Below are 50,789 nucleotides of genomic sequence, written 5' to 3' on the forward strand. Positions count from 1 at the left end.
ATGCACGGCCAACAAGAGATAACAATGAGAACATATAAATCACAAAAGCTCAACGGCACTATGGCCGTTGAGCTTAATTAACTATTTTTAATCCTATAAACCGTAACGGTTATTTAGGACTAGACATCAGCAAAAATTCAATTTTAAATATTCTTGTCCAAATAATCAGGAACACCATCGTTATTGGCATCTTTTATTTCATCCTTGGTAAGGATTCCGTCCCCATCATCATCGGTATCCAAATAATTTGGAATTCCATCCTGATCAGTATCATCGTTAAAAAGATTTCCGTCCTTATCTAAATCCTCCAGAATCGTATTTACACCATCCCGATCATGATCTGAGGTATTGGTCGCCAATAAGTTTACTTCAAACATTAGAGGGGCATAGGATGCTCCTGGAGCACTTCCACTGAAATAGGCAATTCCCGAGGGCATAAATATTAAACCTATACCACTTCCTGTTACGGTAAAAGTCCCATCCCCATTTTCAATAATTTCACCACCTGATTTAAATTTGGGCATTCCTTCCTTGAATCCTTTTATTACTCCCGAATTGCCGGAAACTCCAGACCCCTGCATATCAAACCATACCGGAGCACCAAGTCTACTGTCGAAAATAGTTTCATCCAAGCGCATTCCTTGATATTTTAGGTAAACAGAATCTACAGGAGTAGGATTTTCTCCAATACCCTCTCTTGCCACAACGTAATACAGGGTATGTTCTATATCCACTTCCCCAGCATCCAGTCCTAAATCACTCGAGGATATTTTTATCACCTGTGTTTTAGCATCTTCAAACAAGGATTTTTTGTCGGCATTGGCACCGGCAATGGTGTCTATTCTTATTCTTAGGTCGAAACCTTCATCAATAGGTTCCTCAAAATCTTCATAGTTATAAAAGTGTGTTTTTAAATAAGCTTGAATTTCAGCATCATTTTCCACTGCAACTTCACTTAGCAATCTTGGGGGTACCACTTCAATGTCATTGCCGTCGTCTTTTTTACAAGACCAGATAGCCACAAAAATTAAAGTAAGTAAAAGAATTCTCTTTATAGTCATTGATTTCTTATTTAAAGGGCGCAAGATACAATTTTCAACTATTTTTGTAGAAGACGTTAACAAAGATTTTCAATAGTTTATGCGAATTGACAAATACCTATGGAGCACCCGCTATTTTAAAACGCGGAACATAGCTACTGAAGCCTGTAAAAAGGGGCATATAAGAATCAATGACCAAGTGGTTAAACCATCAAGGGAAGTATATCCTTTGGACAAAGTGATTGTAAGAAAAAACCAAATTAATTACGAGTTTACGGTATTGGATGTTCCGCAAAGCAGGGTCGGCGCCAAACTGGTTGACATCTATCGAAAGGATACCACTCCCAAGGAAGCCTTTGAACACAAAGAGCTGTTGCAGTACTCCAAAGATTATTATCGGAAAAAAGGAGCAGGAAGACCTACAAAAAAGGATAGAAGGGACATAGATGGTTACTTGGATGACGAAGCTGAATAAGGATTTCTGGGAAAAAAAGTATAACCAAGAGGAATTGGGATGGGACATTGGTTACATTTCAACTCCACTGAAAGAGTACATTGACCAGTTGAAGGATAAAAATTTAAAAATCCTAATCCCTGGAGCCGGTAATGCATATGAACTGATATATCTGGTGGAAAAAGGCTTTTCCAATGTTTTTGTTATCGACATCGCCAAACAGCCATTGGAACACATAAAAAGAAGGATTCCCGATTTTCCTAACGATCAAATCCTGGAAGGTGATTTCTTTGATTTGGAATTGAATAATTTTGATTTAATCCTGGAACAAACTTTTTTTTGCGCCCTAGATCCGAGCCTGAGGACAGATTATGTACGTAAAATGAAACAACTTCTGAAACCCAATGGCAAATTGACAGGCCTTTTGTTTAATTTTCCGCTAACCGAATCCGGACCACCATTCGGAGGAAGCCTAGCTGAATACAAAGCCCTTTTTCAGAAGCATTTTAAAATCAAGATTTTGGAAACCGCACACAATTCCATAAAACCGAGAGCGGATAAGGAACTCTTTTTTATATTTGAATCTAAATAGAAATGACTATGTCCAATAGAATATTATCCCATGACCAGATACAGCATAAGATAAAACGCATTGCCTATCAGATTTATGAGGCCAATGTAGATGAACCAGAAATTATTATTGCCGGGATTGAAGGTGGGGGATTGAATTTCGCCAAAAAGATACAGGCCGTACTCCAGAAAATAACAGAGGCCAACATCATTTTATGCAAAGTAATCATGGACAAGTCCAACCCTTTGGCCAGTGGTGTTAAGACCTCCATCCCAGAATCGGAATACGCCAATAAATCCGTAGTCTTGGTAGACGACGTACTTAATTCCGGGACAACTTTAATATATGGAGTCCATCATTTTTTACGTGTGCCCTTAAAACAGCTTAAAACAGCCGTATTGGTGAATAGAAATCACAAGAAATATCCGGTAAAAGCAGATTATAAGGGAATATCCCTATCCACATCACTCCAAGAACACATAAATGTGGAATTCAAGGCCAAAAACGATTCGGTTTATTTAACCGAGTAATTGTTGTATTTCGGTAACTAATGTCTCAGGGACCTTATCATCACATTCAATAATATGATTAGCCTTAAGATAATAGTTATTTCGTTCAAATAAATGCTTTCCAATAAATTCTGGTAGATCCCCATCATCTATATTTTTGATCAAGGGTCTATGGTCTTTTTCCTTAATTAGTCTTTTCACAAGACCGGGAATGGAGATTTTTAAATAAAAAACATAATCTGCCAAGGCCAACATGGTCTCCATATTTCCAGAATAACAAGGTGTACCACCACCAGTAGAAAGAATAAAATTGTTCTTTTGGGACAAAACATCATTTAAATATTCATGTTCCTTTTTCCTAAAAAAGATTTCGCCTTTCCCAATAAATATATTCGAAATGGTGTCGCCCAGACCTTCCTCAATAACTTCATCCAAGTCTAAAAAACTTATTTCCAATTCCTTAGCCAACAATTTACCAATTGTGGTCTTACCACTACCCATATACCCAACCAATACAATTTTCACGTCCTAATTTTTTGTAAAATTGGGCTAATTTGGTGGTAATTCAAAAAAAAAAAAAAAAATCTCAAAAAGGCCTTGCAAAACAAACAAATGATCTTATATTTGCACCCGCAAACAGCAATAGTTTGCTACTCATTATGACCTGGTAGCTCAGTTGGTAGAGCATCTCCCTTTTAAGGAGAGGGTCCTGGGTTCGAGCCCCAGCCCGGTCACAAAAAAGTTAAGTCTCGTACTTAACTTTTTTTGTTTAAAATAGTTTCGAATTACCTAAATTTAGAGACTATTTACAAACACATAAAGGTCTTTTAAGTGAATTTTTAGGCCCACGTGGTGAAATTGGTAGACACGCCACCTTGAGGGGGTGGTGTTCGCAAGGACGTGCTAGTTCGAATCTAGTCGTGGGCACCAAAAACCGTTGACTTCTTACTGATAGTCAACGGTTTTTTTATTTCTCAAAACTTTGTATCCGAAGTACCAATACTATTTAATAAATGGATTTGTATTACTATCTTGAAAATAAACCTTATTTTCATAATCGGCCATATTTACAAAAAACATATCAATTAATTTACAGAATTACCTATGGGTGAAAAAGTTATCATAATCGGATCGGGATTTTCGTCACTTTCAGCATCGTGCTATTTGGCAAAACAGGGTTATGATGTATCCATATATGAGAAAAACAATACCGTTGGTGGCCGGGCGAGGCAATTTGTCCGAGATGGGTTTACTTTTGATATGGGCCCTAGCTGGTATTGGATGCCCGATATATTTGAACGCTTTTTCAATGATTTCGGAAAAAAGACCTCCGACTTCTATCAATTGGACAAGTTAGATCCTGCCTATAAAATTTTCTTTTCGGACGATATTATTACTATTGGGGATAGTATGGATAAAATATGTGATGAATTTGAACGAATAGAAAAAGGGAGCGCAAAACCTCTACGGAAGTTTATTAAAAAAGCACAGGAAAATTATGAAATTGCCATTCATAAAATAGTGCTGCGCCCAGGTCTTTCCCCTTTGGAATTAGTGAGTAAGGATACGGTACTTCGACTGGATCAGTTCTTTAAATCCATTAGCCACGATGTTCGCAAAAAATTTAAGAATCCAAAATTAATATCTACGCTGGAATTTCCAGTATTGTTCTTAGGCGCCAAACCCAACAAAACCCCGTCTTTCTACAGTTTTATGAATTTTGCGGATTTTGGGCTGGGCACTTGGCATCCCAAAGGTGGCATGTATCAAGTAATTAGGGCCATGGAGCAATTGGCCTTGGAATTGGGAGTCAAAATTTACACCGATCATGCGGTAACAAAAATTGAAGTAACCAAGGGTTTAGCCACCGGAATTAGTATAGACGGAAAGCATATAAATGCAGATGTTGTGCTCAGCGGCGCCGATTATCATCATTCCGAAACGCTACTGGAAACCCAATTTCGTCAATATTCCGAAGGCTATTGGAACAAAAAGACTTTCGCCCCGTCCTCACTATTATTTTATGTGGGATTTGATAAAAAACTACAAAATGTTTCTCACCACAACCTATTTTTCGATACCAGCTTTGAACAACACGCCATTGAAATATATGATGACCCCAAGTGGCCCGAAGCTCCCCTCTTCTATGCCAATTTTCCTTCGATTACAGATTCCAGCATGGCGCCGAAAGGTTGTGAAACAGGCTTTTTTTTAATTCCAATCGCCCCTGATTTAGAGGATAACCAACAATTGCGAAATAAGTATTTTAATATTATTTTGGACCGGGTTCAAAAACTTACCTACCAAAAAGTAGAAAATAATATCCTTTTTAAGGAGGACTTTTGCGTCAATGATTTTGTAGAACAATACAATTCCTATAAGGGAAATGCCTATGGCATGGCTAATACACTAATGCAAACAGCTTTTCTTAGACCCAAATTACATAGTAAAAAGGTAAAGAATCTCTTTTTTACGGGCCAGCTTACCGTACCTGGTCCAGGTGTGCCGCCAGCCCTAATTTCTGGGAAATTGGTATCGGAACTTATTATTAACTATCAGAAAACTTAGATATGAAGTCAATTTTTGATATTGTTTCCCTGGAATGCAGTAAGCTCGTCACCGAACATTACAGCACCTCCTTTTCCTTGGCCACAAAAATGCTTGCTCCTTCCATTAGAGGAGATATCTATAACATTTATGGCTTTGTGCGGTTTGCTGATGAAATTGTGGACAGCTTTCACAACTACGATAAATTGTATTTATTGGATAAATTTGAGACGGATTTGAAGGATGCCTTAGATCAAAAAATAAGCCTTAACCCCATTCTTAATTCGTTTCAGCATACTTTTTATAAATATGACATTCCACTACATCTAGTAACCTCATTTATGAAGAGTATGAGGATGGATTTGGAAAAAACCGTTCGTCTTACAGAAAACCAGTATCAACAATATATTTACGGCTCCGCAGACGTTGTTGGATTAATGTGCTTAACGGTATTTGTAAAGGGAGACAAGGAAGCCTATGAAATACTGAAGCCATCCGCAATGGCCTTGGGATCGGCTTTTCAGAAAGTAAATTTTTTAAGGGATCTAAAGACTGATTTTGAGGATTTGAACAGATCTTATTTCCCAAACACTAACTTGAACGAACTAACCGAGGATGCCAAAAACAAAATTGTAAACGAAATAAAATCAGATTTTAAGTTGGGGTATTCAGGAATACTAAACCTGCCCAATGAGGCCAAGTTTGGAGTTTACACAGCCTATAGATACTATTATAAGTTATTGAATAAATTACAGAAAACCCCTTCTAGAAAGATTAAGAGCACTCGAATACGGGTTTCAAATCCACAAAAATTTAGTTTGTTGGTAAAATCGTATATTAATTATAAATTAAAACTGGTTTAGGATGAAAATGTTGATTTGGATTTTAATTTTCTTTGCGACCTTTTCCTTCATGGAGTTTATGGCCTGGTTTACCCATAAATTTATTATGCACGGTTTCTTATGGTCCCTACACAAGGACCACCATAAAAAGGACCACGATTCTTGGTTTGAAAGAAACGATGCCTTTTTCTTATTCTATGCTGCTGTAAGTATTACTTTCTTTTGGCTTGGTTCCCAAACCGAATTCTGGTATGGATGGCCATTAGGTTTTGGTATATTGGCCTATGGAATTGCCTACTTTTTTGTTCATGATATCTTTATACACCAAAGGTTCAAAATTTTCAGAAACGCCAATAATTGGTATGCCAAAGGAGTTAGGAGAGCACACAAGATGCATCACAAACATTTAGGGAAAGAAGAAGGTGAATGCTTTGGAATGTTATTTGTGCCCTTTAAGTATTTCCAGAAAAAAGAAAAACTACAATAGGACATTTAAGTACTATTCTTTCAACAACTCATCAATAAGCGCCCTCGTTTTACTACTATTCCAATCTGCAGCGCCGGTCTCGGCCACAATTATTTTGCCGTCCCTATCAATAATATATGTAGTGGGTAGCAGCTTGGAGCGAAGCATTTTCGGAGGCTCGAAAGATGGGAAGTAAATAGGTATATCCAAATCTTTCCTTTCTAAAAAGCTTACCACCTTTTGGCGATCCTCAGAAGTTACGAACATAAAGACAACCTTATTGCCATAATCGTTATAGAGCTCCTGCAAACTAGGCATTTCCGCTACACATGGAGGACACCAGGTAGCCCAAAAATTTACAAGGATTATTTTGTCCTTTTGATCTTCAAAATTGAATGTGCCGTTTTCCAGATCCGTTAATTTCCACTGGTAGGTGTCCAATGGCACCTGCATTCCCTCCTTAACCTTGGCGGCACTAGAGGACAGCAATCTACTGGCAATAACCTTTACCTTAAAACCTATTGGAGTAAACAACAGAATTAGAATCCCCAAAATAAAAATACCGTTGACAATCCATTTCTTTTTAGGTACCATAGGTTTTTATTTATTTGCTAATAAGGTCGTTTAAAATAGCCTTCACCTTATCATTATCCCAATCTGCAACTCCCTCCTTGCTTATTACAATCCTACCGTCCTTATCCAACAAGTAGGACCGCGGTGGTTTAGACCCGTCTACGGGCATGGGATCTCCTACTATGGAGTAGGTAACTGGGAAAGTAAAGCCATGGTCGGACATAAATTTCTCTACGGGCTCCCTTTCTTCATTGGTAATGATGTAAAAATCTATCTTATCCTTGTAATCGTCGTATAATTTTTGAATACTTTCAACTTCTGCCTCACTGGGAATATTCCAGGATCTCCAAAAATTAATAAACACGACACGTCCTTTGGATCTATTAAAATTGAAAAAGTTCCAATTGGCGTCCTTTAATTTCCAATCGTAATTAGTTATTTGCCCCCTATTAATTTCTTTGGTTACCTCAGGTGAAAAAGAAAACCATTTATTTAATAACACCTTGCTATAATCGCCCAAAGGCGTTACAAAAAAAGATAAAATTAAAGCCATTACGGCAATGTTCAAAACTGTTTTTTTGCGAATTTTCATTTAATTTAATCTTTTGTCAAAACTAAAAAACTCCTGATGAATATCAGGAGTTTTTATAAAGTATTTACAGCATTAAATTAGGCCGCGTTCTCCCTTTTTATAACGTTAAGGGCGGAGCCTTCATTAAACCATTCTATCTGTGATTGGTTGTATGTATGATTTAATTTAATAGTGTCTTTACTGCCGTCTTTATGTACCAATTCCAAGGTAATTTGCTTTTCTGGAGCAAAATCCTTTATATCCACAAAGTTGAAGGTATCATCTTCCTGAATTAAGTCATAATCGTTTTCATTGGCAAATGTTAGACCAAGCATACCCTGTTTCTTGAGGTTGGTTTCATGAATCCTTGCAAAAGACTTAACAATTACCACAGCAACTCCTAAATGTCTTGGCTGCATGGCTGCATGTTCACGTGAAGATCCCTCTCCATAGTTATGATCTCCCACAACTACGGTTTTTATTCCGGCAGCTTTGTAGGCCCTTTGTGCATCTGGCACACCTACATATTCTCCAGTGAGCTGATTCTTTACAAAATTTGTTTTCTTATTGAATGCATTTACCGCTCCAATTAGGGTATTATTGGCAATATTATCCAAATGCCCTCTAAAACGTAACCAAGGACCTGCCATGGAAATATGATCTGTAGTACATTTACCAAAGGCCTTGATCAACAATTTAGCTCCCTGCAAGCTTTCAGGCTTAATTGGAGTAAATGGATCCAGCAATTGCAAACGCTCAGATTTAACATCTACCTTTACCACAACACCGGAACCGTCTTCCATTGGCGCCAAATAACCTGCATCTTCCACTTCAAACCCTTTTGGAGGCAATTCAATTCCCAATGGCTCGTCCAATTTCACTTCTTGTCCATCTTCATTGATCAAAGTGTCGTTCATTGGATCAAAATCCAATCTACCTGAAATTGCAATGGCAGCCACCATTTCCGGTGAACCTACGAACGCATGGGTATTTGGATTTCCATCCGCCCTTTTGGAAAAGTTACGGTTAAAGGAATGAACTATGGTATTCTTTTCATCCCCTTTAAGATCACTACGATCCCATTGACCGATACAAGGTCCACAAGCGTTGGTAAATACCGTTGCTCCCAAATTTTCGAATATCTGCAATAAACCATCACGTTCCGCAGTGAATCTAATTTGCTCTGATCCTGGGTTAATACCAAAATCCGATTTTGGTTTTATTTTTTTATCAACCGCCTGTTGTGCTATGGAGGCTGCCCTAGTTAAATCCTCATAAGAGGAATTGGTACATGAGCCTATTAAGCCCCAATCCACTTTCATTGGCCATCCATTAGCTCTTGCTTTTTCTCCCAACTCTCCTACCGGTGTGGCTAAATCAGGGGTAAATGGACCATTTAGATGTGGTCTAAGCGTGTTCAAATCTATTTCTATAATTTCATCAAAGTATTTTTCTGGATTGGCATACACCTCAGGGTCTGCCGTTAAATAACCCTTAACAGCATTTGCCGCATCTGCTACATCGTTTCTGTCCGTAGCCCTTAAATACCTTTCCATAGAAGCATCGTAACCAAAGGTAGAGGTAGTGGCACCCACTTCTGCACCCATGTTACATATGGTGCCTTTACCGGTACATGAAAGATTTTTGGCCCCTTCACCGAAATATTCTATAATAGCTCCTGTACCTCCTTTAACAGTTAGGATACCGGCCACTTTTAAAATTACATCCTTGGCTGATGTCCAACCAGAGATATTACCCGTTAATTTTACACCTATCAATTTAGGGAACTTCAATTCCCAAGCCATTCCGGCCATCACATCCACAGCATCAGCTCCACCAACACCTATAGCAACCATTCCAAGTCCGCCAGCGTTTACCGTGTGTGAGTCGGTTCCTATCATCATTCCTCCTGGAAATGCATAATTTTCAAGAACTACCTGGTGAATTATACCTGCACCTGGCTTCCAAAAACCAATTCCGTACTTATTGGATACTGATTCTAAAAAATTAAAGACTTCGGCACTTGAAGTATTGGCCACTTTTAAATCTGCCACAGCACCACTTTTGGCCTGTATGAGGTGATCACAATGCACAGTGGTAGGTACTGCCACTTTTGGTTTCCCAGCTTGCATAAATTGCAACAACGCCATTTGGGCAGTAGCATCTTGACAGGCGATTCGATCTGGTGCGAAATCAACATAGTCCTTACCTCTTCTAAATGCTTTGCTAGGATTGCCTTCCCATAGGTGGGAATACAAAATTTTCTCTGAAAGGGTTAAAGGTTTGCCAACAATTTCACGTGCCTTATCAACACGTTCAGACATGTTAGCATACACCTTTTTAATCATATCAATATCGAATGCCATTATCTATAAAATTTTAGTTTAAGTTATTCTTCAAAATTAAGAAAATACCTTACGTTTATAAAACTTTTAAACCAAGAATACCCCAAGAATACGCCAAATTTATGTAATTGTAAAAAAGAATGCCCTAATTGGAATGGAAATGCAATAAATTACACATTTTTAGGCCTACGAAAAGTAAAACATCCTTGCATATTTGGCTTAGCTATAAAAGCTTGAGGATAATATCCTCCTCGGAAATTCCTTCGGCCTCGGCCTTATAATTTTTTATAATACGATGTCTTAGGATACCTAAGGACACCGCTTTGACATCTTCGATATCCGGTGAAAATTTGCCATTTACAGCGGCATGGGCTTTTGCACCCATTATTAAATTTTGGGATGCCCTGGGACCTGCTCCCCAATCTACAAATTGCTTGACAAATTCGGATGCACCCTCCTGATTTGGTCTTGTACTATTCACCAATTTCACAGCATATTCCACCACATTATCGGGCACTGGGATCCTACGCACCAAATGTTGTATATCCAATATCTCTTTAGGTGTAAACAAAGGAACAATTTCCGGCTGAAAGTCGGAGGTTGTTTCCTTTACAACCTTGATCTCTTCTTCAATAGAAGGATATTTTAGTTCTATAGCGAACATAAAGCGATCCAGTTGCGCTTCGGGCAATGGATACGTGCCTTCCTGTTCAATCGGATTTTGGGTTGCCAAAACAAAATACGGCAAATCCAACTTATATTGATTACCTGCTATGGTTACCGCTCTCTCCTGCATAGCTTCCAGCAATGCTGCTTGGGTTTTGGGGGGAGTACGGTTAATTTCATCTGCCAAAATTATATTGGAAAAAATAGGCCCTTTTATAAACTTGAAGTTTCTATTTTGATCCAATACCTCGCTCCCTAAAATGTCGCTCGGCATAAGATCGGGAGTAAACTGAATTCTTTTAAAGCCCAATCCCAAGGCAGACGCAATGGTATTCACCATAAGGGTCTTGGCCAAACCAGGTACTCCAATTAGCAGGGAGTGCCCTCCAGTGTATATTGAGAGCAGTACTTGATCTACCACCTCCTCCTGACCAGTAATGATCTTGGCTATTTCTTGTTTAAGTTCCTTGTTTTTCTCAACCAGATTTTTAATAGCAGTTACATCTGACATGCACTTAATCCTTTATCCAATTATTTGCAAAATCACAGTCCTTGTTTCCTGCATTAACACTTACATAAGTGTCTTCAATATGGTCGTCCATCCATTTCTTAATGGCATTATACTGTTTTTCCCTAAGGGCCAGTTCCTGAATTTTTATGTAATCCTTGGCAAAATTGGCAACATGCTCGTCATACCGGTTGGTAATTTTCATAATCTTGTACTTTGGACCACCACCTCTGGGGTCGTTCTCCAAAATAGGCTTCGAAATTTCATTATCCTTAATATCCCTTACCTGATTGTACAGTGAAGGTTCCATTTTTGTAAGTTCAAAACGAGAGCTATAGTCCTGAGGGTTTCTTAATAAACCGCCATCAAACTTGGTTTCCTTTTCATCTGAAAAATTCAATGCGGCAGCCGCAAAGGTAAATTTACCGTCCAAAACACCTTGTCTTATGCTATCTAATTCCTTACGCGCATTGTCCAATTCCTTTTGGGATATCTCCGGTGATATAAGTATATGTCTTAGATCCAGCTCCTGACCCCTTATTTTTTCGACAAAAATAATATGAAAACCAAAAGGGGTTTCAAAAGGATCTGATATTTCCCCTTCCCTTAAACTAAAGGCCACATCCTTAAACTCCTTAACAAATGGAGTTTCACGGGTCATACTGTAGAATCCACCTTTGGATTTTGACCCTGGATCTTGGGAATACAAAATGGCCTTCACGCTAAAACTGGCGTCGTTCTCCTCTATATCGGCCTTAATACCGTTTAGTTTGTCTATTACCTTTTGTTTCTCTTCATCCGTAGCTTTAGGTTCCTTTACAATCTGCGCAATTTCCAACTCCGCTCCAAAAACTGGTCTTTCATCCTCTGGTATCTTATTAAAAAATTGCCTAACCTCCTCCGGGGTAATTTCTATTTCCGAAACGATTTTATTTTGCATTTTTTCGGATAACATTCTCAGCTTGTTAATCTTGTACAGGTCTTCACGAAAACTGGCTTCATCGTCTTTTTTATAATACCTCAACACCTTTTCCATAGAACCGATCTGTGACACCAATTGTTGCAACTGTCGATCCCCTTGCGAATTTACCTCATCATCAGAAACCAAAATACTATCTTGAACTGCCTGATGGGCGTATAAGCGATCCTCCATCAACTTGCCTAAAAGACCACATCTTGTTACATCAGCAGTGGAGGCACCTTGACTTTTAAGATCTATCAAAGTTTTTTCAATATCCGATTCAAGAATTACATAGTCGCCCACTACAGCAGCAATTCCGTCTAATTTTATCCTTTCAAAATTATTTACAGAATCATTTTTGGTAATCATCGATTCCTCAACAATTACTTCCTGCGGCTCAACTTGGGTATCTGGGAGTTTATCACTTTCTTGTGCACTTACAATCCCCGTCAATAATAAAATAGATAGGGAAAAACTTGTTTTAATTACCTTGTTCATAAACTTCAAATTCTTTTTCTTTAATAGCTTCATCCATTAACTCTACTTCCAATTTTTTCATATAATCCAACTTTCTTCTATTTAAAAGCAGTTGTTTAATGGTCGGTTCAATATAAGGAAGAGGAGCAACATCGTTGATCTCCAACAAATCGTTTACCTCTGCCAAATATACCCCTAAAGAGTCCTGTAATTCAAAAAATTGTGATTTTTTTAAGTACTTATCCTGATTTTCAGGGGTTAAAGGAGTAATTTCTTCCATTACCCGAAAAACACTTACCCATATGGAATCATTAAAATTAACCTTTCGGAATTGTACACTAATGGAATCCAAATAACGTTTATCCTCTTCTTTGAAATTTTTTAATTTTTTAGCTACCAGATCCTTATCCAAATATTGTATTGGCAATTCCACAAATCTTAATTGCATTATCCTCTCCTTCAACTTGAAATTTTCTTTTTCACGCTCATAAAATTCGGTAAGCTGAGCCTTACTAATAGCAGTGTCATGGGATTTCAAGACCAAAGCTTCCTTATAGGCCCCTGTATACAAATCCGTTCTGTAATTGGAAACCAATTGTTCAAAAAGTTCCAGCTTATCCTCGGGCAGGTTTATTTTGGCCTTGGACAGTAACAATTGTTTATACGCCCAATTATTAATATAATTATTGACTAAAGAGGTACTATCCGCTTTGGACATATTGGCCAAAAGCAGTGCTTTCAAATCCTCTTTGTACAAATAAGTCTCTCCTACCCTAGCTACAGGAATTTTGTCTTCCTTTCCCTTAAAAAGAGAATCACAAGATATAAAAGTACAGAGCAATATTGCACTCACTAAGAATCTTGGAATATTTACCTGCTTAATTTTACAAAAATCCATTCCGCAAATTTAGCAATTAAGCCGCATTATGCAAGTTCTCTTTTTTTAATAAAACTGCCTTGCATTTAACCTATGGTTTACCGCAGATGTTATTCCTTTTATTATTAATTTTATTCAATGGAAGACAGACAAATAAAACTAATTTGGGATTTTAGGGGTGAATCTGCCCAGAATACGGCCAAGCACCATAAAATACATCTTGAAGAATATATTTTGGTCCAAAAATTAAAGTTGAACATAACAGGGAATTTGACTATAAATGATATGCATGCCATTGCATATCTTGTTGTAACCGAATCTGAAATGATTTTTGTTAGGGATGCCCTAAAACCACACCGAGGAGAAGTGTACACCGCCAAGGAATAGCTTATAATACCTAAACCAAACCTATGGCCAAAAGATATGTTTTTTTCCTTTCAGTATTAGCGTCTTTACTTTTTTCATGCCGCCCCCATATTGAACAGCCAGATTTTTTGACGGTGGCCTTATCCTCCACCAATTCTAAAATAAAACGAGTAATGGATAGCGTGGCGCAATATGAGTTACAAGTAAGATATACTCAGATTCAAAGGATAAAGGACAGTGTTGTCTTCACGGATTACAATTATCAGATCAATGACAGTAATTATTTCTACCCTGCAAGCACCGTCAAAATTTTAACGGCATTGTTGACCCTAGAAAAATTGAACGAAATGGATTCTCTGGACCTTTACACCCAGTTTTATGTTGAGGGCGACTCCTTGGAAACTACATTTGCCAATGAGATATCAAAAATTTTTGCTGTAAGTGACAATGAGGCCAACAACCGATTGTTCGAATTTTTAGGTCAGGACCGTATAAATAAAAGTTTAAAGGACAAGGACTTAGCCCCTGTACGAATCTCTCATCGACTTTCAACGGAAAATGCCTTTGAAGTAACTACAAAGCCACTGATTATTTACCTAAACGACACTACCGTAACTTTGTTGGGGCCAAGCACTAATAGGCCTGCCAAACCTTTATTATTAAAAGGAATAAAAAAAGGGGCAGGCTACTACGAAGAGAACACCTTAGCGAACGAATCATTTGATTTTAGTTTAAAAAATTATTTCCCTCTTAGCACTCAAAACGAAGTGTTGAAAAGGATAATTTTTCCCGAACAGTTTTCAAAAAATGAACAATTTAACCTGAGCGAGGACCAATATGAGTTCCTACTGAAGGCGATGTCCGACCTGCCTAAAAATATTGGCTATGATGAAATGGATTATTATGACGGCTATGGTAAGTTTTTTATGTTCGGCGATACGAAGGACACTATTCCCCAATATCTTAAAATTTATAATAAAGTTGGTAATGCCTATGGCACAATTACGGATTGCGCCTATATAACGGATAGTAAAAACAATATTGAATTCATGCTAAATGCCACACTTCTGGTAAACAAGGATGGAATTTTCAACGACAACAAATACGAATATGAAGAAATTGGACTTCCCTTTTTAGCACAATTGGGACGTGAAATTTACAATCTGGAAGTAGCACAAAAACAACTGAAATGAGCACATTGAGTTTCGATTCCTTTACCAAAAAAATATACATCAAAACCAATTTGGAAAAACTTTATTGGTCTTGGTGCACCGCAGATGGGATTACCTCCTGGTTTTTAAGCAATGCCACCTATACTTCTACCAATGGTCGTATGAAATCAGGGAGCGCCAAGATTGCTAAAGGAGACAGCTATATCTGGGAATGGCATAATTGGGATGGACATGAGAAAGGGAAAGTAATCCAAGCTAACGGAAAAGACTTTTTTGAAATTACTTTTGCCGATGTATGCCAAGTAGCCATTTCCATGGAGGAGCAGGGAGATTTTGTACTGCTCACCCTAAAACAATACAACATTCCCACTGATGACAAAAGCAAATTAAACATACATTATGGGTGTAGCAATGGTTGGACATTCTGGCTGGCCAACCTAAAAGCCTATTTGGAGCATGGTGTTCTATTGAATGAGACAAAATTTGACCTAAGAGACATACCCCTTGCCGGATTTGAATTTGTAAATATGTAGCACTATTTTATTTCCTTTTACAGACACTAACAATTCTCACTATTCCCTATTTTTGTTCCTTTTTTCAAAATGATAACAAAACCTCGGATTGCCCTACTTGTTGGAATTATCTGTATTTCCATTTTTCCGATTTTAGTGAAACTGAACTACACTCCTGGGCTTATTTCCGCCTTCTATAGAATGGCCATTGCCTTGGCCATAATTCTACCCTACGCCATAATAACAAAACAATTGGAAATTCCGAAAGGAAGTACATTTTTCCTAGCCCTTCTATGTGGTATATGTTTTGGTTCCGATGTTGCCGTATGGAATATTGCAATTCAAAAATCCACGGCAACGCAAGCGTCCTTATTAACCAACCTATCACCGGTATGGGTTGGGATTGGCACATTTTTGTTTTTAAAACCCAAGCCTTCCAGAAACTTTTGGATAGGTACCGCCATTGCTTTAATAGGGATGATTACTTTAGTAGGGTTTCAATTCTTCGCCCAACTTTCTTTTGATATTGGTTTTAGTTTTGGGGTACTGTCCGGTATTTTCTATGCCATTTATATTTTGATTAGCAAAAAAGTCTTAAGCAAGATTTCCATTGTAAACTTTATGACACTAAGCTTAATATCTTCTTCCCTCTTTTTAGGGGTCATATCGTGGTTGTTGGGCGAGCCTTTTAACGGCTTCACCGATATTGGATGGTTTGTACTGTTGATCCAAGGAGTAGTTTGTCATTTATTGGCCTGGACGCTAATCAGCTATTCCACCCAACATATGAGAGCTACAAGAGTTTCCCTGAGCCTTTTGGCCCAAGCCATATTGGCTGCATTATTGGCTTGGGTATTTCTAAATGAGGTAATTACCTTACATATGATCCTAGGGGGAATTATTTTACTTTTCGGAATCAGAATTACCTTTTATGACAAGCCTCTTTATATATGGGAAAGGAATAAGATTAAACTCCCGCCTCTTTAATTACTTTTAAGGTCTTTTGAAGTCCGGTCTTGGCTACCTCCAACAAATCCATGCCGTAGTATTCCGGGTTGTATAATTCCAAGGAGATACATCCACTGTACCCTGTATGTTTCAGGTCTTTCAGAATTTGTGGCAGCGGTAATATTCCATCGCCTGGAAAAACACGATGTTTGTCTTCCATATCTTTTAACTCCATGCCTTTGGGTGCATCGTTAAACTGAAAAATAGCAAAAATATCACCATTTAAAAGTTTTAAGCCGTCAAATCCTCCCTCAGAAATATACATGTGATAAACGTCCGGTATTATTTTCGCTTTCGGGTGATTTGCATCCAAGGCTACAGCGGTTGCCTGACCCATGGTCTTGAGAGGGAACATCTTTACAAATACCATAGCCGGTATTACATTATACTCCTTTATTCCTATTTCCAGTAATCTTCGATAGCAGGACGCCACAAAGTGAGGGTCATAATTTTCCCCAACCTGATTAGGTATAGCCTGTACATAGGTACAGCCTATTTCAGATGCCATTCTCATTCTGTTTTTTGTTGCTGGTAAGGATTTTTGAAATTCATCCTCATTCTTTGGGATACAACCCCAAAGCCCTATCATGCTAGGCACGAACAAACCTGCTTGTTTTATCTTGGCGCCCAACTTTTTAAGATCTCCACCATTTTTCTCGTATTCCTCCAAATCGCTATCCCAAGGTTCAATAGCATCATAACCCGCTGCTATGGCAATCTCCACCTTCTTTTCCAATCCCTTGACAGGTCTTATGGTCGCTGTATCCAAACAGATGGGCCATGGACTCTGTCCGTTTTGATATCTTTTTTCTTTTTTGGAAATTCCCAATGGCAAGGCATTAGCCATTGAGAGTGTTGCAACACCAGCTGTGGCTGCGCCTGTAATAAATAATCTGCGATTCATATTTTTGTCTGTTAACGGACTAAAAATATAAAAAATAGTGAAGCATAACTTTTTAAAGTACAATTAACCCATTGTACCTATCTAAAACTGAAATAACAACCTGTAAAAAACAGTCCAGGGATTACTTGTGATTGCCACAACACCTACCTAAACCAAAACCCGCTATAGCTGAACCGGTTCACCATAAAGATCAAAATCGGCGGCCTCAAAAATGTTTAGATTCACGAACTCCCCTACTTTTAAATAATGCTTTGCGGCATCTACCAACACTTCATTATCCACATCTGGGGAATCGAACTCAGATCTCCCTACAAAATATTTACCCTCCTTACGGTCTATGATACAACGCAGTGTCTTACCTACTTTTTCTTGGTTCAACTCCCATGAAATCTGCGACTGTAGTTCCATAATCTCCGATGCCCTTTGTTGTTTTACTTCCTCGGGAACGTCGTCTATAAGATTAAAGGCATGGGTATTCTCTTCATGGCTATACGTAAAACAGCCCAATCTTTCGAAACGCATCTCTTCCACCCAACTCTTCAAAGTTTGAAAATCTTCCTCTGTCTCCCCAGGGTAACCCACTATCAAGGTGGTCCTGATCGTCATTTCGGGAACCGCAGCCCTAAAATCCTGAAGTAATTTAGTTGTTTTGGCCTGAGTAGTTCCGCGACGCATACTTTTCAATATGGCATCTGAAATGTGCTGTAATGGAATATCCAAGTAATTACAAACTTTTGGTTCACGCTTCATCACCTCCAAAACATCCATAGGAAAGCCGGTTGGAAAAGCATAATGCAATCTGATCCATTCTATGCCATCCACTTTCACCAACTCATTTAGCAATTCCGCCAAATTTCTTTTCTTATAAAGATCAAGTCCGTAATAGGTAAGGTCCTGTGCAATAAGGATCAATTCCTTAACCCCTTTGGCCGCTAACTTATTGGCTTCAGTAACAAGATCTTCTATAGGCGTACTCCTGTGCTTACCTCGCATTATAGGAATGGCACAAAAGGAACATGGACGATCACAACCTTCTGCAATTTTTAAATACGCATAATTTTTAGGGGTTGTCGTTAAACGCTCCCCAATAAGCTCGTGCTTGTAATCCGCTCCCAGGGCCTTTAACAAATTAGGCAATTCACTGGTCCCAAAATATTCATCCACATCAGGAATCTCTTTTTGAAGATCCGGTTTATAACGCTCACTTAAACAGCCTGTAACAAACACCTTGTCCACTTCACCAGCTTCCTTTTTTTGAACGTATTCCAAAATGGTATTTACACTCTCCTCCTTGGCATTGGCAATAAAACCACAAGTGTTTATCACTACAACATTACCTTCCTCCTCATGTACAACCTCCTTGTTATTGGCCCTTAATTGACCCATCAACACCTCCGAATCGTAAACATTCTTGGAACATCCCAAGGTTACTACATTGATCCTATTCTTCTTAAGTGACTTAGTACGCATATTTTTCAAATAAAGTGCAAAAGTACAACTTGAAAAAAGATTGTAGTCCCATTATATCTTTTTTTATTTTTTTAACGTTAAACCTATATAACCACTTGAACTCTAAGCTATAAAGTCTTATGAAAATCCGCTTTCTTATTACCTATTTGTTTGCAATTTGCTTCGTAATGGGATGTTCAAAGGGCAGTGATGATGAAGTGCCCATTCCACCTGAAGAGGAAATGTATTTTCCCCCATTGAATTCGGAGGAATGGAAAACCGTATCGCTTGAGGAATTGGAATGGAATTCCAGTGGAGAACAGCCACTTTACGACTTCCTTGAAACCAATAACACCGATGCTTTTATTCTTTTGAAGGATGGGAAAATTGTTTTGGAGAAATATTTTGGAAGCTTTAGCGCTTCTAAAAACCACACTTGGAACTCGGCCGCAAAAACTTTGACCGCATTTACGGTAGGAATTGCCCAACAGGAAGGTTTACTATCCATAAACAATGCCTCCTCGGATTATATGGGAACAGGCTGGTCTACCCTTAGTCCCGAACAGGAGCAACAGATTACCGTAAACAATCACCTTACCATGACTACCGGCCTGGATTTCACTGGTGAAAACAGCTTCTGTACCGATAAGGAATGTTTAATATACAAGGATGACCCCAACACATTTTGGTATTACCACAATGCCGCCTATACACTTTTGGACAATATTGTTAGTGGTGCTGTTCAGCAAGATTTCAAGGATTACTTTAATGAGAAGGTGCGAAACAAAATAGGGATGCAAGGATCTTGGATAAAAACAGGCTATCTTAATCTATATTTTAGCAATGCCCGTAGCATGGCCCGTTTTGGACTCTTGAATCTCAACAAAGGGATTTGGAATGGCGACAAAATTCTAGACGATCCCAGCTATTTTGAAGCCATGACCAATACTTCCCAAGATTTGAACAAGTCATATGGTTACCTCTGGTGGCTAAATGGAAAAAGCAACTTTAGATTACCCGGATCGGAAGAACTGTTCTCCGGAAAATTAATTCCTGATGCTCCGGACGACCTCATAGCTGGTCTGGGTGCCTTGGACCAAAAGCTTTATGTGGTACCCAGCAAGGGATTGGTAGTTATACGCATGGGCGACTCTGCCGAAGAGCAAGAATTGGGACCTACCTCCTTTGATACAGATTTATGGAAAAAACTAAATGATGTAATAGACTAGCGTGATTATCTCCAAAATCTCCCACTTGAGGCTATTGATGCACAAAAAAACATTATTCCAGCGGGGGAAGCTTAATAACATCCTCTAAAAACCTAATAGTTTCTTCTTTTACAGAACCCAAGTCCTTTGAAGTAATATAGGAGGTCATTACATGGTTGCCTACATTAGGAAAAGCCACTTTTCGTTTCATGCCATCCTTAACCCCCAATTGATCATACATTTCCAGCATAGCAGGAACCGACACTACCTCATCCTGTTCTTCCTCATTTTTATAGTAGTATCCTAAAAATGTAGGTTGATGAATCTTCTGAAAAACCTCAGGCTTCATGGTTTCATCCAACAAGGTCTGTAGTTGCACCAAAGCCTCTACCCTATACCTTGTGGTCCAGTAAGCCTGTTTCAAGGAATCTGCCTCGGACTCGTAGTAATCCCCGTCCATAATAGTTTTTACTAATTGCAATCCCCAAGGTCCAGACAATAAGGGTGCCGTTGGATCGTAGATTTCCACATTGGGGGAATACAGAAGAAGTCCAGCAATATCCTCCTCGCCATGGGCCAAATAAAGCGCCAAGGTACCTCCTGTAGAAGTTCCCATAACAATAACCTTTCTTCCTATTTTTTTTGCAATTGCGAAAGCTTCCTTGGCCGAATCGAAGTAATCCCCTGCCGTTAGATTCAAAAAGGCATCATCATCACGTACCCCATGACCTTTTAATCTCGGCAAATATACATTGGCTCCATATCTCCTTCCCAGTTCAGAATGCAGGGGAGCTCCCTCTTCATGACTGGCAGACCAGCCGTGGAGATATAAAATGGAATATTCTGTTATAGCGGGAATTGAATCGTACCATATAATACGGGATTCATTATTGGTCTTAATTTTTGTATTGGCCTTTTCCTTTTGTAGAAGATTGTTGTTCAGCGTATTTAAATCCGTGTCCACTTTTGGCAAATCCATTGTCAATACAGGCTTATCTACCTTGGGACCCAAAAAATAAGCTGTTACCAGCAAGGCAAACAAAAGAAACACAACTTTAAATACCCCGCGAATTATCCTCATCGCTTGCCACTAAAAAAAGAATCTACAAACTCAACCTTATTAAATACTTGTAAATCATCCATTCCTTCCCCGACTCCTATATATTTTACCGGGATTTGAAATTGATCTGAAATACCTATTACCACGCCACCTTTTGCCGTTCCATCCAATTTGGTAACCGCCAAGGAAGTTACCTCTGTAGCCTTGGTAAACTCTTTAGCCTGCTCAAATGCATTCTGCCCAGTGGAACCATCCAATACCAAAAGGACTTCATCCGGAGTGCCTTCTACCACCTTCTGCATAACCCGTTTCACTTTTGTTAATTCATTCATTAAATTAACCTTATTGTGCAATCTGCCAGCAGTATCAATAATCACTACGTCCACATTCTGTTTAAGGGCCGAACTAAGGGTGTCGAAAGCCACAGAAGCCGGATCGCTCCCCATATTTTGTTTTATGATGGGAACATCTACTCGATCTGCCCAAACCTGTAACTGGTCTATTGCGGCGGCCCTAAAGGTGTCGGCAGCACCCAGCATCACCTTTAGACCTTGTTTTTTAAATTGATAGGCCAATTTACCAATAGTTGTAGTTTTACCTACCCCATTGACACCAACCACCATGATCACGTAAGGTTTTCTCACTAAGGGCACAGTAAATTCGGTCTCAACTCCGGAATTGGTTTCGGATAACAATCCCGCTATTTCTTCCCGCAAGATGGCATTAAGTTCATCTACCCCCAAGTACTTATCCTTGGACACCCTTGCCTCTATACGATCTATTATCTTTAGGGTGGTATTTACACCAACATCCGAGGAAACCAATACCTCCTCCAAATTGTCCAAAACGTCATCATCTACTTTGGACTTCCCTACTACCGCCTTACTTAGTTTGGATAAAAAATTGGTCTTGGTCTTTTCTAGACCCTTGTCCAAAGATTCCTTTTTTTGTGTGGAAAAAATTTTCTTAAATAAACTCATATTCTTGGCATATTCCTTTTCATCAAAGATATAAAAATAAAAAAGCTACTTTCATTAGAAAGTAGCTTTATAACCAAATATATTTAGGTTTTTAATTCTTTTTCAACCAGTCGTTTACCAACTCTGGACTCATTACAGACTCCTGAAAAGTATAAGCACCTGTTTTAGGTGACCTTACCATTTTAATGGCCTTGGTCAATCTCTTTGAACTTGTTTGTAAACTCGCTACCGTTTTCTTTGCCATGACGTATTATTTAATTTCTTTATGAACTGTCATTCTCTTAAGGATAGGATTAAATTTTTTAATTTCCATCCTATCTGGAGTGTTCTTTTTGTTCTTTGTGGTTATGTACCTTGAAGTACCTGGCATGCCAGATTCTTTATGCTCTGTACATTCCAAAATAACCTGAATTCTGTTACCTTTCTTTGCCATTATTATCTTAGTATTTCAGGATTATTTTATTAATCCTTTTTCCTTTGCTTCTTTTAAAACAACGGAAATTCCTTTTTTATTTATACTCTTTAAAGCCTTAGCGGAAACTTTTAAGGTTACCCAACGATCTTCTTCTGGAATATAGAAACGCTTTTTAGAAAGATTTACATCAAATCTTCTTCTGGTTTTATTAATCGAGAAGGACACATTGTTCCCAAACATGGCTCTCTTTCCAGTAACATCACAAACTTTTGACATCTCTCTACTTTTATTTTGTTATAAACAGGGTGCAAATTTAAATTAATTTTATGGGACGGACAAAATTCTTTGTCAGAATTTTAAAATTTCTTTTTGAAGCATTTCAAATGCCTTATTTACAGACTTTTGCACTATTCTTTCTCTCTGACTTCCCATATGAAACTCCTCTACTACTTCTGCTTTGGGAGAAACGATGGCTATAAACACGGTTCCTACCTCTGCATTGGAATCCCCTTTTGTTGGACCGGCATTACCTGTGGTGGCGATGGCAAAATCCGTTTTTAATATTTTACGCAAATTGGTAGCCATTTCCAGAGCAACCTCTGCACTTACCACTGAAAATTGGTCTATAGTTGCCCTAGACACCTTAAGTAGCTCTATTTTGGCTTCTGTGGCATAACTTACAATACTTCCCTTATAATAAGCAGATGCACCTGGCATGCTGGTTATCTGTTGGGCAATTTTACCTCCAGTAAAACTTTCCGCCGTCCCCAAGGTCATGCCCTTTTTGGTCAATAGTTGGGCAATTACCGATTCCAAAGGCTCATCCCCTTCCTCGCCATAAACAAGGTCGCCTATCAACGCTTTAATTTTTTCCGCCTGGGTATTGACGGCGGAACTTATCAATTCACTATCGCTTCCTTTTGCCGTAAGCCTTAACCTTACAGAGCCTAGACTCGGCAGATAGGCCAATTTCACAATACTGGGCAAGTTATCCTCTACAGATGCTATCTTATCCGCAAGCGAACTTTCCCCGATACCATAGGTTACAATCGTCTTGTGAACAATATAAGGACGCTTAAACTCCTTTATTATTCTAGGTATAACCTTTGACGTAATTAAATTTTTCATCTCGAAGGGAACTCCTGGCAATGAAACAAAAGCTTTCCCTTCATTTTCAATCCACATTCCCGGAGCTGTACCAAATTCATTATGGAGAACAACGGCCTTGGAAAGTACCAATGCTTGATTTCTGTTAACCTCCAACAAAGGAATTCCAAGGTGTTTTCTGAAGATAGCCTCAACATGGGCCAACACCTCTGGACTCTCCACTAAACTATCATTGAAATATTCGCACAGCGTGTGTTTGGTAATATCGTCTTTGGTTGGGCCCAAACCACCCGTCATTATTATGATGTCGGCTCTGGATTCCGCTTCTTTAAGAGCCTCCAATATGTGAATCTTTTCATCTTGCACAGAGGTAATCTGATAAACAGAGACCCCAATTTTATTGAGTTCTTGGGCAATAAAAGCAGAATTTGTATCTATAATTTGACCAATGAGAATCTCATCGCCAATAGTTATTATTTCAGCAAACATTAAATCTTAAAGTCATTTTTCAATTCTGAAACCACTTGCTGAACATCCTTTTTAAGTAAGGGCACCAGTCGCTGAATTTCTGCCGTATTTTCTTCCTTTTTTCCCAAAGTTTCAATCTGCAAGGCTATTTCACGTGTTTGCTCCATGCCCAACAAATCTACATTAGGTTTAATTTTATGCGCCAATTTATAAACACTATCATAGTTTTTCAACCCCAATGCCTTCTCAAGTTCATCCAAATCCTGAGGCACTTCTTCCAAAAAAACAGCAACGACAGATTTAATGAATTCATCATCACCATCTGCCATTTCATTTATCTTGTCCAGACTATAAATCATCTATTTTATATTTAATGAGAACATTTGTTCATTCTCCAAGGTACCCGAAAGATAATCATTTGCACTTATTCTACCAACACCAGCAGGTGTTCCAGTAAAAATAACATCACCTTTCTTCAATGTAAAAAAACGGGAAACATAGGATATTATTTCATCAATCTTCCACAGCATTAAACCAGTATTACCTTCCTGTACCAATTTATCGTTCTTTTTAAGTTGAAAACTAATATTGTTTAAATCCTTAAAATTGGTTTTTGGCAACCATTTACCAATTACCGCAGAGCCGTCAAAACCCTTTGCTTTTTCCCAAGGCAATCCCTTCTCCTTTAATTGGGATTGAATGTCCCTGGCCGTAAAATCGATTCCCAAACCAATTTCATCATAATAGTTATGGGAAAATTGAACATCTATATGTTTACCCACTTTTTTTATTTTTACCAATACCTCCACTTCATAATGAACATCCTGGGAAAATTCAGGTATATAAAAATCCTGTTCCTTTGGCAACACCGCTGAGTCCGGCTTAATAAACAATACCGGATCCGTAGGTCTTTCGTTATTCAATTCCTTTATATGCTCCGTATAATTACGGCCAATACAAATAATTTTCATGATAATAAGTGTTCTTTAGAATTTGGCATTTTTATGGCCAGACTGTAGAAAAGAGCTGCGCAATCCATTGAGAAAATGAACATTTTTTTTCAAAACCACCCAACTTCTACCCCAGTTTGTTATTCAATTTGCTCAATTTTATTTGAGTCAGAACCTTTTTGGTATACAAAGGAAAATCCGCATTCAAAATCCAACCAAAATAACCTGGTTCTTTTTCCAAGACATCATGTACTTTTCTCCCTTTATGTTTTCCAAAAGAAAAAACCTCTTCCCCTTCTTCATCCAACACTATAAATCCAGCAAAATCCACCGATTGTTTTCTTGTAGTAAATTCCGAAAGCTTTTTAATATTATTTTCCAGTTCGGGATATCTATCCAATTGCGACAAAAGCACTTCATAAGTTGCAGTGGTATCCGCCTCGGCACTATGGGCATCGACCAAATCCTTATCACAATAAAATTTATAGGCGGCTTCCAAGGTCCTTTTCTCCATTTTATGAAAAATGGTCTGCACATCTACAGAAACAGCATTCTTCATATCAAAATCAATTTCGGCGCGTAGCATCTCTTCTGCCAAAAGCGGAATATCAAAGCGATCGGAATTATAACCTCCCAAATCACAGTCCTTGATCATTTTATGAATTTCTTTGGAGAGCTGTTTAAAAGTAGGCTCATTTGCCACTTTTTCATTGGAAATGCCGTGAATTGCCACCACTTCGGCAGGGATTTCCATTTCTGGATTAACTAACCACGTCTTGCTCTCCTTATTCCCATTTGGATATACCTTTAGAATAGCAATCTCCACTATTCTATCCTTGGCCACATTGGTGCCGGTAGTCTCCAAATCGAAAAAACAAATAGGTCTTGTAAGCTTTAATTGCATGCTGTAGGTTCTTTATGCAAATATAGTTTTTACAAAATGTACGGGAAAAGAATAACCAACATTATTCGACAAACAACCCCAATCCCATTAATAGCACTTCATCTGTTGCCCTTGACCTCTAGATTATTATAACCTGGTATTGATTACATTATTAAATGCCGAACCGAAGGTATAACTAAGTCCTATCCCAAAACCCATTTCGTAATTGGTGGCGATCTGTTTTTGCTGAAGAAGCACGTCCTCAATGGAAGCCGAACCAGCGGGTAGGTTTATTTGATCCTTTATAAACTTTACGTCCCCAGAAAATCTCACTGCCAACCCCTTAAATATCCTTACCGACAACCAACTGTTCATTTGAAGACGATTTTTAGTCCAGTCGCTCAAAAAACTGGAAGCGGACAAAACTGAAGATATATTTCCCCAAGGCTGCCTGAACCGTACCTGAACGTTCATTGAGTGATTAAAAAAAGATTCCTGATCCTTTCCAAAGATGGTAGTTTCAATATAATTATTATAGAGGTATCCAATTTTATAAGCAAACACAATTTCGCGGCGTAATACTTCACGATATGGAAAAATATTATATTCGATGGCCGGCCGAAGATCCAAAGCTAAATCTATATTGGTATACGTATTGTGTTTGGCACCCCCAAAGATACCGGCTGACCAATGATCGGATAAGCTGTGTACGACGCTACCATAACCGGAGTATGTCTCCTTGCTACTGGTAAATTCCTCTCCATTATTCTCGAACCTACTTCTATATTGATTCATTTGAACATCGGTCCGTATCCGCAATTTTTCCGTTACTCGATCACTTTCAAAACCAACTTCGTATTCAAACTCGTTCCTACTGGATTCCTTATCCAATTTCATAGACCCCCTGATTTCGAAAATCCAATTGTTCCAGGGGTCATCAAAATCTATGTCCAATCGTTCTGCAAGACCTTTATTGGATATGGAATATTCTATTTTATCCGCTAGGTCGGACATCATAACATACTTTAGCAGACCAATTTTAACCTGGGACAACAACCCCTTTCTAACATCGTCCGGAGTCATATTGGCGGTTGTTTCATAAGTTATTTTATTGGTAATGCCCTCATAATCTCCATAACCCTCAAATTCCATATTATAATTACGTCCTCCGCTGCCATTAATTATATCATATATAAACAGAGTAACATTGGCCAAGGCCTTATCGCGCACGTGATCCGCAAAATTTAATTCTTGCCGAATGTAATTCTTATCGCAATTACAGCTTGTAAATAATTTAAGGGGTTCTTTCTGCGCCATTAGTGACAAAGGAAGCAGTAACACAAAAAATAGGATAGATCGTTTCATCCGCCTAAAAGGATGTTGCATTTTATATAGGTATTTGGTTGGTATTGCCAAATATAAATGGATGTGACCGTTAAATTCCAAGGATGCCTATAATATAACCAAAACCTATTATAATGTGTTATATGAATACAGTACAATAGGTTTTACTATTAATAAATAGAAATTGATTTAAGGCAACATCTACACCTCCCTATTTACATCCCAAGCCTCTAGATAATCGGCTACAGCTTTTACAAACATTCCACCTAGAGCACCGTTTACCACTCTATGGTCATAACTATGGGAAAGATACATTTTACTTCTGATGGCTATAAAATCGCCTTCTTTGGTTTCAATTACAGAAGGCATTTTACGTATAGCGCCCAGTGCCAGTATACCAACCTGTGGCTGATTGATGATTGGCGTGCCAAAAACACTGCCAAAAGTTCCAACATTGGTTACAGTGTAAGTACCGTCTTTAACCTCATCTGGCTTCAATGCATTATTTCTGGACCTCTTGGCCAGATCGTTTACAGCTTTTGCCATACCCACCAGATTTAACTGATCGGCATTTTTGATAACTGGAACTATTAAATTTCCATCGGCCAAGGCCGCAGCCATACCTATATTGATATTCTTTTTCTTTATAACTGTATCTCCCTCTAGAGATATATTTATCATAGGGTATTTTTTCAGGGCAATGGCCACTGCCTCCATAAAGATCGGGGTAAAGGTAAGCTTCTCGCCTTCCCTTTTTTCAAAGGCATCCTTAACCTTATTTCTCCAATTTACCACATTGGTAACATCAACCTCAACAAAACTTTGTACATGGGCCGAGGTAGCAATGCTGGCTGTCATATGGTGGGCAATTAATTTCCCCATTCGAGTCAAAGGTATATGCTCGTCTCCATTACCGGGCTCTTCCTTCTCAGATGCCGGTTTAACAGCTTCTTGTTTTGTTTCCACTGGTTTAACAGGAACAGGCTTTTCTTCTTGCTCAACCTTAGCCCTAGGAGTTTCTACACGTGTTTCAGCATTTTCACTAAAAGGCTGTCCACCGCTTGATTTTCCAGCAGCTATATAATCCAAAATATCATTTTTGGTCACCCTTCCTTCACTTCCAGTTCCCGTAATAGTATCCAGTTCCGCAATGGTTATACCCTCCTGCTTCGCAATATTTTTAACCAATGGGGAATAAAATCGGTCAGTACCACTATAATCCAATACCGGTGCCGTAGCAGTTTCTCGAGCTTCCTTTACCCCAACTTCCAATTCTTCGACCTCTTTTGTTGGCGAATCCAATTTCATTGATGAAACATGATCGTCCTGATCATGGTCCCCGTCCATTCCACTTTCGTTTATTTCTATAATAGCAACCGTCTGCCCCACCTTAACAACATCGTCTATATTAAATAATTTCTCAACCAAAATGCCATCTACCTCACTGGGAACTTCGGAATCTACCTTATCGGTGGCAATTTCAAAAACAGCTTCATCCATTTCTATAGCATCGCCAACTTCCTTCAGCCAGGAGGTAAGTGTAGCCTCTGCAACACTTTCGCCCATTTGTGGTAATTTTAGTTCAAATTTTGACATATCCCTATTTAATACACTAATAATGATTAATAATTTGCAAAAATAATAAATAAAAGACCATTTTTTTGACTTTTATTCATGCTTTTCACCAATGATATTTAAACTTTTAATGAATTCTCGAATGGAATCCTATTCAGAATACTCCTTCCCAAAGTAACTTCATCTGCATATTCCAATTCGTCCCCTACGGCAATACCCCTTGCTATGGTAGAAGTTTTAATACCCAATCCGTCCAGTTGCTTGTAAATATAAAAATTGGTCGTATCGCCTTCCATAGTAGAACTTAACGCAAAAATCAATTCATTTATTTTTCCCTGTTTTGCCTTGTCTACCAAAGAAAAAATAGTTAAGTCCTGAGGACCCACTCCTTCCATCGGGGAAATTTTACCTCCAAGAACATGGTACAAACCTTGAAACTGCCCTGTATTCTCTATTGCCATTACATCCCGAATATCTTCAACTACACAGACTACACTTTCGTCTCTCCTCGGATTGGAGCAAATCTCACAAACTTCTACATCCGAAATATTATGACAGTTCTTGCAGAACTTAATATTGTCCTTTAAATTGACCAAGGCTTCCGCCAATCTAGCAGTCTGCTCTTTTGGCTGTTTTAAGAGATGCAAGACCAACCTCAATGCCGTGCGCTTACCTATTCCTGGTAATTGGGACATCTCATATACCGCGTTTTCGAGTAATTTAGAAGAAAATTCCATAAGCACAAAATTACAATTTTATACCATTAAATTAAGGCATTCTTTCTAAAAGAAAAATTTAGAAAACACAGTAAACCACCTTTTCTCAAATCTCTTTTCAGGCCATTCACTGTCATTAATTTATGTGCTTCTAGCCAAAGCCACAGCACCTTGATATTTTCAATTAGCAAAATAAACATCATATAGTTGGTCTTTGGCCAATTGGAAAAAAGTGTAAATATTCCTACAATCAACAAACCCAAATCCCAAATATTTAAGAAAATGACTTAAAGCCGGATTTCAATTCACCGATACAAATAGCCTTTTGACGGTAAGCTTCCTAAGTATATTTACATTTTTTTCGAACAAAAAAGTCATGTCCAGGTAAGTCTTTAATCCAGAACCCTGAAAATGGCTATATGTTATACCCCTTGAATAAAAAAAACATTAATAACTGATTTAAAACCACTTACACATCATAATTGGAATTCAGAGGTACTATTTTTCTAACATCCAACTGATTCCACCACACTAATTTCAAGCAAAAATAAAGTCACTTAAAAAAAAACAATTATAAAGTTACTGCACCTATATTTTGAAAATAAAATAATATGTCCTTAATTTGTTGACAGGCATAGTTCCCCCAGTCCTATAGCCTGATTGCAATTATTATTTATTGGCTTTTATTTTTTGTATAGATACACCCAAAACTAGGTGTTAACACATTTCATTTTGATGTTAAAGTGTGTTAATCATTGTAAGGAGGGAATAGAATATTCGTAATTTAAGAGGAAGAATATGAAAAAATTGGTCATTGATAACGCTATATATTTATAGTTAATGGTTAGTGTTTAGTATAGTCTATCAATGAAAGAAACCCGGAACATCTGTTCCGGGTTTTGTTTTTATACACCTTTTAATTCCAAAATACCTTACCATCTAATTATGACGCTTCCCCAGGTAAAGCCACTTCCAAAAGCGGCCAGTACTACCAAATCGCCCGATTTAATTTTACCCATCTCCCATGCTTCAGTCAAGGCAATGGGTATGGAAGCTGCGGTCGTATTCCCGTAGTTCATAATATTATTAAAAACCTGATCGTCACTTAGACCAAACTTTTTTTGTATAAATTGGGATATTCTAAGATTGGCCTGATGTGGTACCAACATATCTATATCCTTTGCTTCCAAATTATTAGCTTTTAACCCCTCAATAATCACTTCACTAAAACGTACTACTGCGTTTTTAAAAACAAATTGTCCGTTCATGTATGGAAAATATGATTCATCATTGGGGTCATTATCCTCCAAAATGTCATTTATCCAACGCTTCCCCATCCCAGGAGCAATTAGTGACAATTCCTCGGCGTGCTGACCTTCGGAATGTAAATGGGTGGATAGTATACCTTTAGTAGGATCTTCCTCCCTGCTGACGATAGCCGCTCCTGCACCATCACCAAAAATTACCGAAACTCCCCTACCCCTAGTTGTCATATCCAATCCGTGGGAATGCAGTTCGGACCCTATTACCAAAACATTTTTATACATACCCGTTTTTATGTATTGGTCTGCGATCGATAGGGCATATACAAAACCGGAACACTGATTTCTCACGTCCAAAGCACCAACAGTTTTTATATCCAAATCGCGCTGTACCAAAACTCCCGGACCAGGAAAATAATAATCGGGACTCAATGTTGCAAAGACAATAAAGTCGATATCATTTTTATCTATTCCAGAACGGTCAATGGCAATTTGAGCTGCTTTTACACCCATGGTGGTTGTGGTATCCCCATCACCCTTTATTACATGCCTTCTTTCCTTAATTCCAGTCCGTTCTTGGATCCAGGCATCATTGGTATCCATTTTTTTGGATAAATCGTCGTTGGTAACCACATTGTCGGGCACATAAAAGCCCAAACCTGTTATTTTTGAATTGAACATGCGTTGGATAATTTAATTTTTAATTGAAGTGGGTTAACCCTCACCTTTACATTAATATAAAATCTAAAATATGAGTAATAATTTTGATGACACCTAATATAGACAAAAATATATGGTTATGAATTGATAAAAATCATTTGACCCATCCCATAAATTAAAGAAATCATTCTGACAACGAATCCATGTAATCCCATTTAAAGAATGTCAGTTTGTCACCTCCACTAACAATGGTATTTTTTTTGACAGTGGTAAGTCGTAAACTTAAAAAAAATAGAAGTATGGCCACAGGCAAGATTAATGTTTCAGTAGAAAACATATTTCCGCTTATAAAAAAATTCTTATACAGCGATCATGAAATATTTTTACGGGAGCTAATTTCGAATGCAACAGATGCAACTTTAAAGCTTAAGCACTTGAGCACTATAGGGGAAGCCAAAGTTGAATATGGCAATCCTCTTATTGAGGTAAAGATTGATAAGGAGGGAAAGAAAATCCATATTATTGATCAAGGTGTTGGTATGACCGAGGAGGAAGTACAAAAATACATCAACGAAATTGCGTTTTCAGGGGCCGAAGAATTCTTGGACAAATACAAGGATTCTGCCAAAGACTCAGGTATCATTGGTCACTTTGGACTAGGATTCTATTCCGCATTCATGGTTGCTTCCAAAGTAGAGATTATAACCAAGAGTTATAAAGACGAACCGGCAGCACATTGGACTTGTGATGGATCACCCAATTTCACTCTTAAAAAGGCTAAAAAAACAACTCGTGGTACGGAAATAATTCTCCACATCGCCGATGACTCAACAGAGTTTTTGGAAGAAGGGAAAATTGGCAGTTTACTTAGCAAGTACAACAAGTTTATGCCAATTCCCATTAAGTTTGGGACTAAAACCGAGACCCTTCCTAAACCAGAAGGTGCTAAAGAAGAAGATCCGGCACCAACTAAGGAAGTAGACAATATAATTAACAATCCCAATCCGGCTTGGACAAAACAGCCAACGGAATTGTCGGATGAGGATTATAAAGGATTCTACAGGGAACTTTATCCCATGCAATTTGAGGAGCCTTTATTCCATATTCACTTGAACGTAGATTATCCGTTTAATTTAACAGGGATATTGTATTTCCCGAAATTGACCAATGATCTTAATACCCAAAAGGATAGGATTCAGTTATACCAAAATCAAGTTTTTGTAACTGATAATGTAGAAGGAATTGTTCCCGAATTCTTAACCATGCTTAGAGGGGTTATAGATTCTCCGGACATTCCTTTGAATGTTTCCCGTTCTTACTTACAGGCCGATGGCGCAGTTAAGAAAATATCAACTTATATCACCCGTAAAGTAGCCGATAAATTGAGTTCCTTATTTAAAAACAATAGGGAAGATTTTGAGGCGAAATGGAACGATATCAAAATCGTTATTGAATATGGAATGCTTTCCGAAGACAAGTTCTTTGATAAAGCGGACAAATTTGCACTATATCCTACAGTAGACGGAGCTTATTATACATTTGAGGAACTACAGGAGAAATTAAAGGCAAATCAAACAGACAAGGACGATAAATTGGTATTGCTCTATGCCTCCAATAAGGAGGAGCAACACAGTTATATTGAGGCTGCCAAGGCAAAAGGTTTTGAGGTATTATTGTTGGATTCCCCAATAGTTTCGCACCTAATGCAAAAATTGGAAACCTCCAAAGAGAAGATTTCCTTTGCACGAGTAGATGCTGACCATTTGGACAATCTAATTAAAAAAGAGGATACTCAAATTTCCAAGTTATCCGATGAGGAAAAAGAGGCCTTAAAAACAGATATTGAAACTGCTATCAATAATAAAAGCTACACCATTCAATTGGAAGCTATGGACAGTAGCTCTTCTCCATTTATTATTACAGAACCGGAGTTTATGCGCCGCATGAAAGAAATGCAGCAATCTGGTGGCGGTGGTATGTTCGGTATGGGAAATATGCCGGAAATGTACAATTTGGTAGTGAATACCAACCACGAATTGGTTTCGGAAATCCTAAACACAAAGACTGCTAAGAAGAAGGAGCGACTTATTAATCAATCCCTTGATTTGGCACGTTTGTCCAAAGGACTTTTGAAAGGTGAGGAACTTACTAAGTTCATTAAAAGAAGTTATGAAATGGTGAAATAAACATTTTTCACCAACGATTAAGAGGCTGAATTACTTAGGTAATTCAGCCTCTTTTATTTATATCTTTGCCAAATGGACTACCCTTGGCACCTTTACCTTCTAGGATCGATTTATGTCATTGCCGGTGTCATGCACTTTATTGTTCCCAAAATATATTTGAGAATTATGCCTAGGTATTTGCCCAATCATAAAGTCCTTGTATACCTAAGTGGCTTGGCCGAAATTCTTTTGGGTGTTGGCCTGTGCTTTCCAGAAACCAAAAATGTTTCCATTATCGGCATCATTTTAATGTTGACCGTGTTTCTATTGGTTCACTTTTATATGTTGAAGGGCGAAAAGGAAGGGGCAGGAATACCAAAATGGATCTTACTTCTTAGAATTCCGCTGCAGTTTGTGCTTATATACTGGGCGTATTCCTATTTTGGAATATAGTGTGCAAAGGCTAAAACGCAACTGCCAAAATCTCTTTGAAACAAAAATTTGAACGTACTGGAATAGGGCAAATGCCAAAATAAAGTAAAACCATCATAATATTAATTTACAGTGGTTTTCTATCTTTATATTATGAAAGTCATCTCAACGAATATAGGAACAGCCACCACCTTTCTTTGGAATGGAAAGGAAGAGCAAACAGGCATTTTCAAATACCCAACCGATGAAGCACTATTTCTAGGCAAGGTGGATGTCCTGAACGATACCGTTATAGATCGGGTGCACCACGCAGGAATCAGTAAAGCCTGTTACCTTTTTGCCTCAGGCCACCATCCCTATTGGAAAGGGTTATATCCGGAACTGGAATGGGATTGGGGTATGTTTGGCGAAAATATTACAGTGGAAGGCTTGGATGAATCCCAAATGAGAATCGGTGACGTTTATAGTATTGGAAGTGCCTTGGTACAGGTTTCACAACCTAGGGAACCTTGTTATAAGTTAGGTGTACGATTTAGTAACTCTAAAATTTTAAAGCAATTTGTAGATTACGCATATTCAGGAACTTATGTTCGCATTTTACAAGAAGGCTATGTAAAAAAAGAGGACCAATTAATTTTGGTTGAAAAATCCAATAACACCCTTACCGTAAAGGAGTGCTTTCAAATTATTCTTTCGAAAGAAAAGGACCCCATTATTTTAAAAAAGGCGATAAATAACCTTTCCTTGCCCGAATACAAAAGAGAGCGACTTAGGAAGTATATTTGGTAGAAAATTAAAAAAGGGGCCAATTGGCCCCTTTTTCTTTGTTTTTAGTATCTCGATATTGGATTCATTACTTCACCGAAACTGTTTCATAATACGTATTGGCACCCTCACTAACGGATACGGTATAGTCATCTTTTACAGCATCTTTAAAGTTAATCATCTTACCTATTACCAATTCCGTACCCATTTTCTCAGTAAAAACTACCCTGTTCTCACTATCGATAACATTAATAACTACCGGATTTAGTTTTTGGTTGAAGTAATTTACATAAAGAATATTACCACTTTTTCTAAAAAATGGTTTTGCCACTTCATTACGAGCAATAACATTTACCTCTGAATCCTCTACACTTATAGTGAACTCTACAGTTTTGGTAAGGCTTTCCATCTTTAGGTAATAAAGACCTTCTTCCAATTTCGATAAGTCGAATTTTTTAGAGTAATCCTCGTCTTCCCTGATATTCTCTACGAATATTTGGTGCTTTTCCGTATCGGTCAAAGTCAATATAGAAGATTCGGTTTGCCTATTTAATTTAAGAACCAATCTTTTTGCTTCTTTAACTGTTGTCAAGTACATTCCTGGATCGTTGGCCATTGCCATAGTACTACTAAGTAATAAGGCTGCCACTGCTGTTAATTTTAAAACTGCTTTCATAACATTTTGGATTTAAGATTAATAAATCATTTATATGGCAAATGTAGACCAGCAATTCCCTTCCCACTACTCCATAATTCTCCAGTTTATATTCTATTTTACCATCTTGCAATATTAAATAATTGTTAAGAAGTTAATATAGGACATATTTAAGTTAAATTTGCACAGAATAGTCGCAAACAGCTGTAATATCTTTACACTACCTAATGAAATTGAAGGACATGATACCTAAACCTACATTTGAGGTAATAGAACCTGATTTTGGTCATTCTTATACCTATCAACAGTTTGATGAACATCGCCCCAATAAGATAGGGGTGTGGCACTATCATCCTGAAATTGAACTAGTTTATGTGAACGGAGGATCTGGAAAGAGACAAATTGGAAGCCACGTTTCCTATTATACCGATGGAGATTTAATCCTAATTGGATCCAACCTACCCCATTGTGGCTTCACCGATGTACTTACCGGCAATAAAAATGAAAGCGTGGTACAAATGAAACAGGATTTTTTAGGGAACGATTTTTTCAACATTCCCGAAATGAAAAAAATTCAAAGCCTTTTTCAAATTGCTAAAGGAGGGGTTGCCTTCACTGGTAGTACCAAGAAAAAAATTGGTGAAAAAATTGAAATCATGGAATATCAGACCGATTTTCAACGTCTTCTCTCCATTCTTAATATTTTAAATGAATTGGGGAATTCCAAAGAATATCAAGTTTTGAACGCACAGGGTTTTTCACTTCAAACGGAAGTAAAGGACAATGACAGGATAAATATTGTCTTTAACTATGTAAAAACAAACTTTAAGGAGGAAATAACTTTGGAGGAAATTTCAGATTTGGTAAGCATGACGGTTCCCTCATTCTGCAGATATTTTAAAAAAATAACCAACAAGACCTTTATACAGTTTGTAAATGAGTGTAGATTGGTACATGCGTCCAAATTATTGGCAGAAAAGCCGATCAGTATAACAGAGGTCTGCTTTGAAAGTGGATTCAATAATTTCTCGCATTTCAACAAATCTTTTAAAGCCTTTACAGGACAAAATCCTTCCGAATATAGAAATGAATTGAAAAGTGTACTGCAATCGTGAGCAAATTATTTGCCAATAGAATAGACCTTCAACTCCCAGATAGTGACATAGTTTACTATCCCAAATTTCTAAATACTACCGAAGCAGATCATTTTTTCAAGGTTCTTAGGAATACTACCCCTTGGAAACAGGATAACATTACCGTATATGGTAAAACTTACCCCCAGCCAAGGTTAACCGCATTATTTGGCGACCATAACAAGCCCTATTCCTATTCCAACATTACCATGAATCCCCATAAGTTTTCGTCTGAATTGCTGGAATTAAGGAAGAAGTTACAAATGGAAATTGGCATACATTTTACAAGCTGTCTTTTAAACCTATATAGAGACGGTAAGGATAGTAATGGTTGGCACGCTGATGACGAGAAAGCTTTGGGAGAAAACCCGGCAATTGCATCCATAACCCTTGGGCAAGAACGCTACTTTCATCTAAAACACAAATTGAACAAGGATTTGAAGCACAAACTAATATTGGAACATGGCAGCCTACTTTTAATGAAGGGAGAAACCCAACACCATTGGCACCACCAAATCCCTAAAACTAGCAAACCGATAAAGGAACGGATCAATATTACTTTTAGAATTATTAAATAAAAAAATCGGTTACGAAAACCGATTTTTTTATGCCTTTGTTATTTCTGCTGGATACTGCCCCTAACCTACCAGGCATTTACGTTAGTCTCCTCACACCCAACTTCAATAATAATAACTCAAATTCTTTGCCAAAAAATATAAAAATTGGTCAAAAGCCATGATTTTTTCGATAATAAGTATAAATAAACCAACATAACCCCTTGAATTAAAGACCACTTAACCTGTTAACGAATTCCTGATCAAAGGATTAGCTTTCACGGGACCAACTACTGATCTAATCGGACGTGGATTGGTTTATGACTTTCCTATGCATTGGAAAGCAACATTTACATATTTTGGATATTTATAGGACTTTTAAGCATTGTAGTTTCCTATATTAGCCTAAAGGTAATCAAGGCTTATATCCATATTGCTAAAAGCTACTTATGAAAATAGGTCGTTAAGAACTTTGGCCAAGCGGAGACCTCCTTTTTGTAGTTGTTGTTCCACTGTTTCCCAATATTTATAACTATAGGCATACCCCAATTTTTCGCCTTCCTCTACCGAAAGATAGAGTTCATTGGCCACATCCTGGGATTCCTCTACCCAGTCATATAAATTTCCATGTTGAATGTTCTTAATTTCACTCTTGTTAAGCCTGGGTAAATTATTTGCCAATTCCATATAGCTCATTCCGTAATCATCGATCATGTTGGAATCCCACAATCTATGCAAATTGGTACCTCTTCCGAACCATTGCAAGTGAATATCGTTCCCTCCTTTATCCTCCAGCCTACCGACGTGCATAGGTTGGTGCAAATCACCGATCAAATGGATCAACATTTTCAAATAAAACTTTTTATCGACCGCACTACTATTTTTATCCTTAACAATTTCTATGCACTTTTCAATTCCTTTAACTATATCTCCCTCCCCACTGGGCTGAACCTCGGTATATTTTTTGTCCGCCGGAAAATTTACATAATGCCACGGTCCAAATTTGGCATAGCTTCTATCAGCCTTTATTTCATCGGCATAATTTGAAGCCAAGGCCAATCCTTCTCCATTTAAAAGGCTGTTGATAGCTCTTTTTGCTTTTCTTGACAAATGTTGCTGCGCAACTTCCCCTATAGTCCTGTGTCCGGTCTTAGACCATTCCAAATTATTGCCGTAGCCAAATTGGAGCATAAGAAAACAAAGTGCAATTATTTTTTTCATTTATATTTTTAATTGATTTTATTATTGGATTCACTTGTGTCCAAGTAAAGTCTTTTGAGTCAAAATATTGATTGATGGAACTCTATGTTTTTAGAGCTAAATATTATATTGTGCCACTTGAAATTGGCCTCCAAAAATAACAAATTGGAATTTAAGTAATTGTTAAGAAGTACTCCCATTTAATTTTTTAATTTGATCTTGCAGTACTTAATTATTAAAATTGATGTTCAAGAAAATAAAAAATCCATTCCTCCGGATTGGAATCCTTTCTTTATTGGTAGTCGGAAGCAGCGTTTTCTTGTTGTTGCTGGCCATATATTTAGGCGCTTGGGGCAAGATACCCAATACAAATGAGCTCTCTGATTTCAGGTACCAAAGAGCTTCCGAGGTCTATTCTGCAGATAGCGTACTGATTGGGAAATATTTTCTGTTTGATAGGCAGCCCATACAATTTGAAGCTGTACCCAAAAATTTGATTGAGGCCTTGGTGGCTATTGAGGATGAGCGGTTTTATGATCATTCCGGAATAGACTACAAGAGCTTGCTCCGCGTAGCTTTCAAGACTATCCTGATGCAAGATCAATCTGCCGGTGGCGGAAGTACCCTTAGTCAACAACTTGCAAAAAACCTATATCCCAGGGAAAAATCCGGAAAGTTCAATCTGGCCATATCAAAATTGAAGGAAATGATAATTGCTTCAAGACTGGAATCCATTTATTCCAAAAACGATATTCTAATGCTCTATCTGAACACCGTTTCTTTTGGGGACAACACCTTCGGTATAGAAAGTGCTTCTTTAAAATTCTTCAACAAATCAGCAAAGGAACTTAAATTGGAAGAAAGCGCAACCCTTGTAGGCATGTTGAAGGCAACCTACGGTTATAACCCCCGTGTTTTCCCAAAGAACAGCCTTAACAGACGAAATTTGGTATTGCAGTCCATGTATTCCAATAATTTTATTTCACAACAGGAGGCAGATAGTCTTAAACAACTTCCGCTACAACTTAATTACAGGGATTACGATTATAATCAGGGAATTGCTCCTTATTTTAGGGAAGAAGTGAGAAAACAAATGTTAGGTTGGGCCAAAGCGCAGAGAGAAAAGGGACAAGATTATAATATTTACACTTCGGGCCTTAAAATATACACCACATTGGATTCCAAAATGCAAATTTTGGCTGAAGAAGCTATGGTACAACATATGAAAGGACTTCAAAACAATTTTGAAAAAAGTTACGGCAATCGAGCGCCATGGAAAAGTGATAAAAAACTCATCAATAAAATCATACAGAGTTCAGACCCCTACAAAAAGTGGAAAAATGCGGGACTAAAAGAAGATCAAATAATGGATTCCATGAACTTAAAAAAAGAAATACAGCTAAGTGATTGGAACCAGGATGAAATGCGTTCTGCCAGCACAGTGGATAGCCTACTGCATTACCTTAAATTCTTAAATACTGGTTCGCTATCCATAGACCCCAAAACGGGAGCCGTTAAAACATGGATCGGTGGAATTAATTTTAAACACTTCAAATACGACCACATTTCGCAAAGCAAACGCCAAGTGGGCTCTGCATTTAAACCCATTGTTTACACCGCCGCCCTTGAAAACGGCATAGCGCCCTGTACTTACTTTTCAGCGCAAGAGGTAGCCTACGAAAATATGGAAGGTTGGTCCCCCAGCAATTCTGGCAAAAAAGACGAGGCCTACCTAAATTACTCTATGGAAGAGGCCTTGAGTAACTCAGTTAATACCGTTGCAGTTAAGGTATTGGAAAAAACAGGTATTTCCAAGGTGATACAACAAGCCAAAAAAATGGGCATCGATACCAAATTGCCCTCATTACCCTCTTTGGCTTTGGGTACTGCCGAAATTAAGATCAATGAACTTGCAGGTGCTTTTGCTAGCTATTTGAACAACGGTAAATCTGTAACTCCTTTTTTAATTGAGCGCATTACTAATGAAAAGGACTCCGTAATAGAAATTTTTAAACCTGTAGTAGCCGAAAAAAGAGCCTTTTCCGAAGAAAATGGCCAGATAATGATAGAGATGATGAAGGCTACTGTAAATAGTGGTACCGCCGCCCGTATACGCTCCACCTACGGAATTAAAAACGATATTGCCGGAAAAACCGGGACTACACAGAACAACAAAGATGCTTGGTTTGTAGCCTTGACGCCTAAGCTACTTAATATTACGTGGGTGGGATTGGACAATCACGAAATTGGCTTCAATAGTACCAGTTTGGGACAGGGGGCCAACGCGGCACTGCCCATTTTTGCCTTGTGGATACAGAAACTAAATGCCGATAAATCCTTCAATTATATAACCAGGGCCAAATTTCCTACTCCAACGTCTTCGGTGATGAGTGAATTGAATTGCGACCCCATAAAAAGGGATGGTTTTTTCAAAAGACTTTTCAAAAATCCCAAGAAAAAGAAAATCAAGGATTTTAAAACAAGTAATAATAAAACCTAGGGCTTTAAACCATTTATTCTGGCTCCAGCTATCAATTTGTTATTCCTAAATTGTGATTCCAAAAGTACTATTCATACAAATCAATGCCCTATTTTATTGTGAAACCATATCTTTGGAAACGAAACGATTTAAAAACTAAAATTCCCTATCTTATAATATGGATTTCAAAATTTTATGTTCCGATTTGGACGGCACCTTATTGACTTTTAAGGATAATGTGTCCGATTTTACGATTGCAGAGATCAAAAGAATTAAGGAACACCTGAGGATTATATTGGTTTCGGCAAGAATGCCACAATCCATGACTTATATTCAAAAAAATCTAGGGATAGAAAACGAACCTATTATATGTTATAATGGGGCATTGGTACTACATGGATCAAAAGAATTGCTCTCCACTTATATTGATATGGGTCAAATAGTTTCCATTTATGACATGGCCGAAGAAGTAGGAATTCAGCTAGGGCTTTATTCCAAAAGCGAATGGTATGTGGAAATGGACTCGGAGCGGGTCCAAAAAGAAATAAAGTATACAAAAACTCTACCCACCTACAGAGACACAAAAGAAACCATAAAGGATTGGACTGCTAGAAAAATGGGAGCCCACAAGATTATGCTGATGGGGAACAAGGAAAATACCGATATACTTTTCCCTGTACTACAAAAGAATTTTGCCAAAACATTGAACCTCTATAGGTCCAATGATACCCTGATCGAAATTGCCCCTAAGTCGGTTTCCAAATTAACGGCCATAAAATTACTACTTCAAGAACATGAAAGTTTAAACGACGTTATTGCCTTTGGGGATAACTACAATGATATGGAAATGCTGCAAAATGTTGGACGTGGTATAGCGGTAGCCAATGCACGTGAGGAAGTAAAACATATTGCCAGTGATCTTGCCCTCAAAAATTCTGAGGATGGGGTGGCCCATTACATAAAACAGCATATTTTAATTTGATTATATTTGGCCCAATTGACAAGCCTTATTGAATAGATTTTTTATGAGCGACCCGATAATTACCAACGATACCGTTGTATTTGGACTACTTACCCTTTGTCTTGGATTTATATTTTACACCTCTTCCATAAAAACTGGCTTTTGGAGTAAATTTTACAATATAGTACCAGCAGTACTAATGTGCTACGTTTTACCCTCTATTTTAGCCAGTAGTGGTTTAATATCGGACGAGATATCCAACTTATATTTTATGGCCAGTAGGTATTTACTGCCTGCAGCCTTAATTTTAATGACTTTAAGTATCGACCTTAAGGCTATAGCCAATTTGGGATCCAAAGCCTTGATAATGTTTTTGACCGGTACGGTGGGGATTATCATTGGTGGACCATTGGCCATTTTATTAATATCTATATTCTCTCCCGAAACCGTTGGAGGGAACGATTTTGATGCCATTTGGAGAGGCTTGGCCACAATTGCCGGTAGTTGGATCGGAGGTGGCGCCAACCAAGCTGCAATGCTCGAAATATATCAGTACAACCCTGATAAGTATGGGGGAATGGTTTTGGTTGATATTGTGGTTGCCAATGTTTGGATGGCCATTATTTTACTGGGCGTGGGCAAAACACAAAAAATAGACCGCTGGCTTAAAGCGGACACCTCAGCTATTGAAGAACTTAGAATAAAAGTTTCGAAGTTTACCGAAAAAATAACTAGGGTTCCCACTTTGAAGGATTATATGATGATGCTTTTCTTTGCCTTTACGGGAGTTGGTATTTCCCATTTTTTTGGGGATTATATCAGTTCATATTTGACCAGCACCTATGAAAGTGTTAGCGATAATAAAAGTTTTTTATCCTTTTTAGGCTCCAGCTTCTTTTGGATGGTGGTCCTTGCAACCATAGTAGGAATAGTATTTTCCTTTACCAAAGCCAAGAATTATGAAGGTGCGGGCGCTAGTAAATTGGGCAGCGTATTTATTTATATCCTAGTGGCAACTATTGGCATGAAAATGGACTTGGGCAAGGTGTTTGAAAACCCTGGCTTGATTGCCATTGGTTTTGTTTGGATTACGATTCATGCCGTTTTGTTGATCGTTGTAGCCAAGTTGATCAAGGCTCCCTATTTCTTTCTTGCCGTGGGCAGTCAGGCCAACGTGGGGGGAGCGGCGTCGGCCCCTGTGGTCGCTGCGGAATTTCACCCATCCTTAACCTCGGTTGGGGTTTTATTGGCCGTTTTTGGCTATGTAGTAGGTACTGGCGGTGCCATACTTTGTACAATTCTTATGGAAATTGCATCAAAAGTTTAAAATTCCATAAACTTTATTGATATTTGCGCTTCAATAAAAATACTATGAAGAAAATTTTAATGGTCGCGGTACTTGCAATAGTTGTTATCTCCTGTGGAGGCAGTACTGAAAACACTATGACCGTTACCGGTAATGTAAAGGGATTAAAAAAGGGAACCTTATACCTGCAACACATTGCAGACACCACCTTAATAACGGTCGATTCCCTAGTTGTGGATGGCGATGGCAATTTTTCCTTTACAACAGAACTTGAAAGCCCAGAGTTATTCTACCTATACTTGGACAAAAAGGACAACAATAGTATTAATGACCGAATTACTTTCTTTGGTGAGCCTGGAAATATAACCATAAAAACTAATTGGAATACTTTTGATCTAAATGCAAAAATAGAAGGATCTAAAAGTGATGAGAAGCTAAAGGAATATCTAGAAGTTATGTCTAAATTCAATACCAGAAATTTGGAATATGTTAGAATGAGTATGGATCCCAAAACCCAAAATGATTCCACGGTACTGGATTCCCTTCAAAATTTAACCGATAAAAATGTAAAGCGCGGTTACCTGTATGCCATCAATTTTGCATTGAACAATGCAGATTCGTACGTAGCCCCATACATCGCCGTTAAAGAAGTGGCAGATGCCAACATTAAGTATTTGGATTCCATAAACAATTCACTCTCTCCTGAAGTAGCCAAATCCAAATATGGCCAGGAATTAAAAGAGCATATAGAAGTTGCCAAGAAAGAGGCAAAGCAGTAAAAAAAAAAGCATCCATTAAATGGATGCTTTTTTTTAAAATTCTCTTAGGCTATTATTATCCTAATTTATTCAGTTGTTCAATTAAAGAACCTGCTTTAGTTTCCAATTCCGCTTTAACGGATTTTAAATGTGCTGGTCTATTCTCTACTGACTTCTGGTTAACTTTTGCTATTAATTCATCAAAAGTTTCTATTGCGCTATCTATTAACGCATTGCCCTCTTTTGAATTTTGCTTATTTCCAGAAGCTTCCACTAAATACACCGCTTCAATAATATCTCCTAAAACGTAATTAATGTCTTTCTTTAAATCTCTTATACTTGCCATTGGTAATATTTTTTTTTGCAAAAGTAATCATTTTCAGATTGTAACCTCTAAAAGTTTTGCGCTGGTTGTGATTATATTTATTTTTTTGGACTGTGCAGGTACCAAAGTGGTCTCCCCTTTTTTTATTGTCACCGAACCAAATTCATTGGAGATAGTTGCCTTACCTCCTACGCACATGTAAATGGTGAACGAATCCCTTTTTTCAACATCCAATTCCAGGTCCTTGGTAAGCTCTAAAATGTTGGTGTTGAAATAAGGACAGGAAACCATATTATTTACACTGTCTTTCTTATCGGAATACTTAACCTTAAAATCGGCCTTTTTGGTGTAGTCTAATGCGTCCAACGCCAAATCGGTATGTAATTCCCTTAAATTACCATTTTTATCCTTCCTGTTAAAATCGAAAACACGGTAGGTAATATCCGAAGTCTGCTGTATCTCTGCCAATAAAACACCAGCACCAATAGCATGCATCTTACCTGTGTTTATAAAAAAAGTATCCCCTTCCTTTACGCTTTCATAGTTCAACAAATCCAATAGCGTATCCTCCGCAATACTTTTGGCATATTCCTCTTTGGTTACATCTTTGTTAAAACCAACGATCAACTCTGCCCCCTTATCGGCATCCATTACATACCACATCTCTGTTTTTCCAAAGGAATTGTGGCGTTTTTTTGCCAATTCATCATTGGGATGCAATTGGATGGACAAATCCTGTTTGGCATCAATAAACTTAATGAGAATGGGAAATTCTTTACCAAAACGCTCTACAACACTCTTTCCCAATAATTCTTCCGGGTATTTGTTGATCAATTCCTGTAGGGAAGTACCCGATAAGTCACCGTTGGATACAACGGAAACATCTCCCTCCACTGCAGAAAGCTCCCAACTTTCACCGGTAATATCATTTTCAATGGGCTTTCCCAAAACATCTTTTAATTTGGTACCGCCCCAAAGTCGCTCTTTTAGGATTGGATTGAATTTTAAAGGATATAAGTTCATTCTGTTTGGTATTATGTATTTGTATTCTTTTATAATTTTATTGGAGGGCTTAAACCAAAGCTTAATAATTTCCTCCTATGCAGTTTAATTTTAATAAAACTGTCTATCCGGAAAAAGTCACGTAATTTCTTGGGGTTTCATATAAGATAACCTCCAGTTCGTGTGAGGCTTCTATAAATGGCCTAAGCAAGTTCCAAATATAAACTGCTATATTTTCTGCTGTTGGATTTACGTTCTTGAACCATTCCACTTCAACATTAAGGTTTTTATGGTCCAGCTGATTTTCAATTTTATCCTTAATTAAATCCTTAAGGACCTTCATATCCATAACAAAGCCTGTTTCAGGATCAATTTCCCCAGTAACACTAACTACCAGCTCATAATTATGGCCGTGAAAATTAGGGTTATTACACAGTCCAAATACGCTGTCATTTTTTTCAAAACTCCAATCTGGCCTATACAGCCTGTGCGCAGCATTAAAATGGGCTTTCCTACTTACCTTTACTTTCATATGGCTGTATTATATTGAGAAATATGATTGTAAAACTTATCAAAAATAATTTTAAACCAGGCGGTGTATTTCTCAGGGTTAGTAGCCATATCCTGTTTAATTGCAAAAGGAGTCATCCATTTCCATGATGCAACCTCGTCAGGGTTTATGATTGGTTCCCCATTATAGTGCCCTATCATTACATGATCAAATTCATGCTCAGTAAGGCCATTGTCAAAAGGAGCTTTATAAATAAAGGAAAACAACTCCTTCAATTCCACCTCAAACCCCATTTCTTCATTCAATCTTCTTTTTCCAGCTTCAATATTGGTTTCTCCGTCCCGTTGATGGCTACAACAAGTATTTGTCCATAATAGAGGGGAGTGATATTTGTGACCTGCCCTTTGTTGGATCATTGTCTCGCCTTTATCATTCATTATAAATACAGAAAATGCCCTATGGAGCAAAGCCTTTTCATGGGCTTCCATTTTGGGCATCAGACCAATTTGAACATCAAATTCATTAACAAGAATTACCTTTTCCTCTTCCATTTTGTAAAAATAAAACCTTTCCACAATAATAAGCGCTAAGTCCATCATAAAAATGAAATACTTTGGGTATGTTTCGTGTAATTACCTTCTAACCGAAGAAATGTTGGCCAGAGAAAGGTTATTCTACGAATATCGTGGTAATAATTTGATTTTAAGATTTATATGAAATTTGTCATGGACCCTTAGTCACGCCTACCAGATGGTTTTCCCTAAAGTTAATAATCCTCGGTATAAGCTATAGACAATTGATTAAAATAATTTTTAATCGGCATAGGCAAACGTCGAAGTATTGAAATTGAGGCTTCGTCGACAAAGCCGGGATAGTCTTTTAAAAAAATCTAGGGGATTTTAAATTGCCCAGCTCTTTTATAAAATCGTAACGCAAAATAATCTCAAAGGATCCGTCATTAAAGGTAGCTTGACCTAATTCCGTAGTTTCCTTGTCATAAGCCAATCCAATGAAAAAAGAATTGGAAATATTGAACCCTACCATGGCGCTAAGTGCTGCGTCCCATCTATAGGCGGCTCCAAAAATAAACTTGTCACTAAGCATAAAATTAGCCGAGGCATCAAGTTGAACGGGCGCACCCTGAACTACTTTGGCTAAAATAGCCGGTTTAAATTTTAGATTGGTATTCAAATCAAATACGTAACCTGTTATCAGATATAAATTCATCTGTTCCTTTGCTGTCGATAATGCTGCACCATCAAAATGTGTGGTCTGCAAAAATCGAGGTACGGACAAACCCGCGTAGAATTTCTGGGTATGGTAATAAACGCCGGCTCCTAAATTTGGGGAAAATTTATTGTCTATATCCTGCTGTAATGTAGGGTCCGGTCCTCCGGGATTGGTATAATCTTGATTAAGCTCGGAATAGCGAATATCCAGCATATGTGCACTGGCTTTTAATCCGAAGCTCAATCTACCTTCCTGGGAAGTATAAACGGTGTACGAGAAATCCCCATCAAAATAAGTTTCAGATGTGGGGCCAATTTTGTCGTTCACAATTGAAAGTCCCAAACCTACTCCCCTATACCCAATGGGCGAATGTAAATTTAAAGTCTGTGTTGTAGGGGCACCGTCCAAGCCTACCCATTGCGACCTGTGCAATGCTGCCATACTTATATGACCACGGGAACCTGCATAAGCTGGGTTTACACTTACGGTATTATACATATACTGGGTATATTGGGCGTCCTGTTGGGACTGTACCTTAAAGCTGACCAAGATAATTACGGCAAATAACCATAATGACATTGGGTTAGGCTTGAGTATGTTTTTTATTAGATTTGACATCCTTTATCTGTTTATATAAATATATCCCGTAAGCGTCGTCATTTTTCCTCCTACAGATGGGGTATAATCCAAAATATAGAAATAAGTTCCTACCGGTAATTGATTGTCTTTATTAATGGTGACCCTCCCCTCCGAAGTGCCGTCAAAATAATTGGTATCATTATTATAGGCCTTGGTGGCATATACCAAAACTCCCCATCGGTTATATATTTTGATAGTATTGTTTGGATAATTTTCAATTCCCTTTATAGTCAAAACATCATGGATACCATCGTTATTAGGTGTTATTACATTAAACACTTCCACTCCAACGTCCAGTATAATCAAATCAGAATCCAAATAATCAGGAATTCCATCCTCATCAAAATCGTCGTTGGCATAATTTCCATCGCCGTTTTCATCTTCATCAATGGTAAGTATACCATCGTCATCATCGTCTGTGTCCCGATAATCTACTTCATCGTCACCATCCGTGTTTGGTAGATCATTGTATGGGTCGTTAATCTCATCATTAACATCCACATCAATGGTCGTGTTACCTTCATAACCATCATCCAGACCATCATTATCCTTATCCGAACCGATATAAACTACATCCGGGATTCCATCATGATCATGATCATGGCCTTCAATTCTGTCAGGTACATTATCATTATCACTGTCTTCATCCAAGTAATCTGGTAAATTATCCCCGTCCGTATCAATTGGGAACAAGCCTATATTTCCATTATTTTCATAGGAATCGTCCAGACCATTGTTATTGGCATCCACTCCACTTGGAGGAACATAACCTTGGGTAGTTTGGGCCTCAACGTTATCTGGAATACCATCGTTATCACTATCAATGTCCAAATAATCTGGTATACCATCACCATCGGAATCCGTTGGATCTGTGCTGGGGTCATTATCACCATCCAAATTAAGATCTTCAAAACTGTCCAATATTCCATCCTCATCACTATCAATGTCCACTATTCCATTAGGATTTACCAGTATATTGACAGTTGCCGTACTACAATTGGATTGATTATCACAAATTGTGTAGGTAAAAAGATCACCACCTATATAACCACTATTAGGCGTATAGGTTACGAAATCATCTGTAAGGTTGTTTGGTGAGCCATTGTTGTCAACTACTACACTGCCATTGGATGGACTGGTGGTTGATATGGTTCCTAGGATAGGAATATCATTATCGTTCGCCAAGATATCTATGTCAACAGGCATGTCCTCTAAGGTAGCCACAGAATCATCAAATGCATCAACAATAGGAAGTACATTCACATTAACGGTTGCCGTACTACAATCACCCAAGGCATTACAAATAGTATAGGTAAATGTAATTGGACCATTAAAGTTCGGATTTGGAACAAAGGTCACTATATCATCAGATGGATTGTTTGGTGAACCATTATCATCTACAAGAACATTCCCGTTAAACGGATTTGATGTAGTCAATATACCAGTTGTAGGCAAATTGCTATCATTATCAAAAATGGGTATTACTACAGACGAATCTTCGTTGACCGTTATAGAATCATCAACCAGAACACTGGACTGCTGTAAACAAACCACCGTAAAATTCGGCAAATCAAAAGAATTCCCAGCCTTGGTTACAGTGGCGGTATAACGAACCACACTTTGTGTAGCGATTACTGTTGGCCTCAGCTGATCACCACCAACTGCCGGCGACCAACTAATTGCAGCGCTAGGACTTACATTGTTGGAAATATCCATGGTTACCTCATTATCTGGACTTGTACAATCCGTTACAATAAAATAACCTGTGGCATTTGCTCCACAAATGGTACCATCATAGGTTGCAAAATAAATACCTGATGAAGTAACCTCATAAAAGAAATCTGTACCCAAAACCGTGGAGGTATCGGAAGCCTCGTACCATTTGTAATTATGTTCATCGGTACTGTTGGGAGCCTGCAACAAAAACTGTGCACTGGCCCTATTAGCACCAAAGAATATGGTTACAAGGGTAACAATAAGAAATCTATATATGTGTTTTGGTTTCAAACTCCTGTTGTACCTAGTTGGTTTATATTATCTATTTTACTACAAATACTACGTTGATAAGTGAATTATAATCTGTTGGGGTTGCTATAACATCATAGGTCATTACACCAAATTCATTGACACTTACATTGGCAAACACCGTATTGTCATAATACGTAACATAGTAATACAGCTCTGTATTGCCATAGGTTGGTATAGCCCCTGGTGCCAAATTACTAGCCACCATCGGAGACCCAAACTGAGCCGTATATTGAGTATGCAGATTAATTGTTCTACCCGTACCTGTTGACGAGGCATCTACAGCAATGGAAGGCGGATAGAAAATATTAGGTCGTGAATTTGCAATTACATAAGGAGTAGCACTACTACCATTTCCAGTTACACTAATATCATTACCTGCAGTCACTATAGTCTCTGTTCCATCGGCCGTAGGCACTGTAATGGTATTACCGCCGGATATACTCAATTGATCACCTGCAATGCTCAAGGTCTGGTCATCCGTTGCTGGATCCCCCGCTGGACCTGTTGCTCCTGTTGGACCTTGTGAACCCGTAGCCCCTGTTGGGCCTGCTGGACCTTGCGGGCCAACAGCACCATCGATACCATCCGATCCGGCAGGACCTGCTGGACCAGTTGGACCTTGTGCTCCAGTGGCTCCTGTATTTCCTATTGGACCTTGGGCGCCAGTAGCTCCTGTATCACCAGTATCCCCTTTGGCTCCGGTAGCACCGGTATCTCCTGTTGGGCCTTGTGCTCCAGTGGCTCCTGTATCTCCTGTTGGACCTTGCGCTCCAGTGGCTCCAGTATCACCAGTATTTCCTTTGGCTCCGGTAGCACCGGTATCTCCGGTTGGGCCTTGTGCTCCAGTGGCTCCTGTATCACCAGTATCTCCTTTGGCTCCAGTGGCTCCTGTATCACCAGTATCTCCCTTGGCTCCGGTTGGACCTTGTGCTCCTGTTGGACCCTGGGCTCCGGTAGCTCCTGTATCTCCTGTTGGACCTTGCGCTCCGGTGGCTCCTGTATCACCAGTATCCCCTTTGGCTCCGGTGGCTCCTGTGTCTCCAGTATCTCCCTTGGCTCCGGTTGGACCTTGTGCTCCTGTTGGACCCTGGGCTCCGGTAGCACCTGTATCTCCTGTTGGACCTTGCGCTCCAGTGGCTCCAGTATCACCAGTATCCCCTTTGGCTCCGGTTGGACCTTGTGCTCCTGTTGGACCCTGGG

General features: G+C 38.3%; 52 protein-coding genes and 2 tRNA genes. 22 read left to right on the forward strand and 32 right to left on the reverse strand.

Translation table 11 applies throughout. The annotated features are described in order from the left end of the window. Positions 1 to 143 precede the first annotated feature (143 nt). The gene (locus tag H4O18_RS20095; protein ID WP_187588010.1) at positions 144 to 1,061 is read right to left on the reverse strand and encodes an FKBP-type peptidyl-prolyl cis-trans isomerase; all 918 of its coding nucleotides are present in this window, start codon (positions 1,059 to 1,061) and stop codon (positions 144 to 146) included. A gap of 79 nt (positions 1,062 to 1,140) precedes the next feature. On the opposite strand from H4O18_RS20095, the gene H4O18_RS20100 reads away from it, so the two are divergent. From H4O18_RS20100 to H4O18_RS20110, 3 genes are read left to right on the forward strand one after another with little or no spacing between them, the layout of a single operon-like run. After that, entirely contained in the window at positions 1,141 to 1,515 is a 375-nt protein-coding gene (locus H4O18_RS20100) for an RNA-binding S4 domain-containing protein (protein ID WP_187588012.1), read from the forward strand. Continuing rightward, positions 1,499 to 2,086: a methyltransferase gene (locus H4O18_RS20105; RefSeq protein WP_246474489.1), complete on the forward strand. Its 588-nt coding sequence runs from the start codon at positions 1,499 to 1,501 to the stop codon at positions 2,084 to 2,086. Before H4O18_RS20100 ends, H4O18_RS20105 begins: the two co-directional genes overlap by 17 nt. Positions 2,087 to 2,094: 8 nt before the next feature. Next, positions 2,095 to 2,595: a phosphoribosyltransferase family protein gene (locus H4O18_RS20110; RefSeq protein ID WP_103443066.1), complete on the forward strand. Its 501-nt coding sequence runs from the start codon at positions 2,095 to 2,097 to the stop codon at positions 2,593 to 2,595. Here the strand turns inward: H4O18_RS20110 and H4O18_RS20115 are convergent. Then, positions 2,584 to 3,099, reverse strand: coding sequence for a shikimate kinase (locus H4O18_RS20115; RefSeq protein ID WP_187588016.1), 516 nt, complete (start codon positions 3,097 to 3,099; stop codon positions 2,584 to 2,586). The two genes, H4O18_RS20110 and H4O18_RS20115, sit on opposite strands and share 12 nt — an antisense overlap. A 136-nt stretch (positions 3,100 to 3,235) precedes the next feature. Here H4O18_RS20115 and H4O18_RS20120 point away from each other — a divergent pair. The 5 genes from H4O18_RS20120 (at position 3,236) to H4O18_RS20140 (ending at position 6,450) form a co-directional block, all read left to right on the forward strand. Further along, positions 3,236 to 3,308 (forward strand) — tRNA-Lys (locus H4O18_RS20120). Positions 3,309 to 3,417: 109 nt separating this feature from the next. Beyond that, positions 3,418 to 3,504 (forward strand) — tRNA-Leu (locus H4O18_RS20125). Between the two features lie 174 nt (positions 3,505 to 3,678). Then, the gene (locus tag H4O18_RS20130) at positions 3,679 to 5,142 is read left to right on the forward strand and encodes a phytoene desaturase family protein (RefSeq protein WP_187588018.1); all 1,464 of its coding nucleotides are present in this window, start codon (positions 3,679 to 3,681) and stop codon (positions 5,140 to 5,142) included. A 2-nt stretch (positions 5,143 to 5,144) separates the two neighbouring features. Next, complete coding sequence (locus tag H4O18_RS20135; protein ID WP_187588020.1) at positions 5,145 to 5,984, forward strand: phytoene/squalene synthase family protein; 840 nt, start codon at positions 5,145 to 5,147, stop codon at positions 5,982 to 5,984. 1 nt (position 5,985) lies between these two features. Further along, on the forward strand, positions 5,986 to 6,450 hold the full coding sequence (locus H4O18_RS20140; RefSeq protein ID WP_187588022.1) for a sterol desaturase family protein: 465 nt from the start codon (positions 5,986 to 5,988) through the stop codon (positions 6,448 to 6,450). Positions 6,451 to 6,462: 12 nt separating this feature from the next. Here H4O18_RS20140 and H4O18_RS20145 read toward each other — a convergent pair whose 3' ends face one another. The 6 genes from H4O18_RS20145 to H4O18_RS20170 all read right to left on the reverse strand — a co-directional run bounded on the left by H4O18_RS20145 (position 6,463) and on the right by H4O18_RS20170 (position 13,428). After that, positions 6,463 to 7,023 carry a TlpA family protein disulfide reductase gene (locus H4O18_RS20145; protein WP_187588024.1) on the reverse strand — a complete coding sequence of 187 codons (561 nt, stop codon included), beginning with the start codon at positions 7,021 to 7,023 and terminating at the stop codon, positions 6,463 to 6,465. 10 nt (positions 7,024 to 7,033) lie between these two features. Continuing rightward, positions 7,034 to 7,594: a TlpA family protein disulfide reductase gene (locus H4O18_RS20150; protein WP_187588026.1), complete on the reverse strand. Its 561-nt coding sequence runs from the start codon at positions 7,592 to 7,594 to the stop codon at positions 7,034 to 7,036. Positions 7,595 to 7,671: 77 nt separating this feature from the next. Then, positions 7,672 to 9,939, reverse strand: coding sequence for an aconitate hydratase (locus tag H4O18_RS20155; RefSeq protein ID WP_187588028.1), 2,268 nt, complete (start codon positions 9,937 to 9,939; stop codon positions 7,672 to 7,674). Between the two features lie 202 nt (positions 9,940 to 10,141). After that, entirely contained in the window at positions 10,142 to 11,095 is a 954-nt protein-coding gene (locus H4O18_RS20160; protein ID WP_187588030.1) for an AAA family ATPase, read from the reverse strand. Between the two features lie 4 nt (positions 11,096 to 11,099). Then, the gene (locus H4O18_RS20165) at positions 11,100 to 12,551 is read right to left on the reverse strand and encodes a peptidylprolyl isomerase (RefSeq protein ID WP_187588032.1); all 1,452 of its coding nucleotides are present in this window, start codon (positions 12,549 to 12,551) and stop codon (positions 11,100 to 11,102) included. Continuing rightward, complete coding sequence (locus tag H4O18_RS20170) at positions 12,535 to 13,428, reverse strand: peptidyl-prolyl cis-trans isomerase (protein WP_187588034.1); 894 nt, start codon at positions 13,426 to 13,428, stop codon at positions 12,535 to 12,537. The genes H4O18_RS20165 and H4O18_RS20170 overlap by 17 nt, the downstream gene beginning before the upstream one ends. Positions 13,429 to 13,545: 117 nt before the next feature. On the opposite strand from H4O18_RS20170, the gene H4O18_RS20175 reads away from it, so the two are divergent. From H4O18_RS20175 to H4O18_RS20190, 4 genes are all read left to right on the forward strand, one after another. Beyond that, on the forward strand, positions 13,546 to 13,794 hold the full coding sequence (locus H4O18_RS20175) for a hypothetical protein (RefSeq protein WP_187588036.1): 249 nt from the start codon (positions 13,546 to 13,548) through the stop codon (positions 13,792 to 13,794). A gap of 152 nt (positions 13,795 to 13,946) precedes the next feature. Then, positions 13,947 to 14,966 (forward strand): serine hydrolase, encoded by a 1,020-nt coding sequence (locus H4O18_RS20180; protein WP_246474491.1) that lies wholly within the window; start codon positions 13,947 to 13,949, stop codon positions 14,964 to 14,966. Further along, entirely contained in the window at positions 14,963 to 15,478 is a 516-nt protein-coding gene (locus tag H4O18_RS20185; protein WP_187588040.1) for an SRPBCC family protein, read from the forward strand. The genes H4O18_RS20180 and H4O18_RS20185 overlap by 4 nt, the downstream gene beginning before the upstream one ends. Before the next feature lie 69 nt (positions 15,479 to 15,547). Then, positions 15,548 to 16,444, forward strand: a complete 897-nt coding sequence (locus tag H4O18_RS20190; protein WP_187588042.1) for a DMT family transporter — start codon at positions 15,548 to 15,550, stop codon at positions 16,442 to 16,444. Here H4O18_RS20190 and H4O18_RS20195 read toward each other — a convergent pair. Both H4O18_RS20195 and rimO read right to left on the reverse strand, forming a co-directional pair. Further along, on the reverse strand, positions 16,425 to 17,369 hold the full coding sequence (locus H4O18_RS20195) for a sugar phosphate isomerase/epimerase family protein (RefSeq protein ID WP_187588044.1): 945 nt from the start codon (positions 17,367 to 17,369) through the stop codon (positions 16,425 to 16,427). The genes H4O18_RS20190 and H4O18_RS20195 overlap by 20 nt on opposite strands. 162 nt (positions 17,370 to 17,531) lie before the next feature. Beyond that, positions 17,532 to 18,839 (reverse strand): 30S ribosomal protein S12 methylthiotransferase RimO, encoded by a 1,308-nt coding sequence (gene rimO, locus H4O18_RS20200; protein ID WP_187588046.1) that lies wholly within the window; start codon positions 18,837 to 18,839, stop codon positions 17,532 to 17,534. 119 nt (positions 18,840 to 18,958) lie between these two features. On the opposite strand from rimO, the gene H4O18_RS20205 reads away from it, so the two are divergent. Next, positions 18,959 to 20,047, forward strand: coding sequence for a serine hydrolase domain-containing protein (locus H4O18_RS20205; protein ID WP_187588048.1), 1,089 nt, complete (start codon positions 18,959 to 18,961; stop codon positions 20,045 to 20,047). Positions 20,048 to 20,099: 52 nt separating this feature from the next. Here the strand turns inward: H4O18_RS20205 and H4O18_RS20210 are convergent, their stop codons facing one another. The 13 genes from H4O18_RS20210 to H4O18_RS20270 all read right to left on the reverse strand — a co-directional run bounded on the left by H4O18_RS20210 (position 20,100) and on the right by H4O18_RS20270 (position 31,467). Further along, entirely contained in the window at positions 20,100 to 21,107 is a 1,008-nt protein-coding gene (locus tag H4O18_RS20210) for an alpha/beta hydrolase (RefSeq protein WP_187588050.1), read from the reverse strand. After that, positions 21,104 to 22,066 carry a signal recognition particle-docking protein FtsY gene (ftsY, locus tag H4O18_RS20215; protein ID WP_187588052.1) on the reverse strand — a complete coding sequence of 321 codons (963 nt, stop codon included), beginning with the start codon at positions 22,064 to 22,066 and terminating at the stop codon, positions 21,104 to 21,106. The genes H4O18_RS20210 and ftsY overlap by 4 nt, the downstream gene beginning before the upstream one ends. A gap of 91 nt (positions 22,067 to 22,157) precedes the next feature. Beyond that, the gene (locus H4O18_RS20220) at positions 22,158 to 22,310 is read right to left on the reverse strand and encodes a DUF4295 domain-containing protein (protein ID WP_187588054.1); all 153 of its coding nucleotides are present in this window, start codon (positions 22,308 to 22,310) and stop codon (positions 22,158 to 22,160) included. A 6-nt stretch (positions 22,311 to 22,316) separates the two neighbouring features. After that, the gene (gene rpmG / locus H4O18_RS20225) at positions 22,317 to 22,499 is read right to left on the reverse strand and encodes a 50S ribosomal protein L33 (RefSeq protein ID WP_031444791.1); all 183 of its coding nucleotides are present in this window, start codon (positions 22,497 to 22,499) and stop codon (positions 22,317 to 22,319) included. Between the two features lie 21 nt (positions 22,500 to 22,520). Then, positions 22,521 to 22,757, reverse strand: coding sequence for a 50S ribosomal protein L28 (rpmB, locus tag H4O18_RS20230; RefSeq protein WP_031444792.1), 237 nt, complete (start codon positions 22,755 to 22,757; stop codon positions 22,521 to 22,523). Between the two features lie 72 nt (positions 22,758 to 22,829). Next, positions 22,830 to 24,077, reverse strand: coding sequence for a competence/damage-inducible protein A (locus H4O18_RS20235; RefSeq protein ID WP_187588056.1), 1,248 nt, complete (start codon positions 24,075 to 24,077; stop codon positions 22,830 to 22,832). Beyond that, on the reverse strand, positions 24,077 to 24,415 hold the full coding sequence (locus tag H4O18_RS20240) for an Hpt domain-containing protein (RefSeq protein WP_187588058.1): 339 nt from the start codon (positions 24,413 to 24,415) through the stop codon (positions 24,077 to 24,079). The genes H4O18_RS20235 and H4O18_RS20240 overlap by 1 nt, the downstream gene beginning before the upstream one ends. Further along, a complete protein-coding gene (locus H4O18_RS20245) occupies positions 24,416 to 25,027 on the reverse strand; it encodes a fumarylacetoacetate hydrolase family protein (protein WP_187588060.1) in 612 nt (203 codons plus the stop codon). It lies immediately after the preceding gene. 106 nt (positions 25,028 to 25,133) lie between these two features. Next, the gene (locus H4O18_RS20250) at positions 25,134 to 25,910 is read right to left on the reverse strand and encodes a 3'-5' exonuclease (RefSeq protein WP_187588062.1); all 777 of its coding nucleotides are present in this window, start codon (positions 25,908 to 25,910) and stop codon (positions 25,134 to 25,136) included. A gap of 126 nt (positions 25,911 to 26,036) precedes the next feature. Continuing rightward, a complete protein-coding gene (locus tag H4O18_RS20255; protein ID WP_187588064.1) occupies positions 26,037 to 27,275 on the reverse strand; it encodes a DUF481 domain-containing protein in 1,239 nt (412 codons plus the stop codon). Between the two features lie 159 nt (positions 27,276 to 27,434). Further along, positions 27,435 to 28,829 (reverse strand): dihydrolipoamide acetyltransferase family protein, encoded by a 1,395-nt coding sequence (locus tag H4O18_RS20260; protein ID WP_187588066.1) that lies wholly within the window; start codon positions 28,827 to 28,829, stop codon positions 27,435 to 27,437. 98 nt (positions 28,830 to 28,927) lie between these two features. Then, on the reverse strand, positions 28,928 to 29,545 hold the full coding sequence (gene recR / locus H4O18_RS20265) for a recombination mediator RecR (RefSeq protein WP_187588102.1): 618 nt from the start codon (positions 29,543 to 29,545) through the stop codon (positions 28,928 to 28,930). Between the two features lie 911 nt (positions 29,546 to 30,456). Further along, entirely contained in the window at positions 30,457 to 31,467 is a 1,011-nt protein-coding gene (locus tag H4O18_RS20270; protein WP_187588068.1) for a 3-oxoacyl-ACP synthase III family protein, read from the reverse strand. Positions 31,468 to 31,745: 278 nt separating this feature from the next. Between H4O18_RS20270 and htpG the strand changes: the two genes are divergently transcribed. The 3 genes from htpG (at position 31,746) to H4O18_RS20285 (ending at position 34,832) form a co-directional block, all read left to right on the forward strand. Further along, positions 31,746 to 33,632, forward strand: a complete 1,887-nt coding sequence (gene htpG / locus H4O18_RS20275; RefSeq protein ID WP_187588070.1) for a molecular chaperone HtpG — start codon at positions 31,746 to 31,748, stop codon at positions 33,630 to 33,632. 72 nt (positions 33,633 to 33,704) lie between these two features. Continuing rightward, on the forward strand, positions 33,705 to 34,064 hold the full coding sequence (locus H4O18_RS20280) for a DoxX family protein (RefSeq protein ID WP_187588072.1): 360 nt from the start codon (positions 33,705 to 33,707) through the stop codon (positions 34,062 to 34,064). A 132-nt stretch (positions 34,065 to 34,196) separates the two neighbouring features. Next, on the forward strand, positions 34,197 to 34,832 hold the full coding sequence (locus tag H4O18_RS20285) for an MOSC domain-containing protein (RefSeq protein WP_187588074.1): 636 nt from the start codon (positions 34,197 to 34,199) through the stop codon (positions 34,830 to 34,832). Between the two features lie 64 nt (positions 34,833 to 34,896). Here H4O18_RS20285 and H4O18_RS20290 read toward each other — a convergent pair whose 3' ends face one another. After that, positions 34,897 to 35,484 (reverse strand): hypothetical protein, encoded by a 588-nt coding sequence (locus H4O18_RS20290; RefSeq protein WP_187588077.1) that lies wholly within the window; start codon positions 35,482 to 35,484, stop codon positions 34,897 to 34,899. A 206-nt stretch (positions 35,485 to 35,690) separates the two neighbouring features. Here H4O18_RS20290 and H4O18_RS20295 point away from each other — a divergent pair, with 206 nt between their 5' ends. Then, complete coding sequence (locus tag H4O18_RS20295; RefSeq protein WP_246474493.1) at positions 35,691 to 36,578, forward strand: AraC family transcriptional regulator; 888 nt, start codon at positions 35,691 to 35,693, stop codon at positions 36,576 to 36,578. Next, complete coding sequence (locus H4O18_RS20300) at positions 36,575 to 37,174, forward strand: alpha-ketoglutarate-dependent dioxygenase AlkB (protein ID WP_187588079.1); 600 nt, start codon at positions 36,575 to 36,577, stop codon at positions 37,172 to 37,174. The genes H4O18_RS20295 and H4O18_RS20300 overlap by 4 nt, the downstream gene beginning before the upstream one ends. Before the next feature lie 423 nt (positions 37,175 to 37,597). Here H4O18_RS20300 and H4O18_RS20305 read toward each other — a convergent pair whose 3' ends face one another. Continuing rightward, on the reverse strand, positions 37,598 to 38,371 hold the full coding sequence (locus tag H4O18_RS20305; RefSeq protein ID WP_187588081.1) for a S1/P1 nuclease: 774 nt from the start codon (positions 38,369 to 38,371) through the stop codon (positions 37,598 to 37,600). Between the two features lie 223 nt (positions 38,372 to 38,594). Between H4O18_RS20305 and H4O18_RS20310 the strand changes: the two genes are divergently transcribed. The 4 genes from H4O18_RS20310 (at position 38,595) to H4O18_RS20325 (ending at position 43,875) form a co-directional block, all read left to right on the forward strand. Then, positions 38,595 to 40,850: a penicillin-binding protein 1A gene (locus H4O18_RS20310; RefSeq protein ID WP_246474495.1), complete on the forward strand. Its 2,256-nt coding sequence runs from the start codon at positions 38,595 to 38,597 to the stop codon at positions 40,848 to 40,850. 157 nt (positions 40,851 to 41,007) lie between these two features. After that, complete coding sequence (locus tag H4O18_RS20315; RefSeq protein ID WP_187588085.1) at positions 41,008 to 41,811, forward strand: HAD family hydrolase; 804 nt, start codon at positions 41,008 to 41,010, stop codon at positions 41,809 to 41,811. Positions 41,812 to 41,854: 43 nt separating this feature from the next. Then, a complete protein-coding gene (locus H4O18_RS20320; RefSeq protein WP_187588087.1) occupies positions 41,855 to 43,117 on the forward strand; it encodes a DUF819 family protein in 1,263 nt (420 codons plus the stop codon). A 44-nt stretch (positions 43,118 to 43,161) separates the two neighbouring features. Beyond that, positions 43,162 to 43,875 (forward strand): DUF4369 domain-containing protein, encoded by a 714-nt coding sequence (locus H4O18_RS20325; RefSeq protein ID WP_187588089.1) that lies wholly within the window; start codon positions 43,162 to 43,164, stop codon positions 43,873 to 43,875. A 55-nt stretch (positions 43,876 to 43,930) separates the two neighbouring features. On the opposite strand, the gene H4O18_RS20330 is transcribed toward H4O18_RS20325, so the two are convergent. From H4O18_RS20330 to H4O18_RS22420, 7 genes are all read right to left on the reverse strand, one after another. Next, complete coding sequence (locus H4O18_RS20330; protein ID WP_187588091.1) at positions 43,931 to 44,200, reverse strand: hypothetical protein; 270 nt, start codon at positions 44,198 to 44,200, stop codon at positions 43,931 to 43,933. Between the two features lie 33 nt (positions 44,201 to 44,233). Then, on the reverse strand, positions 44,234 to 45,202 hold the full coding sequence (locus H4O18_RS20335; RefSeq protein WP_187588093.1) for a type I phosphomannose isomerase catalytic subunit: 969 nt from the start codon (positions 45,200 to 45,202) through the stop codon (positions 44,234 to 44,236). Between the two features lie 103 nt (positions 45,203 to 45,305). After that, positions 45,306 to 45,713, reverse strand: coding sequence for a 6-pyruvoyl trahydropterin synthase family protein (locus H4O18_RS20340; RefSeq protein ID WP_187588095.1), 408 nt, complete (start codon positions 45,711 to 45,713; stop codon positions 45,306 to 45,308). Continuing rightward, complete coding sequence (gene idi / locus H4O18_RS20345; RefSeq protein ID WP_187588106.1) at positions 45,710 to 46,243, reverse strand: isopentenyl-diphosphate Delta-isomerase; 534 nt, start codon at positions 46,241 to 46,243, stop codon at positions 45,710 to 45,712. Before idi ends, H4O18_RS20340 begins: the two co-directional genes overlap by 4 nt. Before the next feature lie 328 nt (positions 46,244 to 46,571). Further along, positions 46,572 to 47,501, reverse strand: coding sequence for a PorP/SprF family type IX secretion system membrane protein (locus tag H4O18_RS20350; RefSeq protein ID WP_187588097.1), 930 nt, complete (start codon positions 47,499 to 47,501; stop codon positions 46,572 to 46,574). Positions 47,502 to 47,543: 42 nt separating this feature from the next. Continuing rightward, positions 47,544 to 49,568 (reverse strand): T9SS type B sorting domain-containing protein, encoded by a 2,025-nt coding sequence (locus H4O18_RS20355; RefSeq protein ID WP_187588099.1) that lies wholly within the window; start codon positions 49,566 to 49,568, stop codon positions 47,544 to 47,546. A gap of 31 nt (positions 49,569 to 49,599) precedes the next feature. Then, a partial coding sequence (locus H4O18_RS22420) for a collagen-like domain-containing protein (RefSeq protein ID WP_484463091.1) occupies positions 49,600 to 50,789 on the reverse strand: 1,190 nt, incomplete at its 5' end.

This window comes from Arenibacter arenosicollis (genome assembly GCF_014397245.1).
GTDB classification, from domain to species: domain Bacteria; phylum Bacteroidota; class Bacteroidia; order Flavobacteriales; family Flavobacteriaceae; genus Arenibacter; species Arenibacter arenosicollis.

What these genes read in the sequence shown, in the direction of transcription:
- H4O18_RS20095 (WP_187588010.1), bottom strand. Translation starts at nt 1,061, where the DNA reads ATGACTATAAAGAGAATTCTTTTACTTACTTTAATTTTTGTGGCTATC.
- H4O18_RS20100 (WP_187588012.1), top strand. Translation starts at nt 1,141, where the DNA reads ATGCGAATTGACAAATACCTATGGAGCACCCGCTATTTTAAAACGCGG.
- H4O18_RS20105 (WP_246474489.1), top strand. Translation starts at nt 1,499, where the DNA reads ATGACGAAGCTGAATAAGGATTTCTGGGAAAAAAAGTATAACCAAGAG.
- H4O18_RS20110 (WP_103443066.1), top strand. Translation starts at nt 2,095, where the DNA reads ATGTCCAATAGAATATTATCCCATGACCAGATACAGCATAAGATAAAA.
- H4O18_RS20130 (WP_187588018.1), top strand. Translation starts at nt 3,679, where the DNA reads ATGGGTGAAAAAGTTATCATAATCGGATCGGGATTTTCGTCACTTTCA.
- H4O18_RS20135 (WP_187588020.1), top strand. Translation starts at nt 5,145, where the DNA reads ATGAAGTCAATTTTTGATATTGTTTCCCTGGAATGCAGTAAGCTCGTC.
- H4O18_RS20140 (WP_187588022.1), top strand. Translation starts at nt 5,986, where the DNA reads ATGAAAATGTTGATTTGGATTTTAATTTTCTTTGCGACCTTTTCCTTC.
- H4O18_RS20145 (WP_187588024.1), bottom strand. Translation starts at nt 7,023, where the DNA reads ATGGTACCTAAAAAGAAATGGATTGTCAACGGTATTTTTATTTTGGGG.
- H4O18_RS20150 (WP_187588026.1), bottom strand. Translation starts at nt 7,594, where the DNA reads ATGAAAATTCGCAAAAAAACAGTTTTGAACATTGCCGTAATGGCTTTA.
- H4O18_RS20155 (WP_187588028.1), bottom strand. Translation starts at nt 9,939, where the DNA reads ATGGCATTCGATATTGATATGATTAAAAAGGTGTATGCTAACATGTCT.
- H4O18_RS20160 (WP_187588030.1), bottom strand. Translation starts at nt 11,095, where the DNA reads ATGTCAGATGTAACTGCTATTAAAAATCTGGTTGAGAAAAACAAGGAA.
- H4O18_RS20165 (WP_187588032.1), bottom strand. Translation starts at nt 12,551, where the DNA reads ATGAACAAGGTAATTAAAACAAGTTTTTCCCTATCTATTTTATTATTG.
- H4O18_RS20170 (WP_187588034.1), bottom strand. Translation starts at nt 13,428, where the DNA reads ATGGATTTTTGTAAAATTAAGCAGGTAAATATTCCAAGATTCTTAGTG.
- H4O18_RS20175 (WP_187588036.1), top strand. Translation starts at nt 13,546, where the DNA reads ATGGAAGACAGACAAATAAAACTAATTTGGGATTTTAGGGGTGAATCT.
- H4O18_RS20180 (WP_246474491.1), top strand. Translation starts at nt 13,947, where the DNA reads ATGGATAGCGTGGCGCAATATGAGTTACAAGTAAGATATACTCAGATT.
- H4O18_RS20185 (WP_187588040.1), top strand. Translation starts at nt 14,963, where the DNA reads ATGAGCACATTGAGTTTCGATTCCTTTACCAAAAAAATATACATCAAA.
- H4O18_RS20190 (WP_187588042.1), top strand. Translation starts at nt 15,548, where the DNA reads ATGATAACAAAACCTCGGATTGCCCTACTTGTTGGAATTATCTGTATT.
- H4O18_RS20195 (WP_187588044.1), bottom strand. Translation starts at nt 17,369, where the DNA reads ATGAATCGCAGATTATTTATTACAGGCGCAGCCACAGCTGGTGTTGCA.
- rimO (WP_187588046.1), bottom strand. Translation starts at nt 18,839, where the DNA reads ATGCGTACTAAGTCACTTAAGAAGAATAGGATCAATGTAGTAACCTTG.
- H4O18_RS20205 (WP_187588048.1), top strand. Translation starts at nt 18,959, where the DNA reads ATGAAAATCCGCTTTCTTATTACCTATTTGTTTGCAATTTGCTTCGTA.
- H4O18_RS20210 (WP_187588050.1), bottom strand. Translation starts at nt 21,107, where the DNA reads ATGAGGATAATTCGCGGGGTATTTAAAGTTGTGTTTCTTTTGTTTGCC.
- ftsY (WP_187588052.1), bottom strand. Translation starts at nt 22,066, where the DNA reads ATGAGTTTATTTAAGAAAATTTTTTCCACACAAAAAAAGGAATCTTTG.
- H4O18_RS20220 (WP_187588054.1), bottom strand. Translation starts at nt 22,310, where the DNA reads ATGGCAAAGAAAACGGTAGCGAGTTTACAAACAAGTTCAAAGAGATTG.
- rpmG (WP_031444791.1), bottom strand. Translation starts at nt 22,499, where the DNA reads ATGGCAAAGAAAGGTAACAGAATTCAGGTTATTTTGGAATGTACAGAG.
- rpmB (WP_031444792.1), bottom strand. Translation starts at nt 22,757, where the DNA reads ATGTCAAAAGTTTGTGATGTTACTGGAAAGAGAGCCATGTTTGGGAAC.
- H4O18_RS20235 (WP_187588056.1), bottom strand. Translation starts at nt 24,077, where the DNA reads ATGTTTGCTGAAATAATAACTATTGGCGATGAGATTCTCATTGGTCAA.
- H4O18_RS20240 (WP_187588058.1), bottom strand. Translation starts at nt 24,415, where the DNA reads ATGATTTATAGTCTGGACAAGATAAATGAAATGGCAGATGGTGATGAT.
- H4O18_RS20245 (WP_187588060.1), bottom strand. Translation starts at nt 25,027, where the DNA reads ATGAAAATTATTTGTATTGGCCGTAATTATACGGAGCATATAAAGGAA.
- H4O18_RS20250 (WP_187588062.1), bottom strand. Translation starts at nt 25,910, where the DNA reads ATGCAATTAAAGCTTACAAGACCTATTTGTTTTTTCGATTTGGAGACT.
- H4O18_RS20255 (WP_187588064.1), bottom strand. Translation starts at nt 27,275, where the DNA reads ATGCAACATCCTTTTAGGCGGATGAAACGATCTATCCTATTTTTTGTG.
- H4O18_RS20260 (WP_187588066.1), bottom strand. Translation starts at nt 28,829, where the DNA reads ATGTCAAAATTTGAACTAAAATTACCACAAATGGGCGAAAGTGTTGCA.
- recR (WP_187588102.1), bottom strand. Translation starts at nt 29,545, where the DNA reads ATGGAATTTTCTTCTAAATTACTCGAAAACGCGGTATATGAGATGTCC.
- H4O18_RS20270 (WP_187588068.1), bottom strand. Translation starts at nt 31,467, where the DNA reads ATGTTCAATTCAAAAATAACAGGTTTGGGCTTTTATGTGCCCGACAAT.
- htpG (WP_187588070.1), top strand. Translation starts at nt 31,746, where the DNA reads ATGGCCACAGGCAAGATTAATGTTTCAGTAGAAAACATATTTCCGCTT.
- H4O18_RS20280 (WP_187588072.1), top strand. Translation starts at nt 33,705, where the DNA reads ATGGACTACCCTTGGCACCTTTACCTTCTAGGATCGATTTATGTCATT.
- H4O18_RS20285 (WP_187588074.1), top strand. Translation starts at nt 34,197, where the DNA reads ATGAAAGTCATCTCAACGAATATAGGAACAGCCACCACCTTTCTTTGG.
- H4O18_RS20290 (WP_187588077.1), bottom strand. Translation starts at nt 35,484, where the DNA reads ATGAAAGCAGTTTTAAAATTAACAGCAGTGGCAGCCTTATTACTTAGT.
- H4O18_RS20295 (WP_246474493.1), top strand. Translation starts at nt 35,691, where the DNA reads ATGAAATTGAAGGACATGATACCTAAACCTACATTTGAGGTAATAGAA.
- H4O18_RS20305 (WP_187588081.1), bottom strand. Translation starts at nt 38,371, where the DNA reads ATGAAAAAAATAATTGCACTTTGTTTTCTTATGCTCCAATTTGGCTAC.
- H4O18_RS20310 (WP_246474495.1), top strand. Translation starts at nt 38,595, where the DNA reads ATGTTCAAGAAAATAAAAAATCCATTCCTCCGGATTGGAATCCTTTCT.
- H4O18_RS20315 (WP_187588085.1), top strand. Translation starts at nt 41,008, where the DNA reads ATGGATTTCAAAATTTTATGTTCCGATTTGGACGGCACCTTATTGACT.
- H4O18_RS20320 (WP_187588087.1), top strand. Translation starts at nt 41,855, where the DNA reads ATGAGCGACCCGATAATTACCAACGATACCGTTGTATTTGGACTACTT.
- H4O18_RS20325 (WP_187588089.1), top strand. Translation starts at nt 43,162, where the DNA reads ATGAAGAAAATTTTAATGGTCGCGGTACTTGCAATAGTTGTTATCTCC.
- H4O18_RS20330 (WP_187588091.1), bottom strand. Translation starts at nt 44,200, where the DNA reads ATGGCAAGTATAAGAGATTTAAAGAAAGACATTAATTACGTTTTAGGA.
- H4O18_RS20335 (WP_187588093.1), bottom strand. Translation starts at nt 45,202, where the DNA reads ATGAACTTATATCCTTTAAAATTCAATCCAATCCTAAAAGAGCGACTT.
- H4O18_RS20340 (WP_187588095.1), bottom strand. Translation starts at nt 45,713, where the DNA reads ATGAAAGTAAAGGTAAGTAGGAAAGCCCATTTTAATGCTGCGCACAGG.
- idi (WP_187588106.1), bottom strand. Translation starts at nt 46,243, where the DNA reads ATGGAAGAGGAAAAGGTAATTCTTGTTAATGAATTTGATGTTCAAATT.
- H4O18_RS20350 (WP_187588097.1), bottom strand. Translation starts at nt 47,501, where the DNA reads ATGTCATTATGGTTATTTGCCGTAATTATCTTGGTCAGCTTTAAGGTA.